The following is a 55,127-nucleotide window of genomic DNA, read 5'->3' as shown; positions in this document are numbered from 1 at the left end:
GCTGGCCGACCAGCTCGCACACCTTCTCCAGGTGACGAAACTGCCGAGCGTGTCGCTGGGGGTGATTCCGGCGGCCGCCGATCGAGAATTCTGGCCGGTCGAGGGCTTTTGGATGTTCGACTGGGAGCGCGTCTCGGTCGAGACCGTGACCGGGCGGCTGACGATCACCCGTCCCACCGAGATCGCCCAGTACGCTGCCGCCTTCATGGAGCTCACCGGGTCGGCCGTCACGGGCGCGGCCGCCCGTGAGTTGATCACTAGAGTGCGCGATGCGCTGGTCTGACGGCCGTGCCACACATTGCCACACCCATGCAGTTCATGGAGTCCGCTGACTTAGCGTAGTTGTCAACGCGCAACGCGTTGAGAAGCGGGAAGTTCGAATGGGCTCGCACGAGGACAAGAAAGACAAGGACGGCCAGTGGGAGAAGCCGATCCCCCCTGCGGAGAGGGGCGACCCGAAAGGCGGAGGCAGGCACGAGAAGGGGGGCAAGTAGGTGGCCGACGCGGCGGAGTTCTCCGCCCGGCTGATCGGCGTACTCACCGAGGCCGGCGACCTGGTTCCGGAGTGGCGCGGACCGTTCGAAGCGGTCGCCAGGCACCGGTTCGTCCCTGACACGGTGTGGGTCGAGGACGGCGACCTTCTGGTGCCGGTGGACCGGGCGGACGACGAGGCCGCGTGGCTGAAGCTGTGCTACGCCAACGAGGCAGTGATCACGCAGGTTGACGACGGCGTCCCGTCCTTGCCGGGGCGGGTCGGCCGCGAGATCACCAGTTCGGCCAGCCGCCCCGACGTCGTCGCGCGGATGCTCGCGGCCCTGGAGGTCGAACCGGGAATGAACGTGCTGGAGATCGGCACGGGCACGGGGTGGAATGCCGCGCTCCTGGCCGAACGGATCGGAGCCGACCGGGTCACATCGGTGGAGGTGGACGCGGCGGTGGCCGAGCGTGCCCGCCGTGCCCTGCGGGCCGCGGGTCACGAACTCACGGTCGCGGTCGGCGACGGCGCACTGGGCCACCCGGCGTCGGGGCCGTTCGACCGGGTCATCGCAACGGCGTCGGCCGACCGGGTGCCGCACGCTTGGGCGGAGCAGACACGTCCGGGCGGTCGGGTCCTGGTGCCATGGACCACTGACTTCCACAACGGCGCGCTGGTGTCCTTCGTGGTGTCACCGGATGCCACCATGCGAGGCCGGATCGTCGGGAACGTGGCGTTCATGCGCCTGCGAGCCCAGCGCGGCAAGCGCGCCTCACTGGACCGGGACGTGGACGAGGCGGTCGAGGCCCGCAGGTCGTCCACGCACACGCACCCCTACTCCGTGCTGGGCGAGTATCACGCGTCGCTGGCGATCGGACTGAAGGTGCCGCACTGCAAACTGATCGTCACCCACCACGACGGCGGCGCGTACACGGTGTGGCTGGTCGATCCGTGGTCGGGTTCATGGGCCCGCGCGGACGTCGAGCCGGGTGCGGCGGAGTTCCCAGTCCGGCAGTTCGGCGACCGCGACCTGTGGCAGGAGGTAGAAGACGCCTACCACTGGTGGGACGCCCTCGACCGACCCACCGCCGACCGCTGGGGCCTGACCGTCACCCCCGCCGACCAGTACGTCTGGCTCGACACCGAAGAACACCGAATCGACCGGTAGGCCCAAGCGCACGCCCCCAACCACTGCGGGCAGATCGGCTACCGGCGGTAGGCGGACCACGTGCGGGCGGCTGCGGCCATCGCGACGAGCCATGTGGCGGCCGGACGCCGGTCGGCGAGCGTGGTGTACATGGACGCGTTGGCGTCGGCGAAAGCGTCGATCGCCGCCGGGTCGCCCCCCTTCCATGCAGGGCAGCCCGACACCCATCCCTCAGCCTGTTCCGGGCTGTGTCCGGACGCGACGAGCTGGAGCACCAGAAGCGCCGGGTCGATGAAGGCGGCGCCGCGTGTAGGCCACGCCCAGTCGACCGCCCATACCCGGTGTCCAATGAGGATGTTCGAGGGATGGATGTCGGTGTAGAGCAGGGCGTCGCCCTGGAACAGGTCGGGCCGATCGGTGTACCGGTCCCAGCGGGTCTCGTGCCAGTCGGCTGCGATGTCGGGCAGCGGCAGAGCGCCGATGCGGGTGAGGACGTCCACGACGGCTGGAAGGTCAGACGAGCCGGGCGCGAAGTCGGCGTGGCGGCCGTCAACGGCCTCGAACCCGAGCGCCAGCCATTCGGGGCTCTCGGACTGCCATTGCACGGCCGGGGAGATCGGGTGGACGTGCGGGTTGATGAGACCTTCCCGGACCAGGGACTCGCGTCGGCCGCCGGGGCGGTTGCGGACCGCCTTGACGAACCATTCGCCTTTCTCTCCGGTCACCAGGGCGGTGAGGTCCGAGGAGAAGCCGCGCTCGGTCCGCTCGACGCCGACCAGGGCACCGGTGTGCGGGTGCAGCACCTCGGCGAGTCCATCCGGCGCGGGAAGGTCACTCAACGGGATCCCCTGTCATGCCTTCGGGCCGCACAGAAGCCCCGGACTCGAAGAGGCCGGGGCTCCCTACACGATCGGGCTAACGCTTCAGGGATGTCAGGAGGGCAGCGAACTCGGCACGCCGCATGACCAGCTTCGGGCCGTCAGGGTCCTTGGAGTCGCGGACGCCCACGCCCTCCGGGAGAGCCGCCAGTTCTACGCACTCGCCTCCGGTAGAAGTCGAGCGAGTGGACTTCCGCCAGACGGGCCTGCTCGCTTCCACGTCTTGCCTCCTGATGACCGGGATGTCAGTGCTTCAAGGTTGCGAGAAGCGCAACGAACTCGGCGCGGGCGACCAGGAGTTTCGGGCCGTCGGGGTTCTTGCTGTCGCGGATGCCGATCGTCCCCGTGAGGTTGGCGACCTCGATGCACTCGCCTCCGTTGCCTCCGCTGTGGCTGGACTTGCGCCACTGGGCGTTCAGGTCTTCCATCGTTCTTCCGCCGTTCTGCGAATCAGGTCTCTCGACATGCCCGTGGGGAGCGCCAACGAGCGGATCTCTCGAAGCGCCCGGCGCATTGCTCCCACGTCCTCGCTGTCCTCCATGGTGAAGCCGCGAGCGAAGCATTCGACATAGGCGACTTCCCGAAGGTCCTCAAGCGTCGCGATCGTGAACGAGCCGATGCTACCGAGGTGATCACCCCGCATGGGGACGACCTGGATGGACAGGTTTGAGCTGGACATCTCGACCAGGTGGTTCAGTTGGTCGTACATGATCTGCGGGTTGCCGACCTCACGCTGAAGGACGGCTTCGTCTATGAGGAACGAGCAACCGGGCGGGGCCGGTTCCACCCGGGAAAGGATGTCTTGCCGCCTCATCCGGGCCTCTACGGCCTCTTCGTCGCCGTACAGCAGGACGTTGGCGTACTCCGGAATCTGCAGCAGGCCATGGACCAGGCCGAGGCTGTAGGAGACCAGCTCCACGGCCGCCTCTTCGAGGCTCACCCAGTCGAACCACACTGGGAAGGCCGAGTCTTTCACCAAGTCATCCCACAGGGCGACCAGCTCGCCGTCCGCCTCGAAGACTTTGTCCATGGCTTCGGCGAACTCACGGGTGCAGCGGGTCCGACCGGTCTCGATCGCTCCGATGTACTGCGGGGTGACGCCTTCGCCGTCCCGAGCCCTGCGGGCGAGGCTCTCCTGACTCCAGCCCTTTGCCTCGCGGAATCGGCGGAGCCGGCGACCGAACGGGAGGAGGGCCGGACTTACCTTGGCCCTGTAACGGCGCGGTGTCATAGCGTCATCGTCCCTCAACCGGGACTCAACCGGCTAGCAAGTCGGGTGAACTCGCGGGTGCAGACTTGTCTTGCTCCACCTGCGCTTTGTTACGCTCCGCGCCTGCCTGGTGGCTGAATGGTGGCCGTTTCAATCCCGGAGACGTTAGGTCACAGCCATGGCAACAACAGCGCTCGCCCCAGAGGCTCCGTCCACGCTCGTCCTCGATCCAGACAGCGAAGCTCCCGGCCTCGCGCGGAGGTGGCTGGGGGAGCGGTTCGCCGAGTGGGGGATCGCGGACGACTACGTGGGCCGGCTCGTGGTGTGCGAGTTGGTCACCAACAGCTACCTGCACGGGAAGGGGCAGATCGTCGTTCGGGTGTTCCGGGACGGGCGTGACGGCCGTCCCGTCGTGGAGGTGCGGGACGACGGGGAAGGGCGGCCGGAGATCCAGCCGGAGAACTACGCCGCCTCCTCCGGACGGGGGCTGCTGCTGGTGGCCGAACTCGTCCACGACTGGGGTGTCCGGCCGCTCGACGAGGGTGGCAAGGTCACGTGGGCCAAGCTTCGCTGAGCGGGCGATGGACGAGCGCGTGATGCTGCTGCTGGTTCAGCACCTCTTCCCGGAGTGGACGATCGGGCGGGACGGGCACGGGATCTGGCGGGCCGTCGGACGCTCCCTTGTCTCGGCGACTGAGCTGGACGGGCTGCTGGACGCGCTTGGCCGGGCTGATCCCGATGCTGTTCGGCGTGCCGTTCTGGTGCTGACCGAGTGCGGATGAGCGCTGGTCAGGGGGTGAGGCGGGTGCGGATGTCTTCGCGTAGGGCGCCCTTGGCCACCTTGCCGCCGGAGGAGCGGGGGAGGGCGTCCAGGACGATGAGGTGTTCCGGGTGCCATTCGCGGGAGACGCCTCGGTCGGTGAGGTGGGCGGTCAGGTCTTCCAGGGTGAGCTTTGTGCCCGGGTGCAGTTCGGCGTAGACGCAGACTCGTTCGCCGAAGACTTCGTCCGGCATCGCCACGGCGGCGGCCAGGGCTACTGAGGGGTGGGTGCCCACCTCTTCTTCTACGGCGGCTGCGCTGATGTTCTTGCCGCCTCGGATGATCAGGTCGCTGAGGCGGCCCACCACGCGGAGGTAGCCGTCGTCGTCGATCTCGACTATGTCGGCCATGAGCATCCAGCCGTCGGGGGTGTAGAGCGCCTTGTTCGCCTCGGGGTCGTCGTAGTAGCCGGGGCAGGTCGCCGGGCCCTTGCAGGCCGGTTGGCCTGGGCGGCCCGAGCCGGTGATGTCGGAGCCGTCGGACGGGTCGAAGAGGCGCACCCGCATTTCGGGGATGACGCGGCCGGCGGTGCGGAGGCGGTGTTCGCGGGTGTCGGTCAGGCTCGTGTGGCTGAGGGCGCCCGTTTCGTTCGAGCCGTAGAACTGCAGGACCTTCGCGCCCGTCGTCTCCTCGAACCGGGCCGCCCGGTCGTAGGGGACGGCCTCGCCGCCGGTGAACATGCAGCGCAGGGACGACAGGTCGCGTTCGCGTTCGGCCTGGGCGTTGAGCAGCATGATGAACTGCGTGCTCACGCAGTGCAGGACGGTCACTCGGTGCCGTTCGATCAGGTCGAGCGCGGTGTGCGCGTCGAACTTCTCCATGAGGACGGTCGGGACGCCCAGCGCGGCGGGGGAGAAGTGCGCCGTCCAGAGGCCGAAGCCGAACGGGGACGGGACGGCGCCCATGAAGACGTCGGACGGGTTCAGGTCTCCGGCGCGGCGGGCCAGTTCGTGGAAGTAGAACCAGCGGTTCTGCGTGTGGGTCACGCATTTCGGCAGGCCCGTCGTGCCGGACGTCGAGTTCAGGATGGACAGGTCGTCCGGGCCCAGGGCGCGGCCGGTGATGTCGCCGGGGCGCGGGGCGGCGGGGACGCCCAGGCGGTCGATGACGATGTGCCGGTCGAGGGGGAGGTCGTCCGCGCGTAGGGCCTCTACCAGGGCGGAGGCTGGTTCGTTGCGGTGGGTCGCGAGGGTTATGAGGGCGCGGGAGCCGGTGCGTTCCAGGAGGTGGCGCAGCTCGCGGCGGCCCGCTCGGGCGCCCACGCCGACCAGGACGAGGCCGGCCTTCTCCGCCGCCACGGCGGCGACGTGCCAGGCCGGGCCGTCGGGGAGGAGGACGGCGACGCGGTCGCCGGGCGGTAGGCCGAGGGAGGCCAAGTGGCGGGCGAGGGTCGTCGAGTTCCGCTCGTACTCGGCCCACGTGAGGGTTTCGCCCGGCGTCGTGTAGGCGGTGGCGGCGGGGCGCTCGGCCGCGTGGCGGCGGACGTGGTCGGCGACGGTCGTCGTGCCCCACCATCCGGCCGCCCGGTACTCCTCGGCGGTCGCCGCGTCGAACGGACTGGTCACAGCTGCCTCCCCGGTCTCCCAAGCTGCCCCGAAGTTATCATTGTCATAGCTTTCTTTTAAACATAAGATCCCACAGAAGCAGCTCAGAAGGAGCGGGATGTCTGCGCAACTGTGGGTCTCCGTCGTCCAGATCGGGTGCTTCTTCGGACTGGTGGCCCTCGGCTACTACCTGGTCCTCGAAGGAGCCGACTTCTTCAACTTCGCGCTCGGGCCGTTCGCGATGTTCTCCGGCCTCACGGCGTCCTGGCTGATGGCGAAGCAGGGCTGGCCGCTCGGCTTCGCGGCCGTGCTCGGCATCGCGATCGCCGCCGTGCTCGCGGTCGTCACCGAGATCGCGCTGGTGCGGCCGATCGACGCGCGCACCGGCGGCGGCGAACTGCCGTCCCTCATCGCCGTGGTCGCGGTGCTGTTCGCGGTCGAGCAGCTCGCGGGCACGCTGTTCGGGCGCCAGCTCATGCCGGGCCGGTCGTGGCTGCCGGGCTTCGACCTCGACCTCGGCTTCGTCACCGTGGACGGGCAGACGCTCGTCCTCGTCGCCTGCACGCTCGTCTCGTTCACCGGCGTGTGGGTGTGGACGCGCAAGTCCAAGTACGGCCGCATCCTGCGCGCCGTCGGCAGCAACCGGGAGGCGGCGCGCACCCTCGGGATGCCGGTCGGACGGGTGCGGCTGGTCGCGTTCGCGCTCGCCGGCCTCGTCGTCGGGCTCGCCGGGCAGCTGTTCTCCGCGAAGGCGGGGGTGAGCTTCCAGTCCGGCTTCGGGTGGGCGCTGTCGGGGTTCCTCGCCCTCGTCATCGGCGGGACGGGCTCGGTGTGGGCGCCGCTGGCCGGCGGGCTCCTGCTGGCGCTCGCCCAGACGTTCGTCCCCTACTACCTGGGCAGCGCCTCGCTCGACTACGCGGTTCTCGCGGTGGCCATCCTGTTCTTCGCCCTGCGGCCCAATGGGCTGTTCGTTCGGAAGGTTCGCGTATGAGTGCGGTATCGGTGCAGAAGGGGGCGGCCGGGTCGCTCGGGTGGGTCCGGTCGGCGGAGACGGCGCGCATCCTCGGCACGCTGGTGCTGACGCTCGGCGTCATCGCCTGGGCGGGCGGCGACCTGTTCCGGCAGGACCTCGCGCTGCTCGGCGCGACGTACGCGCTGCTGGCGCTCGGCATGTACCTGCCGTTCAATCTGGCGGGCGCGCTGTCGCTGGCCTACAGCGCCTACGTCGCGATCGGCGGGTACGCGGTCGGGCTCGTCGCGACGAAGACCGGCTGGCCGCTGCCCGTCGCGTACCTGCTCGGCGCCATCGCGTCCGCCGTGCTCGCGGTCGCGCTCGGGTTCGCGACGCGGCGGCTGTCCGGCTTCTACCTCGCGGCCGTGACGCTGCTGTTCGGCATGGCGTTCCAGAGCTTCCTGCTGGACGCGAAAGACCTCACCGGCGGCGCGCTCGGCATCGGCTCCATCCGCCCCCTCACCTTCTTCGGGACGGAGCTGGACCGGCGGACGTTCATCGCCCTCACCCTGCTGGTCGTGTGGATCACGGCGGTCGCCGTCGACCGGATCCGCCGGTCCCCGTTCGGCGTCGCGCTGCAGAGCTCGCGGGACGTCCCGGCGGCGGTCGAGGCGGCCGGGATCGGCGTCCCGGCGCTGCGGCTGACCGTGCTCGGCGCGGGCGCGGCGATCGCGTCCGTCGGCGGCGGGCTGTTCACCACCGCCAACCAGACGATCGGGCCGGACACCTTCACCCTGCACCTGGTCATGCTGGCGATCTTCATGCCGCTGCTCGGCGGGCAGGGGTCGGCGTGGGGCGCGGTGCTGGGCGCGGTCCTGGTCGTGGAGCTGACGTTCAACCTGCAGATCTTCGAGCGCGCCGGGTCGCTGATCTTCGGGGTGGCGGTGCTGGCGGTCCTGCTGATCGCGCCGCGCGGCATCCTGGGCTATGCCGGGCAGGGCGCCCGGCTGCTGCGCGGCCTGCTCACGCGTACGGGAGGGACACGATGACCGGCACCTTTCTCCTCGAAGGCCGCGGGCTCGGGAAGAGCTTCGGCGGGGTCCACGCGGTCGACGGCGTCGACCTGCGGCTGTCCGGCGGCGAGGTGCTCGGCCTGATCGGGCCGAACGGCGCCGGGAAGACGACGCTGGTGGACCTGCTCGACGGCGCCCAGCCCGCCGACCGGGGCACGCTCACGATCCGGGGCCGCAAGCTCAGCGGGCCGCCGTCGCGGCGGGCCCGCGCCGGGCTCGCGCGGACGTTCCAGCACCCGCACCTCGCGCACGACCTGACCGTCCGGGAGAACATCCTGCTCGGCGCCGCCGCGCGCAGGCTCGCCGGGGTCGGCGGGCTCATCGCGGGGCTCGCCGCGGGCGCGGTCCGGCCGGCCGGGGCCCGGTTCGAGGGGACGCTGCGGCATGTCGCCGAGTCCCTCGAACTCGGCGACCTGAGCCGCCGCTGCGGCGACCTCACGCTCGGCGAGCAGCGGCTCGTCGAGGTCGCGCGGGCGCTCGCGCAGGACCCGTCGGTGCTGCTGCTGGACGAGCCGTTCGCGGGCGCCGACGCCAACGGCATCGCGGCGATCTCGGCGGCGGTCCGGAAGGTGCGCGCGGCGGGCTGCGGGATCATCCTCGTCGACCACAACGTGGACATCGTCGCGTCCCTGGTCGACCGGATCATGCTGCTGCGCTCCGGCACGGTGGTGTTCGACGGCGACCCGGCCGAGTGCCTGGCGAGCCCTGAAATGCAGGACGTCTACTTCGGAACCGGTGGTGAGACCGTTGCCCACTAACAAGCGAAGCGATCCGGGGGGTGTGGGGGGTCGTCCCCCCACAGGAGAACATGAGCTTCATGAGCTGACCTTGCAGGGTGTTTCGGTGCGGTACGGGGAGTCCGTCGCCGTCGCGGACGCGTCCCTCACCTTCACCGGCGGCGCCGTCACCGGCCTGGTCGGGCCGAACGGCGCGGGCAAGTCGAGCCTGCTCCTCGCCGCGTACGGGTCCGTCGCGGCGACCGGCCGGGTGACGCTGGACGGGGAGGACATCAGCGGGCTGAGCGCCGCCCGCCGCGCCGGCCGCGGGCTCGCGATCGTCCCGCAGGGGCGGCAGATCTTCCCGCGCCTGACGGTCCGGGAGAACCTCCAGGTCATGGCCGACACGCTGGGGTTGAAGGGCGCCGAGGTCGAGACGGCGCTCGACCGGTTCCCGGTGCTGCGGGAGCGCGCCCGCGCGCTCGCCGGGGTGCTGAGCGGCGGCGAGCAGCAGATGCTCGCGGTGTCCCGCGCCCTGATGGGCTCGCCGAAGGCGCTGCTGCTGGACGAGATGTCCACCGGCCTCGCCCCGCTGATCGTGGCGGAGCTGATGGACACCGCCCGGCGGCTCGCCGAGGAGGGCACCGTGGTCGTGGTCGTCGAGCCGTCCATCGGCGCGATCCGCGACCGGCTCGACCGCGGCTACGTGCTGCTGCGCGGCCAGGTGACGGGGCCCGTGGAGGGCGGCCGGGAGCTGGACGCCGCCTACCAGCGCGCCATGGGCGTCACGGCCGGGCAGGCGGAGGCGGTGCTGCACGCGGACTCGCGCGCGGCGTCGCCGCCGGGTGGAAGATGAGACGCGCATGACGAGATCCGATGAGACGACATCCGAGAGGACACGGACACGGTGGAGGACACCGGCACCCCGGAGCCGCGCGCGCAGATGCGCCAGCCGCGGGTCGCGGACCTGCTCGCCGACACGCTGCGGGCCCGCATCCTGCGCGGCGAGCTGCCCGACGGCAGCCTGCTGCCCAAGCAGTCGGACCTGCTGGAGGAGTTCGGGGTCAGCAAGCTCGCCGCGCGGGAGGCGCTGCGCATCCTGGAGACCGAGGGGCTGATCACCGTCCGGCGCGGCAACACCGGCGGCTCGGTGGTGCACGCGCCGAAGCGCGACAGCGTCGCCTACATGCTGGCGCTCGTGCTGGAGTCGCGGCAGGCGGCGCTGCCGGACGTCGGGTTCGCGCTCCAGCAGATCGAGCCGTTCTGCGCGGCGCTGTGCGCGCAGCGCCCGGACCGGCACACGGCCGTCGTCCCGGAGCTGCGGCGCGCGCACGAGAGCCTCGTGCACGCCGTCGAGACGGGGGACGAGAAGCGCGCGACGCCGGCGTCCCGCGAGTTCCACGAGGCGATCGTCCGGCTGTGCGGGAACGAGACGCTGTTCGTGGTGGCGGGCGCGCTGGAGACGTTGTGGACGGCGCAGGAGCGCGACTGGTCCGAGCACGCGACCCGCGCAGGGTTCTTCCCGGAGCCCGCGCTGCGCCGCCAGGCCCTGGACGAGCACGCGCAGGCGCTCGCGCTCATCGAGGAGGGGGACGCCGAGGGCGTCGCCCGGCTGCTGCGCGGGCATCTCCAGACGGCGCAGAAGTACCCGATGACGGGCGTCAGCGAGGACCAGCGCGTCCAGGCGACGCTGCTGCGGCCGCTGGTGCAGCCCGCCGAGCACGCGTGACCCCGTTACTTACCACGTGGTAGAAAATGGGGGTGAGTGATATCGCCGGTCTCGTGCCCCTGCCCCAGCGAGTGACGCCGGTCGGAGGAGCGGTGCTCCGGCTGGGCGCCGAACCCCGGGTCGCCGTGCCGTCCGACGGCCTGCGCGGGCTGGGCGAGGTCGTCGTGGACGTGCTCCGCACGCTGCACGGCGCCGAACCCGTCCTCCAGGTTGGCGGCGAGGGCGACCTCAACCTCGTGCTGCTGCGGGACCCGCCGGTCGCCGACGTTGCGCGCGTCCAGGGGATCGACCCGCTGGACGAAGGCGACGCCGGGCGCGAGCTGTACGAGCTGGACGTGCGTGAGCGCGGCGCCACCGTCACCGCGTCCTCGGCGGAGGGGCTGTTCCGGGGCGCCACGACGTTCGCGCAACTGCTCCGGCCGGAGCAGGACGGCGGCGGCTTCACGGCGTCCGGGACGCGGATAGCGGACGGCCCGGCGTGGGCGTGGCGCGGTCTGTCGCTGGACGTGGTGCGGCGGTTCTTCACCGTCGAGCAGGTCAAGAAGGTCATCGACCTGCTGGCCTTCTACAAGTTCAACGTGCTGCACCTGCACCTGTCCGACAGCCAGGCGTGGCGGTTGCAGATCGAGGCGTGGCCGCGGCTGACCGGCGACCTCCCGCACTACACGCAGGACGACTACCGGGAGATCGTCGCCTACGCGGCCGCCCGGTACGTCACCGTCGTGCCCGAACTGGACATGCCCGGCCATGTGCTCGCGGCCGTCCGCGCCTACCCGGAGTTGCAGGGGGACGCGGAGCCGCCGCACAAGTACCTCGCCTACCTCGATCCGCGCGCCGAGGTGACGTTCCGGTTCGTCCGGGACGTGCTGGGGGAGGTCGCCGCGCTCACCCCCGGCGCATACCTGCACCTCGGCGGGGACGAGGCGTTCGGCATGCCGGACGACCTGTACGAGCAGTTCGTCGCGCGTGCTTTGGAGATCGCGCGGGCGACGGGCAAGAAGGTCGCGGGCTGGCAGGAGACCGCCCGGTCGGGCGCGCTGACGCCGCACGACATCGCGCAGGCGTGGATCGGCGCCGGCGACGAGTTCGACCTGGACGCGGCCCGCGCGAAGACACCGGCCGAGCACCACGCGCTGCTGGAGGTCGTCGCGGAGACGTTCGCGCAGGCGGCGGACGACGTCCCGAAGGCGGTCGCGGCCGGGACGCCCGTGCTCGCCTCCGCCAGCAGCTTCCTGTACCTCGACCGCCAGTACGCCGACGACTCGGTGGACGCCGCCCAGACCGGGCGTCGGACGGAGGTCGGCCACGACTCCTACTCGACCCGCACCTGCCGCGAGCTGTTCGACTGGACGCCCGGCACGCTGACCGAGATCCCGGACGGCGCCCGCCTCGCCGGCGTCGAGGCGGCCATCTGGTGCGAGACCGTCAAGGACTTCGACGACCTCGCGTTCCTGCTGCTCCCCCGGCTGGCGGGCATCGCGGAGAAGGCATGGACGCCCGAACGCACCGGCTGGGACGACTACCGGCGGCGCGTCGCCGGGCACGGCGCCGGGTGGGAGCGCCTCGGGCTCACCGGCTACTACCGCTCCGCCACCGTGTTCGCGCCGTAGGAGGCCGCCTTCATCAACGCCCGCGTGTAGGAGTGCCGCGGCCGGGACGTCACCTCGGCCGCGGCGCCCGCCTCCACGATCTCGCCCTGGTGGACGACCGCGACCCGGTGGCTCACGACCCGGATCACCGCCAGGTCGTGCGAGATGAACAGGTACGCGACGCCCGTCTGCTCCTGCAGCTCCAGGAACAGGTCGAGGACGGTCTTCTGCGTGGTGAGGTCGAGCGCCGACACCGGCTCGTCGCACACGATCAGCTTCGGGCCGATCGCGAGCGCGCGGGCGATCGCGACGCGCTGCCGCTGCCCGCCGGAGAACTCGCGCGGCAGCCGGTCGGCGGCGTCCGCCGGGAGCCGGACGCGGTCCAGCAGCTCGCCGACCTTTCGCCGCGCGTCCGCGCGGGTGCGGCCCTGGGCGAGCAGCGGCTCCGACAGCGTGTCGCCGATGGTCAGCGACGGGTTCAGCGAGGTGTAGGGGTCCTGGAAGACGACCTGGATGTCGCGGCTCAGCGCGCGCCGGCGCCGGGCCGGCGCCCGCTCGATGCGCTCGCCCGCGAACGTGATCGCGCCCGACTCGACCGGGACGAGCCCGAGGATCGCCCGCCCGATCGTCGTCTTGCCCGACCCGGACCCGCCGACCAGGCCGACCGTCTCACCTGGACGGACGTCCAGCGACACGCCTCGCAGCACCTCGTTGCGCGGCGCCCGCCGCCCCTTCCCGGGGAACGAGACCCGCAGATCCTCGACCGTCAGCAGTTCATCGTTCGCGGTCACGCCTGCCCGCCTTTCACGAGTGCCGGCCTCTCACGCCTGCCCGCCTTCACGAGTGCCCGCCTTTCACCAGGTCCACGGGGCGCCAGGGAGCGCGGGTCGGGGCGTCGTCCAGGACGGCGTCCAGCAGCCGCCGCGTGTAGTCGTCGCGCGGGTCGGTCAGCACCCGCCCGGCGGGGCCCGTCTCGACGATGCGGCCGTCGTGCATCACGGCGACGCGGTCGCACACGTCCGCGACGACGCCGAGGTTGTGCGTGACCAGCAGCACGCCGAGGCCGCGTTCCCGCTGGAGGCGGCGCAGCAGCGCCAGCACCTCCGCCTGCACCAGGACGTCCAGCGCGGTCGTCGGCTCGTCCGCGATCAGCAGTTTCGGGTCGCACGAGATGGCCCCCGCGATGAGGACGCGCTGCGCCATCCCGCCGGAGATCTCGTGGGGGTACGCGCCGAACGTCCGCTCCGGGTCGGCGATCTCCACGGTGCGGAGCAGGTCGAGCGCGCGGCGCCTCGCGTCCGCCTTGGAGAGGCCGAGCTTGTACCGCATCGGCTCGACGAGCTGCGCGCCGATCGTGAAGGACGGGTCGAGGTTGCTCATCGGCTCCTGCGGGACGTACGCGATGACGTCGCCGCGCAGCGCCCGGTGCTCGCGCTCGGGCAGGCCGACGACCTCACGCCCGTCCACGATGACGCTGCCGCCGCTGACGTGCCCGCCCTCGGGCAGGATGCCGAGGATCGAGAACGCCGTCTGCGTCTTGCCGGAGCCGGACTCGCCCACCAGCCCGACGATCTCGCCCTCCCGCACGTCGAGGTCGACGCCGTGCACGACCTGCTTGGACGTCCCGTCGGCGAGCCCGTAGGCGACCGCGAGGCCGCGCACCGACAGCAGGGCGGTGCCGGTGCCGCCGGTCTCGGGCGGTGCCGGGGCCGCGGCGGGACGGTGGCGGGCCGGGGGCGGTGCGCCGCGGTCCTCCAGCGCGTCGCGCAGCGCCCCCGCCAGCAGCACCAGGGACGCGCTGGTGAGTCCCAGCGCCAGCCCCGGCCACACGATCATCGAGGGTGCGCGCTCCATGTTCTGGAACGCCTCGTTCAGCATCGCGCCCCAGGTCGGGGTGTCGCCGCTGCCGATGCCGAGGAACTCCAGCCCGGCCTGCAGCCCGATCGCGAGCCCGGCGACCAGCGCGGTCTGGATGATGATCGGCGCGCGCACCACGATGAGCACGTGCCGTGCGACGATCCGCGGGTCGGTCAGCCCGGACACCCGCGCCGCGTCCACGTACAGCTCGTTCCGGACGCCCGCGACGATGCCGCGCACCAGCCGGAAGAAGGACGGCGACACCAGCACGCCGAGGACGATCATCAGTACCCACACCGTGGAGCCGAGGATCGCGCGGGACGCGAGCAGCACCACCATCGCGGGCAGCGCCATCACGAGGTTGACGACCCAGGTCGCCGCCGCGTCGAACCGTCCGCCCCGGTAGCCCGCCACCAGCCCGGACGGGACGCCGAGGCCGAGCGCGACCAGCAGCGCGATCACCGCGCCGCCGAGGGTGTTGCGGCCGCCGTGCAGTAGCCGCGCCAGGACGTCCCGTCCGGCGGAGTCGAAGCCGAGCGGGTGCCCGGCGCCGGGGCCGCCGAACGAGTCGCGCAGGTTCGCGGCGTTCGGGTCCTGCGGGCTGAGCACCGGCGCGAGGACCACCGCGACGACGATGACGAGCAGCAGGGCCGCCGACACCGCGCCGAGCGGATTCCGCAGCACCCTCCCGACGGCCTGCGGCGCCCTTCGCGGGGGGGGGGGCCCCCCCCCCCCCCCCCCCCCCGCGCGCCGGCGGGGCCCCCCCCCCGGGGGGTGCGCCCGCCCCGACACACCTCCCCCCCGCGGGTTGACGCCGAGGAGCCCCTCACCGGGGCCCAGACCCCCGCGACGACTATGACGCGCCGCCGGGCCGCCCACCCCGCGCCGCGCGTTTCCCCCCCCCCCCCCCCGCCGGCCGGGGGCGCCCGGGGGGGGGGGCCGCCCCCCCGCGCCCCCCGGCCCGCTTCGCTCATGAGGAGACCCTCGCCTTCGGGTTCAGCCAGCCGATCATGACGTCCACCAGGAGGTTGACCGCGATGACGCCGATCACGGTGACCATGACCAGCGCCATGATCACGGGGATGTCGCCGCGGGTGGTGTAGGTGACGGTCATGCTGCCGATCCCCGGCAGCCCGAAGATCTGCTCGACCAGCACCGCGCCGCCGAGCAGGCCGACGAACTGCAGGCCGAGGACGGTCAGCGCGGGCGCCGCCGCGTTGCGCAGCACGTGCCGGAACAGGATCCGGGACGGCGGCAGCCCGCGCGCCCGCAGCGTGCGGACGTAGTCCTGCCGCAGCACGTCGATGACCGCGCCGCGCACCTGCTGCGAGACGCCGGCGACGCCCGCGACCGACAGCGACGCGATCGGCAGCGTGACCGTGGCCAGCCAGCCGGACGGCGACTCGGTCAGCCCGGTGTAGCCGATCGCGGGGAACCAGCGCAGCCGCACCGCGAACACGACCACGATCACCAGCGTGACGAGGAAGCCCGGCAGCGCGTACCCGATGACGCCGAGCACCTGCACGAACCGGTCGGCCGCGCCGCGCCGGACGCCCGCCCACACGCCGAGCAGCAGCGACAGGGCGGCCGTGACCAGCGTGACCCCGGCCATCAGGCTGAGCGTGACCGGCAGCCGCGTCGAGATCGCCTGGACGACGTCCTCGCCGGTGAACCAGGACGTCCCGAAGTCGCCCCGGACGGCGTGCGCCAGCCAGTCGGCGTACTGGACGAGGACGGTCCGGTCGAGGCCGAGCTCGGCGTTCTTGGCGTCCACCAGGTCCTGCGGCGCCTGCCCGCCGAGGATCTGCCGCCCGACGTCGTTGTCCGGGATCGACAGCAGCAGGTAGGACAGGACGGAGATCACGAACAGCAGCACCGCCCCCGCCGCGGCCCGGCGCGCGAGGAACCGCGTCACTTCGCCGGCGCGTAGTTGTAGACGGACGGCACCGCCATCCCGGCCTGCGGCGTGATCTTCACCGAGCCGTCCGACACGTGCAGGTACGTCATCCGGTAGAACGGCACGAACCACGCCTCCTTGACCAGGTGCTCGTTCAGCGCCTTCAGGTCGGCCTTCGCCTCCTCCGGCGACGCCTTCTGGATCTTCGGCAGCAGCCCCTGCACGGTCGCGTCGGTGGTGCCGAACATGTTGCCGACACCGGGCAGGACGAGCCCGCCGATCGCGACCCAGTCGTTCGGGGACTGCCCGATGTTCATCACCATCGCCGGGTACTTGCGGTCGGTGTAGATCTTCTGGATCTGGGACGGGTCGATGACGTCCCAGGTCACCTTCACGCCGATGGCATCGAGGTCGGACTGGAGGGACGCGGCGAGCGCGTCCGGGACGATCGCGGTGATGCGCGGCAGCTTGAGGCTGAACCCGTCCGCGTACCCGGCCTGCTTGAGCAGCTCGCGGGCCTTCGCGGGGTCGTGCGGGTAGTAGGAGTCGAAGCGCTGGTCGTAGGCGGCGGTCTGGGTGCCGAAGATCTGGTCGGTGAGCTGGCCGCGGCCCTGGCGGAGCTTGTCGAGCATCGTCTTGCGGTCGATGGCGTGGTTGAGCGCCTGCCGGACGCGGGCGTCGCCGAGCGCGGGCGCGATCTTCCCGTCGCGGTCGAAGAGCAGCAGTCCCTGGAAGTCGAACTCCTGCTTGGTCGTCTTCACCTTCGGGTCCGACTCGATGCGGGACTGCTGGTCGGCGGCCTGGAGGAGCGCGGCGTTGATCTGGCCGGTCTTGAGGCCGTTCACGACCGCGGTCTCGTTGTTGAAGTAGTGGAACGTGAGCTCGTTGTAGGGGAGCTTGGCGCCCCAGTAGTTCGAGGCCCGCGTGTAGACCCACTTGGTGCCGATGGCCGTCCGCTTGGAGTCGAGGTCATAGGGTCCCGTGCCGTCCGGCTTGGTCTTCAGCGGGTTGCCCGGCTCGGTGAAGTCGGCGGGGTTCGCCATCAGGCCGGCGGCGTCGCTGAGGTAGTACAGCATCGCCGGGTTGGGCTGGGCGAGGTGCAGGGTCACGTGCGTCTTGTCGACGACCTCGATGGTCTTGACGTCGGCGAGCGTCTTGGCGGAGGCGCCCGTCCCCTTGGCGAAGCGCTCCATGTTCGCCTTCACGGCCGCCGCGTCGAACGGGGAGCCGTCGTCGAACTTCACGTCGTCGCGCAGGGTCAGCTTCAGCTGGGTGCGGTCGGCGCTGTACTCCCACTTGGTGGCGAGCATCGGGCTGTACGTGCCGTCGGGTTCGCGCTTGATGAGCGTGTCGTAGACGGCCTGGAAGAACGGCAGGGCGCTGCCGGTGGCGTCCGCGGGGTCGAGGCTCTGCGGGAGCGTCAGCGTGGCGATGTCGAGGTTCGCCGAGCCGCCGGACTTCCCACCGCCGGAGTCGGCGCAGCCGGTGAGCGCCGTCGCGGTGACGCACGCCGCGAGCAGGGCGGTGCCTTTGATGATCTTCTTCATGACCCACTCCGATGTCCGGGCAGAACAGCCGATTCGACGGGGTTTCGACCGAGATTTCGGCGAGCATACAACCAAAACTAACCACGTGGTAGGTTTTGTGATGACGAAACCTACCGCCTGGTCAGTTCCGTGCCGGGCGGCCGGTTTCGTTGCGGTCGAGGCCGGGACGCAGGCCGTACCGTTGGCGCTGCACCCGGAACCCGTGCCGCGAGCGGCCGAGGCGGCGCCGCCGGTTCCGGCGTGCCCACCAAGCCGGAGATCCAGAGAGGCCCCTGCCGATGACCGAACAGACCCCCCGCAAGCTGACGAAGGGCGAGCGGACCCGGGCGAGCATCCTCGACTCGGCCACGGAGCTGTTCTCCAAGTCGGGGTTCCACGCGGTGTCGCTGCGCGACATCGCCGCGCACGCCGGGCTCACCCATGCCGGGCTGCTGCACCACTTCCCCGGCAAGGAGAGCCTGCTGATCAAGGTGCTCGGGCGCCGCGACCGGGTGGACGCCCGGCTGCTGTTCGAACCCGGCGTGCGGGACCGTCCCGAGAAGCTGCTCGGCATCATCGTCGGCATCGTCTGGCGAAACATGCAGACGCCCGGACTCGTCGGCCTCTACGTGAAGATCTCCGGCGAGGCCGCCGACCCCGAGCATCCGGCGCACGACTACTTCGTCCAGCGGTACCGGGTGCTGCGGGAGCGGCTGACGCAGGCGCTCACCGCGCTGTTCGCCCAGGCCGATCCGCCGCTCGCGCACGACCCGGCGCTCGTCGCGAGCCAGCTGCTCGGGCTGATGGACGGGCTGCAGACGCAGTGGCTCCTCGAACCGGAGGCCGTCGACATGCACGCGTCCGTCGTCGCGTTCCTGCGGCAGCTCGGCCTCACCATCGACTTCCCGTCCCCGGAAGACGCCGTTCCGGGCGCGGCCGCCGTTCCGGGCGCGGAGGCCGTTCCTGGGCCGGACGCCGTTCCGGGCGCGGACGCCGTTTCTTCCGGCGACTCGCCGACACAAGCCGAACCATGAGCCGAGGAGTCACATGACCCAGTCCGAGCCGGCATCCGCCGCGGAGCCGACGCTGAACGACGTCGCGGAGCCGACGCTGAACGAGGTCGCGGAGCTGACGCTGAACGAGGTCGCGGAGCTGACGCTGGAGGAGAAGGCGTCGCTCACGTCCGGGAGCAGCACCTGGCGGTCGACCGCCGTCCGCGACACGGTCCCCGCCGTCACCTTCGCGGACGGCCCGCACGGCATCCGCCGGCAGGTCAAGGGGTCCGGGGACGCGCTGGGGCTCACCAACAGCGTCCCCGCCACCTGCTTCCCGCCGGCGGTCACGCTCGGCTCGTCCTGGGACGCGGCGCTGGCGCGGCGGGTGGGCGCGGCGCTGGCGCGGGAGGCGTCCGCGCTCGGCGCCGACGTCGTGCTCGGGCCCGGGGTCAACATCAAGCGGTCCCCGCTGTGCGGCCGGAACTTCGAGTACTTCTCCGAGGACCCGCACGTCACGGGCGTGATGGGGGCCGCCCTCGTCGCCGGGATCCAGTCGCGCGGGATCGGCGCCTGCGTCAAGCACTTCGCGGTCAACAACCAGGAGACCGACCGGATGCGGATCAGCGCGGACGTCGACGAGCGGACGCTCCGCGAGATCTACCTCGCCGCGTTCGAGCACATCGTGCGGGAGGCCGCGCCCTACACGGTCATGTCGTCCTACAACAAGATCAACGGGGCGTACGCGAGCGAGAACCACTGGCTGCTCACCGAGGTCCTGCGCGACGAGTGGGGCTTCGACGGACTGGTCGTGTCGGACTGGGGCGCCGTCAACGACCGGGCCGCCGCGGTCGCCGCCGGGCTCGACCTGGAGATGCCGCCGACCCGCACCGACCAGGAGATCGTGGACGCCGTCCGGGACGGGCGCCTGGACGAGGCGGCCGTCACCCGGTCGGCCGCGCGGGTCCATGCGCTGGCGCGGCGCGTCGCGGCCGCCGAGCGGTACGAGGACTGGGACGCCGGCGCCCACCACGACCTCGCCCGGGAGGCGGCGCGCGGGTCGGCCGTCCTGCTGAAGAACGAGCACGGCGTGCTGCCGCTGACGCCGTCCGCGCGCGTCGCGGTGATCGGGGAGCTGGCGCGGACGCCGCGCTACCAGGGCTACGGCAGCTCGCACGTCGTCCCGACGCGGCTCGACTCGGCCTGGGACGCGCTGCGGGACGCCGGGCCGGCGTTCGGATTCGCCGCCGGGTACCGGCTGGACGGCGCGCCGGACGAGCCGCTGAAGCGGGAGGCGGTCGAACTCGCCGCCGAGGCCGACGTCGCGGTGCTGTTCCTCGGGCTGCCGGGCGAGGCGGAGTCGGAGGGCTTCGACCGGGCGTCCATCGACCTGCCCGAGGCGCAGGTCGGGCTGCTGCGGGCCGTCGCGCGGGCGTGCTCGCGGGTCGCGGTGGTGCTCGCCAACGGCGGCGTCGTGGCGGTCAGCGGCTGGGCGGACGACGCGGCCGCGATCCTGGAGGCGTGGCTGCCCGGCCAGGCGGGCGGCTCGGCGATCGCCGACCTGCTGCTCGGCGCGTGCAGCCCGTCCGGGCGGCTGACCGAGACGATCCCGCACCGGCTCGCGGACGTCCCGTCCCACCTGCACTTCCCGGGCGGGGACGGCCACGTCGCCTACGGCGAGGGGCGGTACGTCGGCTACCGGTACTACGACACGCTGGACGTGGACGTCGCCTACCCCTTCGGCCACGGCCTGACGTACACGCGGTTCGAGTACACCGACCTGGCCGTCACCGAGACCGCTCCGAACGCGTGGGCGGTCGAGTGCACCGTCACGAACGTCGGTGAGCGGGCCGCCGCCGAGGTCGTCCAGCTGTACGTGGCCTTCGACGAGGAGCACCCGACCCGTCCGCGGCACGAGCTGCGCGGCTTCGCCAAGGTCGAGCTGGAGCCCGGCGCCGGGACGCGGGTGTCGTTCACGCTGACCGGACGCGACATCGCGTGGTGGTCGGTGTCGCGCGGCAGCTGGCGGATCGACGCGGGGCCCTTCACGGTGGAGGTCGGCGCCTCGTCCCGCGACATCCGGCTGCGGCGGGCGGTGACCGCCGCCGGGGACGGGCATGTGGACGCGCTCAGCCGGATGTCGACGCTCGGCGAATGGCTCGATCATCCGGTCGGGGGGCCGGTGCTCAGGGAGCGGATCGGGACGCGGTTGTCGGAGTCGGCCGATCTGCCGCCGGCGCTGTTCACGCTGGTGCGGGGCATCCCGCTGGCCAAGTTCAGCACCTTCGGGATCGGCCTGACCCCGGACGTCGTGGACGAACTCGTCGCCGCCGTCTCCGGCGGTGTCGCCTAGAGGGCGGTGCGGCCGGTGGCGCCTGGAGGTGGTGCGGCCGGTGTCGCCTAGAGGGTGGTGCGGCCGGTGGCGAGGTCGCCGAGGTGGCGGGCGCTGGGCTTGACCGTCCGGGCGAACGTCGTCCGGTCGACCGCCACCAGGCCGAACGTCGGCGCGTACGTGCCCCACTCGTAGTTGTCGAGCAGGGACCAGTGCAGGTAGCCGCGCACGTCGATGCCGTCCTCGATCGCCGCGTGCAGGCCGGTCAGGGCGGCGTCGGTGTACTCGGCGCGCTCCGCGTCGTCGGCGGTGGCGATGCCGTTCTCGGTGATCAGGATCGGTACGCCGGGGATGCGGTCCGCCGTGTGCCGGACGGCGTTGCCGAGCGCCGCCGGATGGAACTCCCAGCCGATGAGGGTTCGCCGGGCGTCGGCCGGGACGGGCAGCGCGCCGTCCCGGCCGATCAGGACGCGGGTGTACGCCTGCACGCCGATGAAGTCGTCGTCCGCCGCGACGTCGAGGAACAGGTCTTCGCGGGACCAGGCCCATTCACGGCATTCGGCGTCGGCGCCGTCGACCGGCTCGAAATTCTGGTTCGCGACCGTCCAGCCCGCCTTGAAGCCGGTGAGCTCCTCGCGGGCGGCGCGGTGCGCGGTGATGAGCGCGTCCGCGATGGCCTGGTCGGGCGGGGGCATCGCGCCGGCGACGTTCTCCTCGCGCTTCTCCGCCTTCACCATGTTCGCCATCATCGCGAGCATGTTCGGCTCGTTGATGGTGCAGACCCATTCGACGCCGTCCAGGATCGGCAGGACGGCTCGGACGTAGCGCCGGAACCTCTCGGTCGCCTCTGGGGACGTCCAGCCGCCCGCCTTTTGGAACCAGAGGGGAGTGGTGAAGTGGTGCAGCGTCACCACGGGGGTGAGGCCCCGCTCCAGACAGCCTTCGATGATGCGGCGGTAGTGCGCCAGTTCGGCTCGTGAGATGTGGCCCTCCACGGGCTCGATGCGCGCCCATTCGATGCTGAAACGGTAGGCGTTGAGGCCGAGGCTCTGGACGATGTCGAGGTCTTCCGGCCAGCGGTGGTAGGAGTCGCAGGCGTCCCCGCTGCGGTCGGGGAGGAACCCGCCGGGCCTGTTCTCCAGCGCCCAGAAGTCGCTTGCGGTGTTGTTGCCCTCGGTCTGGTGGGCGCTGGTGGCCGCGCCCCAGAGAAATCCGTCCGGGAAAGTGCGCACACTGCCTCCTCTGTGGATCTAGCGCCAAAACTTACCACTTGGTAAGGTTTCGCCGCTTCCTCCTCTCCCCCTGGAGCCGCCGTATGCGTCTGCGCCCGCGTGTGCCTTCGCCTTTGCGTCTGCGTCTGCCTTTGCGTCTGCGGTTGGGCTTCGCCGCAGCCTTGCCCGTTCCGATGCTGGCCACGACCTTGGTCGCCGTCCCCGCCGCTTCGGCGGCCGGGTACTCGATGCGATCCGTCAGCCTTGACCTGAAGGTCGGACCTGGCCGCGATCAGCCGTGCAGGGTCGTCGCCGACCTGTACGAGCCCGTCGGCACCGGTCGGGCCCCGGCCGTGCTGACCACGAACGGCTTCGGCGGCTCCAAGGACGACCTGGCCGGGACGGCGAAGGCGTTCGTGCAGCAGGGATACGTCGTGCTCGCCTACTCCGGCCTGGGCGCGGGCGGGAGCACGTGCCGCATCACCCTCGACCATCCCGACTACGATGGCGTCGCCGCCCGCCACCTGGTGAGCTTCCTCGCCGGGAAGGTCGCATCCTCGGACGGGACGCGCGTGACGTCCGTCCGGCTGGACGGTCCCGGCGACCCCCGCGTAGGCATGATCGGCGGCTCGTACGGCGGTGGTGCCCAGTTCGCCGCCGCCGGCATGGACGGCCGGATCGACGCGCTCGTCCCGATCGACACCTGGCATGACCTGCGCTACTCCTTGGCTCCCAACAACGAGCTGGCATCGTCCGGGCGGCTGGCTTCTGCTGGACCTGGCGCGACGAAACTGCTGTGGGGCCTCGGGTTCTTCGCGCTGGGCGCCTACCGGGGTGTGAGTGAGGCGCAGGCGGATCCGTCCCGGCTCATGGGCTGCCCCAACTTCCCGACCGCCCTCTGCCAGGCCGTCGCGGAAAGCCTCATCTTCGGTACGCCGCGCTCGAACAGCCTGGCCTACCTGCGGGCGGCCTCGGTCGCGTCCTATGTCTCGCGGATCAAGGCGCCGACGCTGCTCGTCCAGGGCCAGACCGACACCCTCTTCAACTTGCAGGAGGCCGCCGAGACGTACCGGGACCTCAAGGCGCAGGGCACGCCGGTCAAGATGATCTGGCACTCCGGCGGCCACAGCGGGCCCAACGCCGCCGGTGACCTGGACTTGGAGAACCCGACCGCGAACTACGTCGGCCGCCGGGCTCTCGCCTGGTTCGCGCACTACCTCAAGGGTTCTTCGACTGGTACCGGCCCGGCGTTCGCCTACTTCCGTCCTTGGGTCTCCTATGACGGGGATGCCGCTCCTGCCTACGCGAGCACGCCCGTTCGTTCGCAGCGGCTCTACCTCTCCGGTAAGGACCGCCTGGTCTCGTCCAAGTCCAAGGTGGTGAGCGGCCGGGCGTCCTACAGCAACCCGCTGGGTGCCTGGCCGACGTCGTTCTCTGAGCTGTCGCTGTTCCAGGATGCGCTGAACGACATCCAACCGGCCGACGCACCGGGCACCTCCGCCGCCTGGACCTCGACTCCGCTGACCCAAAACCTGGACGTCGTCGGCTCGCCCACTCTCTCGGTGCGGCTTTCGTCGCCCGCCGCCGCCTGGTCGCAGACCCGGGGTGTGGACGGTCGACTGGTCCTCTTCGCCAAGCTCTACGACGTGGCCCCGGACGGCACCGCCACATTGGCGCGCCGGCTCGTCTCACCGGTGCGGGTGACCGACGTCCGCAAGCCGGTGACCGTCGCGCTGCCCGGCATCGTCCACCGCTTCCGGGCCGGTCACCGGCTGCGCGTGGTCGTCGCGTCGAGCGACCTGAACTACTTGGGGAATCGCGCCGTTCTCCCGGTCACCGTCCACACCAGCCCGAAGACTCCAGGCACCCTCACGCTTCCTGTCGGGTAGCCGGTGGTAATGGCTCTGGGATTCGTTGCTTGGTGACTGGACCGGCGGCGCCGCCGGGCAGGATGAGGTGAACGGTGAAGGCGTGTGGGTGGCCGGAAATCGTTCCTGTGATCCGCGATCGTTTCTCAGATTGCTCCCATGCGTGATCTCGTCCTGGGTTGCTCGATCAAGGTCTGGGCCACTTGCTCTCTTCTGATGCCGGGAATTGTGGTGGGGGCGGCGCTGCGTACGGGGCCGCCCCTCCAAAGTCAAGGGCGCCTTCGGCGTCGCTTCGCGATGGGACTCCGTCCCACCCTTGACTTCGGAGCCTCTACGGCCCCTGAGTGCAGCTTTCGTCGGGCAGGCTCCGCCTGCCCTCTGCCCGACGCGCCGCCCCCACCCCAACCAGAAACACACAACACACAAGTGCAGAGCTTCAAATCGAAATGCCCGAAATGAACCTTTCGAGAAAGCAGGCGAGAGTCGATCAAGAAAGCCTCAAAAGAATCATGGTCGAATTTCGGCTCGAAAGGACGAAGCAGCGTCCGGCCGGATATCATAAGGGCATGAGTTCAATCGCGGTCGACCTCGACGCCGCGTCCACCATGGAATTGGTGAACGCGGCATCAGCGATCGCCGCCGAACTCGCCACCCGCACCGCCCCCGACTCGGCAGCGGCGTGCATGGAACTCACCGAAACCCTCGCCACCGCCACCGACCTGAATGAAGCCGCCCTGGCCGGGTTCATCGGCGTGGTCGACCGGTCCCGCGAAGTGCAGCGGTGGGGATACCCCTCCACCCGCTCCTGGCTGCGGTCCCGCCTCGGGATGCGCGAGTCCCGCGCCAAGGAACGCCTCACCCTGGCCCGGCAGCGCCACCGCCTGCCCGAGATGACCGAGCGGTGGACCACCGGTGACCTGTCGGCCGGATATGCCGCCACCATCGCCGACGCAGTCACCCGACTAGACGACGATGACTGCCCCGCGGCCGAGAGCATCCTGCTGGGCATGGTCGACCAGGGCTTCTCCGCCGGAAAGGTCGCCAGCTTCGGCAAGCGGATCCGCGAGGTCATCGCCGAACGCGACGGCACCGAACAAGCCCCCGAGGACGCCGCACGCGGCTACGAGCGATCCTGGATCGACTCGACCCGGTCCCTCGACGGCGGCCGCTACATCAAGGGCTGGCTCAACGCCGAAGACGCCGCGATCTGGGACGGCACTCTCGGGCCGCTGGCCAAACTCGCCGGAACCGACGACCAGCGTGACCTGTCCGAACGCACCGCAGCCGCACTGACCACGGTGCTGTCGGGCGGGCACAAGGCCACCAAGGTCACCGTCATCTGCGACCTGGACACCCTCACCGGCGGCACCACCCCCGCCCGCCTCACCGACGGCACCCCCATCCCCGCCGCCCAAGCCCGCCGCATCGCCCTGAACGCCGGAGTCTCACCCCTCCTGCTCGGCGGCGGCAACACCCCGCTCTACCTGGGCCACCGGGTCCGGTTCGCCACCGCCCCGCAACGCCAGGTCCTGGAGACCCTGTACTCCACCTGCGCCGTCCAGGACTGCGAAGTCCCCGGGACACTGTGCGAGGTCGACCACGTCCACGGCTGGGCCCTCGGCCACAGCCCCACCGACATCGACAAACTCGCCCTCACCTGCGGATGGCACAACCGCTACAAACACACCAACCCGCACCAGATCACCATCACCAAAACACCCGACGGCCGCTACACCTACTGCCTCCACCCACCCGGTGCCGGGCGGTCCATAGGTCCGCCATCGTGGATCACCACCTCGGCGAGCCGTCCACCCCCGACAAGCCAAGCCGCCTGACGGCCCCGCCGCGCCAAAGCCCGACGACCGTCCAACGAAAGCCGAAATCGGCAGCTCGTTGGAGGCTGCTGCCTGTTGCCCACCGCCTGTTCCCAGTGCATTTCAGGGAACGGGCGGTTCGGTCATGGGGGCACGCACGTTGCCAAGATGCGCCCGCTGACCTTCGCAGCAGCACCGCAGGCCGCGTCCCCTCGCACACCGAGCAGCGAGCCTTGCCCCCATCAAAGCCCTTCGTTGACGACGCTGATGTGGAGGCCGCGGGTCCCGGCATGGGGTTGCCGCCCGGCACGGTCGAAGAGCTGTGCCGACACCTGGACGGGCTGCCGCTCGCGGTGGAGCTGGCGGCGGCGCGCGTGCGGGTCGTGTCGGTGCCGGAGATCGCGCACGGGCTGGACAACCGGTTCGCGCTGTGGCCGGATGTGCACGCTCGACTGCATGACGCCCGCGGTACTCGAGTGGGCCGCAGCCGATAACCGACCTGGTCGGCCGGTTGAGCGACGGGTCCGGACCCCGGCCAACGGCTTTGGACCTAGTTCGCAGGCCCGGTCAAGCTTGGTCGACAACCCGCCAGGGCGAACGCTCCAGGGCATGGGAGCGGCGCCGCCCGCATAGCCCACATCAACCCGCCAGCCGATCAGCCCAGCAGCATCAGCCCGTGCACGCTCGCCAGCGGTGAAACCGCGAACCCACTGCCTGCCAGAAACTGTAGTAGTTGGGACGTCCCGTACCACGGCCAGCTCTAGGACCGGCTGGACGACCGGACCGGCGTGGCCTCGCACCAGTCCGTCTCACACCCCGCTCGAGGTAGAGAGGCATGTGACTTGCCACGCAGCACGAACCGCGGGCCGGACCTGATCAGATTGCCCAGGCCACATGGGTGCCTGCACGTCTCAGCGAGAGGCTCGTCCGCTGGTTGTGCGTGCCTTCGGGGCAAGGGGTCGTGCAGGGTGCCGCCGACCTCGACCGTTGGCTGGCGGAGGGCAGGACGCTCCCGTCGCAGGCCGTGCCGGTCGATCACCCCCATGACGGCACGGTCCGGACGCACCGTGGCGTCGGCGCGGCGCGCGTCAAAATCAAGGGACGGCTTCCTCAGCTGGTGCTGGCCGAGTTCGCCCACGAGGGCCCCGGGACGCTGCGGGCCTAGCTTCGACGCACCGAGTTCGGCCGAAGGACGCCGGCGCTCACGAAGAGATGCACCCTCCGTTTCCCGCATCCTGCGCCGCCACCACATCAACGGCTGGACGCTCGGCCGAAGCCCCACCGACATCGACGAGCTCGAACTCACCTGCGGATGGCACAACCGCTACAAACACACCCACCCCGACCGCATCCACATCGCCAAGCCACCGGGCGGCCGCTACACCTACCGGCTCCCACCACCCGGTGCCGGGCGGTCCATAGGCCCGCCATCGTGGATCACCACCTCGGCCAGCCGTCCACCCCCGACAAGCCAAGCCGCCTGACGGCCCCGCCACGCCAAAGCCCGACGACCGTCCAACGAAAGCCGGAACCGGCAGCTCGTTGGAGGCTGCTGCATGTTGCCCACCGCCTCTGTGGCGGGTGTGACCCGCCGGCTGTCCCCAGGGCATGTCAGGGAACGGGCGGTTGGGTCATGGGCGCGCGCACGTTGCCCAGGTGCGCCCGCTATCCACATAGCCGCAACGCAGGATGCACCCCATCGCACGCTGAGCAACCGACCCTGCCGCCATCGAAGCCCTGCGCCGGTGATCAGCAGCGAACCTCGGCCCTGGGCAGCAAGCCGCTCATCACTCGCTGTCGCCGAGAACCGCGTCCAGTAGCGGACGATGGGCTGGCGGTCTGGTGCACATCGGTGTTGAGAAAGGCGGCCGGATTTTGGCGGTGGCGGGTGGCGTGGCTACGGCTGCGGACGTCCGGCGGGGGTTGATGTCGCGGAAGATGATGCCGTACATGCAGTCGTTGAGCATCATGTCCAGGCGCTCCAGCCCGGCGAGCCGCGAGCGCGGCGTCTCCTACTGGACGAAGAACTGCCGCACCGGCCTGGAGTTGTCCGACCCGCACGTCCGCTTGGCTTGCGGTGCTGGTGCGGCGCTGCCTTCTTTGTTGGTTGGGGCGTGGTCGCTGCGCTGACCTAGCTGAACGGGCTGCTGGTGGGGTGCTCACCGGCTCACAGTCCGGCGTGCTGGGTGTCTTTCAGTTTTCGGGCCGGTCCTCGTCGGCTCTGTGTTGACGGCCGGAGGTAATTGAACGTGTTCAGTTTTTGGGGTTAGGGTCGTTGTAGTCGGTGGAGGGAGTGGGATGCGGGTCGTGATTCCCGGGGGGACCGGGCAGGTCGGGGCGGTGCTGGATCGTGCCTTGACGGCGGCGGGGCATGAGGTCGTGGTGCTGACCAGGACGCCTGTGGGGGCGCGTCAGGTCGGGTGGGACGGGCGGACGCTCGGGTCCTGGGCGAAGGTGGTCGACGGCAGTGATGTCATGATCAACCTGGCCGGGCGGAGTGTCAGTTGTCGTTACACGCCTGCCAACCTGCAGGAAATGATGGATTCGCGTGTCCACTCCGCTCGGGTCGTGGGGGAGGCGATCGCGGGCGCGGCTCGGCCGCCCAAGGTGTGGTTGCAGATGAGTACGGCCACGATCTACGCGCACCGGTTCGATGCGGCCAATGACGAGGCCGGTGGGGTGATCGGTGGCGGTGAGGCGGGGGTGCCCAAGTACTGGGGATACAGCGTCAAGATCGCCCGGAATTGGGAGCGGGCGCAGGAGTTGGCCGAGACGCCGGAGACTCGGAAGGTCGCTTTGCGGGCGGCCATGGTGATGAGTCCTGATCGGGGCGGGGTGTTCGACGTCCTGTCGTGGATGGCTCGGCTCGGGCTCGGGGGGCCGGTTGCCGGGGGTGCGCAGTTCGTGTCCTGGATCCATGACGTGGACTTCGTGCGGGCGGTCGAGTTCCTGATCGGGCGGGACGACATTGCGGGGGCGGTGAATCTCGCGTCGCCGGGGCCGTTGCCGCAGCGGGTGTTCATGCGGGCGCTGCGGTCGGCCTGGGGGGTGCCGGTCGGGTTGCCCGCGACCGCGTGGATGGCGGAGATCGGGGCGCTCGTGATCCGGTCGGATACCGAGTTGCTGCTCAAGAGCCGGCGGGTGGTGCCGGGGCGGTTGCTCGACGCCGGGTTCGGGTTCGAGCACGAGCGGTGGCCGGAAGCCGCGCGGGATCTTGTGCGGAGGGCGCGGTCCCGGGCATGAAGACGGGGTGGACGACCCTTCGTGGTGGGAAGGCCGCCGGCTCGGGCTGTGGACGGTCCTGCGGTCGGGGCTGACTACGGCGTTCCTGCTGGCGGCCTACTTCGTGGCGCCGCTGGACAAGACGTTCACGGCCTTCAGCGGGGTGGTGCTGGGGGCGGTCCTGGCGGTCCTCGCCGGGGTGGTCGGGTGGCAGGCGCGGGCGATCGTGCGGCACCCGGCGCCGCGGTTGCGTGCCGTTGAGGCGCTCATGACGTCCGCCGCGCTGTTCGTCGTCGCGTTCTCCACGAGCTACTGCCTGATGGGGAACGGGGCGTCGCCCGAGTTCTCCGAGCGGCTCTCGCATGTGGACGCTCTTTACTTCACCATGACCGTCTTCTCGTCGGTCGGCTTCGGCGACATCGTTCCGGTGTCGCAGGCGGCGCGGGTGCTGACCACCGTGCAGATGGCCGGAGACCTGGTGTTCCTCGGTCTCACCGCGAAGGTCTTCCTGGAGGCGATGCGCCGGGGCGTCGAGCGGCGGGAAGGCCGGTGACGAGGGGTTTCCGGGAGCGTGCCATGGGCACGTGTTTGACCGTTGCCAGGACGTGTCATTCGATGACCGGGGGGTTCCGAGATGACCTCGGGATGGTACGGGCCCAGTGGGAGGGATCCGTTCGAGGAGATGCTCGCCCGCTTCTTCGGGTCGCGGGCGCACCGGCGGCCGCAGGAGCGGATCAGCATCGCGCGGCTGATGAGCGAGCCGGCGCGGGAGCTGGTGCGGGACGCGGCGGCGCAGGCGGCGCAGTGGGGCAGCGTCGATCTGGACACCGACCATCTGCTGTGGGCGGCGACGCGGCAGCAGGGGACGCGGCAGTGGATCGCGCGGGCCGGCGCCGACCCGGACAAGATCAAGGAGGAGATCGAGGGGCACGCGCGGCGGGGGGAGCCGCGGGACGTGCCGCCGGAGCTGACGCCGTCGGCGAAGCGGGCGCTGCTGGATTCGCACCAGGTGTCGCGGGCGCTCGGGTCGTCCTATATCGGGCCTGAGCATGTGCTCTTCGCGCTGGCGCTCGACCGGGGGTCCAGCGCCGGGCGCATTCTCGACCATGAGCATGTGACGCCGGATTCGCTGCAGCAGGCGGCGACCGGCGGCGGGCCGGGGCAGCCGCCCGGCGGGGGCGGCGGGCAGCCGTCCGAGACGCCGACGCTGGACGAGTTCGGCCGCGATCTGACCGCGCTGGCGCGGGAGGGGCGGATCGACCCGGTGATCGGGCGGCACCAGGAGATCGAGGAGACCGTCGAGGTGCTGTCGCGGCGCACCAAGAACAACCCGGTGCTGATCGGTGATCCGGGGGTGGGGAAGACCGCGATCGCCGAGGGGCTCGCGCAGCGGATCGTCGACGACGATGTGCCGGAGACGCTGCGGGGCAAGCGGATCGTCCAGCTGGACCTGAGCGGCGTGGTCGCGGGCACCCGGTACCGGGGCGACTTCGAGGAGCGGCTGAAGAAGGTCGTGGACGAGATCCGCGAGCACGCCGACGAGCTGGTCGTGTTCATCGACGAGATCCACACGATCGTGGGCGCGGGCGGCGCGGAGGGCGCGGTGTCGGCCGGGAACATGCTGAAGCCGCCGCTGGCGCGCGGTGAGCTGCACGTGGTCGGCGCGACGACGATCGACGAGTACCGCCGCAACATCGAGAAGGACGCGGCGCTGGAGCGGCGGTTCCAGCCGATCCTGGTGAGCGAGCCGAGCGTCGACGACAGCATCGAGATCCTGCGCGGGCTGCGGGACCGTTACGAGGCGCACCACGCGGTGCGGTTCACCGACGAGGCGCTGGTCGCGGCCGTGGACCTGTCCAGCCGGTACCTGCCCGACCGGTTCCTGCCGGACAAGGCGATCGACCTGATCGACCAGGCGGGCGCGCGGGTGCGGCTGCGCTCGGGGACGCGGGACGGCAGCCGGCGGGAGCTGGAGCAGCGGCTCGACCGGCGGCGCCGGGAGAAGGACCAGGCCGTCTCCGACGAGGACTACGAGAAGGCGTCGGAGCTGCGCGACGAGATCGCCCGGCTGGAGAAGGACCTGGAGTCGGCGCGCGACGACGACGCCCCCGTGACCGTCCCGGAGGTGACGACGGAGGACATCGCCGAGGTCGTGTCGCGCATCTCCGGGGTGCCGGTCACGCAGCTCACGGAGGCGGAGCGGGAGCGGCTGACGCGGCTGGAGGAGCATCTGCACCAGCGCGTCGTCGGGCAGGAGGACGCGGTGGCGGCGGTGGCGCGGGCCGTCCGGCGGTCGCGCGCGGGGATGGGCGACCCGGACCGTCCGATCGGCGGGTTCCTGTTCCTCGGCCCGACCGGCGTCGGCAAGACGGAGCTGGCGAAGGCGCTGGCGGAGGCGCTGTTCGGCAGCCGGGACCGGATGATCCGGTTCGACATGAGCGAGTTCCAGGAGCGGCACACCGTCAGCCGGCTGATGGGCGCTCCGCCCGGATACGTCGGGTACGAGGAGGCGGGGCAGCTGACGGACGCCGTCCGGCGGCAGCCCTACTCGGTGATCCTGCTGGACGAGATCGAGAAGGCGCACCAGGACGTGTTCAACGTCCTGCTGCAGCTCCTCGACGACGGCCGGCTCACGGACGCGCAGGGCCGCACCGTCGACTTCCGCAACACCGTGGTGATCATGACGAGCAATCTGGGCTCGGAGCTGATCACCGGCACCACGGAGATCGGGTTCGGCACGCCGAGCGGGGAGGGCAGCGCGCTCAGCGACCGGATCATGCGGCGGCTGCGCGAGTCGTTCCGGCCCGAGTTCCTCAACCGGATCGACGAGATCATCGTGTTCCGGCGGCTGGAGGCGGGGCAGCTGCGGCAGATCACCGACCTGCTGCTGGACGAGACGCGCCGCCGCCTCCGCGCGCAGGACGTCGACGTCGACTTCACCCAGGAGGCCGTGGACTGGCTCGCCGAGCGCGGCTACCAGCCCGAGTTCGGCGCCCGGCCGCTGCGCCGCACGATCCAGCGGGAGGTGGACGACCAGCTCGCCGATCTGCTGCTGTCGGGCGATCTGGAGCACGGGCGGCATGTGGAGGTGTCCGCGGTGAACGGCGGTCTCCAGTTCGACGTCACGACCGAGTAAGGGTTATTGTCCTCTTGTAAGCCTTACAGGAGGACATCTGATGCTCATCCCTCTCGCTGATTACGCGAAGGGCGTCGAGGTCGTGAACGCCTTGGTGGCGACCTCGCCCGAGGTGCGGGGAAGCGAGGCGCTCGCGGACGCCGGCGCGCTGGCCCGGCTCCTTCCACCGTCGCTCGGATTCCGGACGCCCGACGCCGGAGACGTCGAGAAGGTCCGCTTCCTGCGCCGCGAGGTGCGCGCCGTGCTGGAGGCCGAGACCGAGGAGCGGGCGGTGGAGGGCGCGGCGCTGCTCGCCGGGCACGCCGGGCTCGCCCCGGTCCTGCGCCGCGACCCGTCCGGCCGGTGGCAGTGGTACGTACCGACGGTCCGGGACGCCTCGCTCGTCGGGGAGCTGGCCGCCGTCGCGGGCGTCGCGCTGCTCGGCCTCGTCCGGGCGCTCGGCCACGAGCGGTTCCGGGCGTGCGAGGCCCCCGGCTGCGCGGGCGTGTTCGCCGACGCCAGCCGCGCCGGGCGCCGCCGCTTCTGCATGCCCGAGCGGTGCGGGAACCGGCTCAACGTCGCCAACCACCGCGCCCGCCGCCAGGCGGTGACCCGGTGACCGCCCCGCTCGACGGCGCGATCCGGCTGCCGGACGGCGCCTGGATCCGCGGACGCGGGCTCCGCAACCCGGCGCCGGGCGGGCCCGAGCCCGCGTTCGGCCTCTACCTCGGCACCGCGAAGCTGCGGAGCCGCCACGAGCCGGAGCTGCGCTGGGAGTCGGCGTGGCTCGACTGGCCCGACTTCCGGCTGCCCCGCGACCGCGACGAGGCCGTCCGGCAGATCCGCGCCCTGCACGAGCGGGCCGGGGCCGGCGAGGCGGTGGAGGTCGCCTGCGGCGGCGGCATCGGGCGCACCGGGACCGTCGTCGCCTGCCTGGCCGTCCTCGCCGGGGTCGAGCCGTCCGGGGCGGTCGCCTGGGCGCGCGAGCACCATCACCCGCGCGCCGTGGAGACGCCCTGGCAGCGCCGCTGGGTCGCCCGCTTCCCGGCCGGCCGGTAGGCGCCGCTAGGCGCCGAGGATCAGGGTCGCGGCGTGCTCGCCGATCATCATGCTGGGGGCGTTGGTGTTGCCGCCGATGATGCTCGGCATGATCGACGCGTCCGCGACCCGGAGCCCCTCGACGCCGCGGACCCGCAGCGCCGGGTCGACGACGGCGCGCTCGTCCGACCCCATCCGGCAGCTGCCGACCGGGTGGTAGACGGTCGTGGCGCGGTTCGGCAGCTCCTTCGCCAGCGCGGCGCGGTCCGGGTAGGACGTTCCGGGCGACAGCTCCGCCTTGACGTCCCCGGCGATGATCTTGTTGTTCATCACCTCGCGGACCAGCTCGATGCCGTCCAGCAGCAGCCGGGCGTCGTCGGGGTCGGACAGGTAGCCGGGGTCGATCACCGGCGCGGCGGCCGGGTCCGCGGACGCCAGCCGGACCGTGCCGCGGCTCTTCGGGTAGATCAGCGTCGGCATGATCGTCAGCGCGGGCCGCTTGTCGACCTTGTGCCGCACCGGGGCGTCCTGGTTCGGGAACGGGTACGACCACGGCAGCGCGTGGATCTGGATGTCGGGGACGTCCCCGGCCTGCCCGCTGCGGACGAACCCGACCGCCTCGAACACGCTGCGGGCCACCCACGTCCCGCCCTTCGTCCACTCCTTGGCGACGCCCTTGGCGAAGTAGGGCGCGGTGCCCCGGTGCCGGGCCGTGTCCATGATGAACGTCATCGGCACGAACATGTGGTCGTGCAGGTTGTCGCCGACGGGCAGGTCCGCGTGGACCTCGATGCCGTGCTCCCGCAGGTGCGCGGCGGGGCCGACGCCGGACAGCATCAGCAGGTGCGGCGACCCGAACGCGCCCGCCGCGAGGATGACCTCCTTGGACGCCCGGATCGTCCCCTTGCCCTTCTTGGTGACGACCTCGACGCCCGTCGCGCGGCCCTTGTCGATCGTCACGCGGCCGACGGTCGCGCCGGTCAGGACGGTCAGGTTCGACAGGCCGTGGTCGTCCAGGTAGCCGACGGACGAGCTGTAGCGCAGGCCCTTGTCGACGCTCTGCTGGAAGATGCCGGCGCCTTCCTGCTCCTCGCCGTTGTAGTCGTCGTTCCGCTTCACCCCGGCCGTCTCGATCAGCGACTCGATGAACGCCTCGGAGGCGGGCGTCAGGTCGCGCTGCCGGGTCACCTGGATCGGGCCGCCGGCGCCGCGCAGCTCGCTGGCGCCGTCCTCCCAGTTCTCCATGCGCTTGTAGCTGGCGAGGACGTCCTCGTAGCCCCAGCCGGGGCAGCCGTCCGCCGCCCAGTCGTCGTAGTTCTTGCGGTGCCCCCGCACGAACAGCATCCCGTTGATCGATCCGGAGCCGCCGAGGACCTTCCCCCGGGTCTGCGGGATCTTCCGGTCGAGCGCGCTGCCCTGCGGGGTGCTGTAGAAGCCCCAGTCCAGCTTCTTCTTCAGCTGCGGGACGTTGTGGAAGACGGCGATCAGCCCCGGCTTGCGGACCAGCGGCGTCCGGTCCGGGCCGCCCGCCTCCACCAGGACGACGCTCGCCCCCGAGTCGGCCAGGCGCCGCGCCAGCACGCACCCCGCGCTCCCGGCCCCCACCACGACGTAGTCAGCGGTCTGGTCCATGTCTTCCTCTCAGCGGCGTCCGCGCACGCGCGGACGACCCCAGTCGAGGGCCCGCGCCTGGCCCGGTCGGCGCCGCCGCGAGGGCGACTAATGGGTGCGCCGATCGTAGAAGGACCGGAATGCGCCGCCAACCCCTGTCCCGATGACCGGAATCCCCGCGCGTCCGCCGGGACGGGGGCTGGCCCCACCCCCGGTCAGGGAGATCACACCAGTGTGCAGGGGAGCGCGCCCGCTTAGCGTTCGAGGACATGACCAGAATGCACCGGATCATCGCGTTGCTGCTGGGAGCCGCCGCGATCGCCGCCACCGCGGCGGCGCCGCCGGCACGGGCCGCCCGCGCGCGCTGCGGCGACCATGACGTCCTGCGGACCGCCTTGGAGCGCATGACGGGCGTCCACGGCCTGACGGGCGCGGCGGTGCGGGTCGACGACCCGCGCTGCGGGACGTGGACGCACGCGAGCGGCGTCGCCGACCGGCGGACGGGCCGCCCGATGAGCGCCGGCCTGCGGGGGCGGATCGGCAGCATCACCAAGACGTTCACGGCCGCCACCGTCCTCGCGCTGGCGGCGGAGGGCCGCGTCCGGCTGGACGCGCCCGTCGAGCGCTACCTCCCGGGCCTGCTCGACCGCGGCGGCTACGACGGACGGAAGATCACCGTGCGGAGCCTGCTGCGGCACACCAGCGGCCTGCCCGACCACATGGACACCTTCGAGAGCACCGACGACTTCCGCTTCCGGCACTTCGAGCCGGAGGAACTGGTCGCGCGGGCGCTCACGCTGCCGCCACCTGGCCCCGGGTGGCACTACTCCACGACCAACTATGTGATCGCAGGGCTCATCGTGGAGAAGGTCAGCGGGCACGGGGTGGAGGACGAAGTCTCGAACCGGATCATCAAGCCGCTGCGGCTCCACGACACCTACTGGCCCGGTGACGAGACCCGGATCCGGGGACCGCACCCGCGCGGCTACGTCCGCGAGGAGGACGGCTCCTACACCGACTACACCGAGATGAACGTGTCGGCGGGCGGGGCGGGCGGTGCGCTCATCTCCAGCCCCCGCGACGTCAGCGCGTTCTTCGGGGCCCTGATGGGCGGGCGGCTGCTGCCCCCGGCGATGCTCGCGGAGATGAAGCGGGCCGTCCCCGCCGACCCCGACCGCGTGTGGGAGGGCGCGCGGTACGGCCTCGGCCTGATCGGGACGCCGCTGCGCTGCGGCGGCGACTGGTGGGGCCACGCCGGCGACATCGACGGCTTCACCGCGATCTCCGGCACGGCGCCGTCCGGACGCCGCGTCGCGGTCGCCTTCAACGAGAACCCGTCGACCTTCGAAGCGTTCACCGGCGAACTGGACGTCGTCCAGGCCGCCCTGTGCGAGGAGGCGGCATGAGGACGATCCGATGGGCGGCGGCGCTGACCGGAACGGCCGCCGCGCTGGCGCTGCTCGCCCCGGCCGCCTCGGCGGCCCCGGCCGGACAGCGCGGCGACGGCCTCGACCGCTTCTACCAGCAGCGGCTCACGTGGAAGGCGTGCACGCTCGGCCCGGACGACGAGGTCGGCGCCGAACTCGACAAGGCCGGCGCGCGGTGCGCCGACGTGACCGTCCCGCTCGACTACGCCCGGCCGGACGGCCGGACGATGACCGTCGCGATCTCCCGGCTCGCGGCGTCCGACACCCGGCACCGGGTCGGGACGATGATCCTCAACGGCGGCGGGCCGGGGCCGTCGCTCGACCTGCCGCCCTACATGCGCGGCGTCATGGGCGCGGCGGGCCCGCGCTACGACCTCGTTGGGATGGACCCGCGCTCCCTCGGCCGGAGCGGCGGGGTCGACTGCGGCTGGCCCGCCGGCACGTGGATCAAGGGCGCGGGCGCGACGCGCCGCTCGTTCGACCGGTCCGTCGCGTTCGCCAAGGACCTGGCACAGCGGTGCGCGCGGACGAACGGCGACGTGCTCCCGTACATCAGCACCCGCAACATCGCCCGTGACATGGACGTCGTCCGCGGTGTGCTCGGCGAGCGGAAGGTGTCCTACAACGGCGGCTCTTACGGCACCTACCTCGGCCAGGTCTACGCGGCGATGTTCCCGGGACGGCTCGACCGGGTCGTCCTCGACAGTTCGCAGGACACGCTGTCCTGGGGGCCGCGCGTCATCGCCACCATGGGACGGGCGAACGACCGGGCTCTCGGCGACTGGGCGGCGTGGGCGGCGCAGCGGCACGCGATGTACGGGCTCGGGGAGACGCGCGGCGACGTCCTGGCGACCGTGGAGCGGATCTACGCGGCGTCCGCCCGCGCGCCGCTCGCCGTCGGCCGGCACCGCCTGGACGACACGATGCTGCCGGTGGTGCTGTTCGACAACCTCGGCACCGACGAGGACGAGGCGCGGGCGAGCCTCGCCGCGTCGGTGCGGGTGCTGGCGGACGCCGCCGCAGGACGTCCCGCGCAGCCCACCCCCGACCTCGACGCGGAACTCACCTTCCTGCTGACCGGGGCGGAGTCGCGGTACGGCAGCGGCCAGAGCGCCATCATCTGCGGGGACGTGGCGGCGCCGCGCGACCCCGAGGTCTACTGGCGGGACGTCCAGCGGCATCGCGGAGACAGCCCCCTGTTCGCGCCGGTGGGCCACGGCATCAGCCCGTGCGCGTTCTGGCCGGTGCGTCCCGCCGAGCCGCCGGTCCGGGGCGTCGGGCCCTTGCCCGCGCTGATGGTGGCCGCGACCGGCGACACCCGCACCACCTACGCCGGCAACGAGGTCGCGCACCGGATGCTTCCCGGCAGCCGGATGATCACGTTGCGGGCGAACGTCCACGCCCCCTACCAGCGCGGCTACCCGAACGCGTGCGTCCGGGACCGGACGAACGACTACCTCGCCACCGGCCGCCTGCCGTCCCGCGACCTCGTCTGCGCCCCCGAGTAACCGGGCGCGGCGGGAGCACCGCGCCGTCCGGCTCCTCAGCGGAGGATGCCGGCGGCGCGGGCCTCCGTCAGCCACGACGGGAACTCGTTCATCAGGCGCCCGTACAGGTCGTCGTCGGCGATGCTCCTCGGCTCCGGGCCGGCCGGGAAGAAGTCGGCGTTGTCGATCGCGCGCTTGCGCGGGACGGGCAGGTCGTCGAGCTTGCGCAGGAACTTGAACGCGTCGTCGCCGAACCCGACGAACTGCCAGAAGATCGGGAGCGTGGATGCGGCGCACAGGGTCTTCTCCGCCGCCGTCCGCGAGTCCGGCGACCCGTCGGTCTGGAAGATGACGTACGCGGGCGCGGTGGCCCCGCTCGCCCGGTAATGGTCGATGACGGCCTGCATGGCGGCGGCGTAGTTCGTGGTCCCCATGTGCCCCAGGCGCTCGTGCTCCTCGTTGATCCGGCCCTGGTAGCGGGTGAGGCTCACATCCACCGGCGGGTGCGCGACCTTGTCGAAGAACACGACGGGGACCACGCCGTCGTCGTCCAGGTGCGCGGAGAGCGCGAGCGCCTGCTCCGCGAGGTGCTGGACGGTCCCGTCCTTGTAGTAGCGGCGCATCGACCCGGACCGGTCGAGCACCAGGTAGACGGCGGCGCGCTCCCCGCCGAGCCCGCGCTTTTCGAGGTTGACCTTGGCGGCCTTGTAGAGGCTGACCAGGCCGGGTGCGGTCGATTGGACCTTGTCCAGGCTGATGGGCATGAGGCGCTCCCGGTAGGCGATCTGGACGTCCAAGAATGCACTGTTATGCCAGGTCAGTGCAGGGTTCTGCCGGATCCGGCCGTCCCGGCGTGTCAGGCGTCGTAATCGACGGTGAGATGTGCGGTCGCCGGGACCGACTGGCAGGTCAGGACGTAGCCGGCCTCGACCTCCGCCGGGTCGAGCGCGAAGTTGCGGCGCATGTCGACCTCGCCCTCCACGACCTTGGCCCGGCAGGTGCCGCACACGCCGCCCTTGCACGCGAACGGCAGGTCGGGCCGGACGCGCTGCGCGGAGTCGAGGACGGTCGCGTCCTGGGGCTGGGTGAGGGTCGACGAGCGGCCGTCCAGGACGACCGTGACCTCGCACGCCGGGCCCGTGGGGGCGTCCTGCCTCCGGATCGGCTCGGGCGGCGGCTCGTCCACGTAGAAGAGTTCCTGGTGGACGCGTTCGCGCGGCACACCGAACCCCTGGAGGACGTCGCGGGCATCGGTGACCATGCCGAGCGGCCCGCACAGCCACCAGTGGTCCACGTCGGAGATGGGGACGAGGAGGGGGAGCAGCGTGCGCAGCCGGTCGGCGTCCAGGCGGCCGCTGAACAGCTCCGCCTCGCGCGGTTCCTGGGACAGGACGTGCACCAGCTCGAAGCGGTCGGGGTGCGCGTCCTTCAGGTCGGCCAGCTCGTCGGCGAACATGACGGTGCCGCTGCTCCGGTTGCCGTACAGGACGGTGACGCGGCCGTCCGGGTCGGCGAGCGCGGACGCGGCGATCGACAGCACCGGCGTGATCCCGGACCCGGCGGCGATCAGCACATGGTGCCCGGTCCGCGTGCCGAGCGTGAACGTGCCGGACGGCGGCAGGACCTCGACGACGTCGCCCGGACGCACGTCGCGCACCAGCCACGCGGAGAACAGGCCGTCCGGGATCTCGCGGACGCCGATGCGCGGCGCGGCCCCGGCGGGCGCGCAGATCGAGTAGGAGCGGCGCTCCTCCCGGCCGTCGATCACGCGGCGCAGGGTGAGGAACTGGCCGGGCCGGAACGCGTACGCGTCCGCCAGGTCCGGCGGCACCTCGAAGGTGACCGCGACCGCGTCGTCGCACAGCCGCTCCACGCCGGCGACGCGCAGCGCGTGGAAGCCGGTGCGGCGGGGTGCGACCTCGGTGAGCGTCACTCAGATCTCCTTGAAGTGCTCGAACGGCTCGCGGCAGGACGCGCAGCGCCGCAGCGACTTGCAGGCGGTCGCGCCGAACCGGGACAGCTCGACGGTGTCGGACGAGCCGCAGCGCGGGCACGGGACGCCGCGGGTCGGGCCGAGCGTGAGCGGGATCGGGCCGGGCGCGCGGCGGGGCGCCGCGCCGGGCGGCGCGATCCCGGCCTCGCGGAGCTTGCGGCGGCCGGGCTCGCTGATCCAGTCGGTCGTCCACGGCGGGTCGAGGACGGTCCGGACCGCCACGTCGGCGTACCCGGCGTCGGCGAGCCTGCGCCGCAGGTCGGCGCGCATCGCGTCCAGGGCCGGGCAGCCGGTGTAGGTCGGGGTGATCGTCACCTCGACGCGGCCGGGCTCCTCCCGGACGTCGCGCAGCACCCCGAGCTCCGCGAGCGTCAGCATCGGCAGCTCGGGGTCGGTGACGGTCTCGGCGACCGCGCGCGCGCTCACCATTCCGCCTCCGGATGCTCGCGGGCGAGGCCCTGCATCTCGACGAGCAGGGCGGCCAGCGCGGGGGAGTGCGCGCCGTCCCGTCCTGCCAGGTGGGGCGGCACGGGCTCGGGGCGCCGCAGGGTCGCCCTGGCAAGCACCTCACCGATGACCGCGTCGCACTCGTCGCGGACGTCGGCCGGGTCGACGCCCACCCCGGCGTCGGACAGCAGGCGCTCGGTCTCGTGCGTCGCGAACAGCTCGCCGGTCAGCGGCCACAGGCCGTCGAGGGCGGCCTGCGCGCGCTCGTGGGAGAGGTCGGTGCCGTCGCCGAGCCTGACCGTCCACAGCGCGGCGTGGTCGCGGTGGTAGGCGACCTCCTTGACGCTCTTCGCGGCGATCGCGGCGAGGACCGGGTCCGCGGACGCGGTGAGCCGGTCGAGCAGCGCGAGCCGCCACGTCGCGAACAGCAGCAGCCGGACGGTCGAGTACGCGAAGTCGCCGTTCTCCGCCTCGGCGAGGCCGACGTTGCGGAACTCGGACGCGTCCCGGAAGTAGGCGAGGTCGTCCTCGCCGCGGCCCTTGTCCTCGGCGACGCCGGCGCGGGCCAGCAGCAGCCGGGCCTGGCCGAGCAGGTCGAGCGCGATGTTGGCGAGCGCGACCTCCTCCTCCAGTTCGGGCGCGTGCGTGCACCACTCCTGGAGGCGGTGCGACATGACGAGCGCGTCGTCGCCCAGCATCAGGCAGTACGCGGCCAGCGCGTCGCGGTCGACCCCGTCCGGCACGGACGGGTCGATCCCGGCGAGCGGGTCGTCGAACCCGGTGCCGAACGCCCAGCGGCTGTCGTCGCTCTCCTCGGAGAGCGCCTCGAACGGATTGTCGGACGACATCAGAAGCCTCACATATGGGGGACGTTCTCGGGGATGTCGTAGAACGTCGGGTGGCGGTAGACCTTGTCGCCGCTGGGTGCGAAGAACGGGTCCTTCTCGTCGGGGCTGGACGCGGTGACGTCCTCCGACCTCACTACCCAGATGCTGACGCCCTCGTTCCGCCGCGTGTACAGGTCGCGGGCGTTGCGCAGCGCCATCTCGGCGTCGGGGGCGCGCAGCGAGCCGACGTGGACGTGGTTCAGGCCGCGCTTGCCGCGGACGAACACCTCGTAGAGCGGCCAGTCCTTCTCCATCACGCCACCTCCCTCCCGGTGTGCCGGTTCGTGTGCTTCGCGGCGTACGCGGCGGCGGCCTCGCGCACCCAGGCGCCGTCCTCGTGGGCCTTGCGGCGCCGCTCGATCCGCTCGGCATTGCAGGGGCCGTCGCCGCTGATCACGCGCTTCAGCTCCGACCAGTCGATCTCGCCGAAGTCGTGGTGGCCGCGCTCCTCGTTCCAGCGCAGGTCGGGGTCGGGCAGCGTGACGCCGAGCGCCTCGGCCTGCGGGACGGTCATGTCGACGAACCGCTGCCGCAGCTCGTCGTTGGTGTGCCGCTTGATCTTCCAGGCCATGGACTGCGCGGTGTGCGTGGAGTCGGCGTCCGGCGGCCCGAACATCATCAGGGACGGCCACCACCAGCGGTTCACGGCGTCCTGCACCATCTCCCGCTGGGCGTCGGTGCCGCGCATGAGCGTCATCAGCAGCTCGTAGCCCTGCCGCTGGTGGAACGACTCCTCCTTGCAGATCCGGATCATGGCCCGCGCGTACGGGCCGTAGGAACTGCGGCACAGCGGCACCTGGTTGCAGATCGCGGCGCCGTCCACCAGCCAGCCGATCACGCCGACGTCCGCGAACGTCAGCGTCGGGTAGTTGAAGATCGACGAGTACTTCTGCTTCCCGGAGATCAGCTTGGCGGTGAGGTCGGACCGGTCGGCGCCGAGCGTCTCCGCGGCCGAGTACAGGTAGAGGCCGTGGCCCGCCTCGTCCTGCACCTTGGCCAGCAGGATCGCCTTGCGGCGCAGCGACGGCGCGCGGGTGATCCAGAGGCCCTCCGGCTGCATGCCGATGATCTCCGAGTGGGCGTGCTGCGCGATCTGCCGGATCATCGTCGACCGGTACTTGTCGGGCATCCAGTCGCGCGGCTCGATCCGCTGGTCGCGCTCGATGGTCCGCTCGAAGTGCTCCTGCGTCATGCCGTCTCCTCCGGGCGCTTGGCGACCAGCGTCAGGACGTCGTACTGCGCGACGACGGCGCCGTCCTGCCGGGTGACCTCGGTGTCCCAGCGGACCTCCCCGTAGTCGGCGTTCTCGCGCGGGGTGATCTGCTTGGCGGTGAGCTTCACCGTCAGCTCGTCGCCGGGGAACGTCGGGGCGAGGAACCGCAGGTTCTCCAGCCCGTAGTTGGCGAGGACGGGGCCGGGCTCCGGCGAGACGAACAGGCCCGCCGCGAACGACACGACGAGGTAGCCGTGCGCGACCCGGCCGCCGAAGAACGGGTTGGCCTTGGCGGCCTCCTCGTCCATGTGGGCGTAGAAGGTGTCGCCGGTGAACTCGGCGAAGTGCTCGATGTCGGCGAGGGTGACGGTGCGCGGGCCGGCCACGACCGTGTCGCCGACCGCCAGGTCTTCGAGGTGCTTGCGGAACGGGTGCTCGCCGGTCTCGGTGCGGGGCGCGCCCGGCGTCCAGCGGCCGGTGATCGCGGACAGCATCGACGGCCCGGCCTGGACGGCGGTGCGCTGCATGTGGTGCATGACCCCGCGCATCCCGCCCATCTCCTCGCCGCCGCCCGCGCGTCCCGGACCGCCGTGCACGAGGCCCGGCATCGGGGAGCCGTGGCCGGTGGACTCCTTCGCGTCCTCCTCGTTCAGGACGAGCAGCCGCCCGTGCCACGGCGCGGCGCCGAGGACGACGCGGCGCGCGAACACGGGGTCGGCGGTGACGACCGAGCCGACCAGGCTGCCGAGGCCGCGCGCGGCGAGCGCGACGGCCTGCTCGGCGCCGTCGTAGGGGAGCAGGGTGCTGACCGGGCCGAACGCCTCGACCTCGTGCGGCTCGGCGCGGGCGGTGTCGTCCACGCGCAGCAGGACCGGGGACATGAACGCGCCGCGCTCGGCGTCGGCGCCGGCGACCTCGACGTTCTCGGGGTCGCCGAACACGATCCGGCCCGCGTCGAGGAGCTTCTTGAGCTGCCGGCGGACCTCCTCGCGCTGTTCGAGGGTCGCGAGCGCGCCCATCCGGATGTCCGGGTCGGACGGGTTGCCGATCTTCACCCGCGCGAGCCGCTCGCTCGCGGCCTGCGCCACGTCGTCCATCAGGTCGGACGGCACGAGCGCCCGCCGGATGGCCGTGCACTTCTGGCCCGCCTTCACCGTCATCTCGGTGACGAGCTGCTTGACGAACAGGTCGAACTCGGCCGTGCCGGGGCGGGCGTCCGGGCCGAGGATCGCGCAGTTCAGCGAGTCGGCCTCCGCGTTGAACCGGACCGACCGCCCGGTCACGACCGGGTGCGCGCGCAGCAGCCGCCCGGTCGAGGCGGACCCGGTGAACGCCAGGACGTCCTGCTCGGTCAGGTGGTCGAGCAGGTCGCCGGGGTCGCCGCAGACGAGCTGGAGCGTGCCCTCCGGCAGGATGCCCGACTCGACGATCAGCTCGACCAGCCGGGCGGACAGGTACGCCGTCTGCGGCGCGGGCTTCACCAGGCTCGGCATCCCGGCGAGGAACGCGGGCGCGAGCTTCTCCAGCGGGCCCCAGACGGGGAAGTTGAACGCGTTGATCTGCACGGCGACGCCCTGCAGCGGCGTGCAGACGTGCCGTCCGGCGAAGGTGCCGCCCTTGCTGAGCGGCTCCACGTCCCCGTCGACCAGGACCGTGTCGTTCGGCAGCTCGCGCTTGCCCTTGCTCGCGTACGCCATCAGGACGCCGATGCCGCCGTCCACGTCGATGCGGGAGTCGGCGAGGGTGGCGCCGGTGCGGGCCGACAGCGCGTACAGCTCGTCGCGGTGCTCGCGCAGGTGCAGGCCGAGCCGCTTCAGCAGGGCGGCGCGCTGGTGGAACGTCAGCTCCCGCAGGGCCGTGCCGCCCGTGCGGCGGCCGTGCTCCAGCGCGGCCCCCATGTCGATGCCGGTCGAGGAGATCCGGGCGACCTCCGCCCCGGTCACGGCGTCGGTGAGCGGCGCGCCCTCGTCCGGCGGGACGTGCCACGCGCCGGACACGTAACTGGGCAGCGGAGCCATCGGGCCTCCTCGAATTACTGACCGTCCGTTCAGTCAGATATTAACCCGGGGACCGGGCCCGGGAGAAGAGCTGAACGGCGTTCGGCGCTGCGATAATGGGTCCGTGGGCAACACGGGCGGCGGGCGGGCGAACCGGCGGGGGCGGCCGGGCTACGACAAGGAGTCGCTGCTGCTGGTCGCCGTCAAGGTGTTCAACGAGCGCGGCTACGACGGCACCAGCATGGACGAGCTCGCCAAGCGGCTCGGCATCGGCAAGTCCGCGATCTACCACCACGTCGCCGGCAAGGACGAACTGCTCCAGCTCGCCGTCGACCGGGCGCTCGACGGGCTGTTCGCCGCCGCCGAGGAGACCGCCGCCGTGGAGGGCCGCGCCATCGACCGGCTGGAGCACCTCGTGCGCGCCAGCGTCGCCGTCCTCGTCGAGCGGCAGCCGTTCGTCACCCTGCTGCTGCGGGTGCGCGGCAACACCGCCGTCGAGAAGCGGGCGCTGGCCCGCCGCCGCGAGTTCGACCACCTGGTCGCCGCGCTGGTCGCGCAGGCCGAGGCGGAGGGCGACATCCGCGCCGACATCGACCCGGCGATCACCGCCCGGCTTCTGTTCGGCCTCGTCAACTCGCTGATCGAGTGGTACAGGCCGCGCGGCGGCGCCAGTGGGGGGGAGATCGCCGACGCGCTCTGCAAGGTCGCGTTCGACGGGCTGCGCCGCCGCGCGGCGGCTACCGGCGACTGACCAGCATCTCGGGGTGTTCCACGCAGTCGGCGACGAACCGCAGGAAGCCGCCCGCGACGCCGCCGTCGCAGACCCGGTGGTCGAACGTGAACGACAGCTGCGTCACCTGGCGCAGCCGCACCTTCCCCTTGTGCGCCCAGGGCTTCTCGGCGATCCGGCCGACGCCGAGCATCGCCGCCTCCGGATGGTTGATGATCGGGGTCGAGCCGTCCACGCCGAACACGCCGTAGTTGTTGAGCGTGAACGTGCCGCCGGTGAGGTCGCTCGGGGACAGCCGCCCGTCGCGGGCCTCCTCCGTCCGCGCCCGCAGCGCGGCGGCGAGGTCGGCGAGCGAGAGCAGGTGCGCGTCCCGGACGACCGGCACGACCAGGCCCCGCTCGGTCTGCGCCGCGAACCCGAGGTGGACGTGCGGCAGCCGGACGATCTCCTCGCGCTCGGTGTCCACGTAGGCGTTGAGCTCGGGGAAGCGGCGGAGCCCCGCCACACAGATCGCGGCGAACAGGGCCAGCATGCCGACGCCGGCGTCCGGGTCGGCCTTCGCGAGCCTCTTCTTGAGCTTGACCAGGCGGGTCGCGTCCACGTCCACCCAGGTCGTCGCGTCCGGGATCTCGCGGCGGCTGCGGGACAGCTTCTCGGCCATCGTCCGCCGGACGCCCTTCAGCGGGACGCGCACGACGTCGGCGGCGTCCCGGCGGTCCTCGGCGGGCGGGGCGGTGCCCGCGATCGCCTGCTCGACGTCCCGGCGCAGGATGACGCCGCCGGGGCCGGTCGGGGTGAGCGCGGCGACGTCGACGCCGTTGTCCTTGGCGAGGCGGCGCACCACCGGGGAGATCACGCGCGGCGCCTCGTCCTTCGCCGCCGCCGCGGGACGGGCGGGCGCCGGGGCCGGTTGCGCGGCGCGGCGGCGGGAGCGGCGGGTCTCGGTCGTCCCGTAGCCGACCAGGACGTTGCCCGAACCGGCCCGCTCCTCCTCCCGGTACCGCTCGGCGGCGGCGTCGGGGGCGGTGGCGGGCGCGGCGTTCTCGGCGGCTATCGCGATCAGCGGGGAGCCCACGTCCACGACCGTGCCCGCCTCGGCGAACAGCTCCGCGACCGTGCCGGCGATCGGGACCGGGACGTCCACCGCCGCCTTCGCCGTCTCGACCTCGACGATGATCTGGTCGGTCGTCACGGTGTCGCCGACCGACACCTTCCACTCCAGGATCTCCGCCTCGGTGAGCCCCTCACCGAGGTCCGGAAGCTTGAAGACCGTCGCGCTCACGCCACGCCTCCGAGGTATCGCGTGTCGGGCCGGTCGTCGCGCTGGAGGCGGTCGAGGGCGTCGAGGATGCGGTCCACGCTCGGCAGGTGGTGGTGCTCCAGCATCGGCGGCGGGTACGGGATGTCGAACCCGGTCACCCGCAGCACCGGCGCCTCCAGGCTGTGGAAGCAGCGCTCCTGGACGCGGGCCGCGATCTCCGCCCCCACGCCCGCGAACCCGGCGGCCTCGCCGACCACGACGCAGCGGCCCGTCCTCCGCACCGACGCCGCCACGGTCGCGTCGTCGAACGGGACGATCGTCCGCAGGTCGACGACCTCCAGGTCCCAGCCCTCGTCCTTCGCGGCGGCCGCCGCCTCCAGCGCGACCGGCACGCTCGGCCCGTACGCGACGAGCGTCGCGTCCCGGCCGGGGCGGCGGACGGCGGCGCGGCCGAACGGCTCCGTCCGGTCCAGCCGCCCGATGTCGGCCTTGGACCAGTACAGCTTCTTCGGCTCCATGAACACGACCGGGTCCGGGTCGTCGATCGCCTCACGCAGCAGGGAGTACGCGTCCTCGACGGTGGCCGGGGTGACGACCTTCAGGCCGGGCGTGTGCGCGTAGTACGCCTCGCTGGAGTCGCAGTGGTGCTCGACGCCGCCGATCCCGCCCGCGTAGGGGATGCGGATGACGATCGGCAGCGTGACCCGCCCGCGCGTGCGGTTGCGCATCTTCGCCACGTGCGACGCGATCTGCTCGAACGCGGGGTAGGCGAACGCGTCGAACTGCATCTCCACGACGGGCCGGAACCCGCCCATCGCCATGCCGACGGCGAACCCGACGATGCCGGACTCGGCGAGCGGGGTGTCGAAGCAGCGGTCGTCGCCGAACTTGGCGGCGAGGCCGTCGGTGACGCGGAAGACGCCGCCGAGCGTGCCGACGTCCTCGCCGAACACCAGGACGCGCTCGTCCTCGTCCAGGGCGTCCGCCAGCGCCGTGTTCAGCGCCTGGGCCATCGTGATCATGACAGCGCCTCCTCGGCCTCGATCTCGGCGCGGAGCTGCGCCCGCTGCTCGTCCAGCTGCGGGGTCGGGGTGCCGTAGACGTGCTCGAACATCCCCAGCGGGACGAGTTCGGGGTCGGCGTTCATCCGGTCCCGGAGCCGCGCGGCGAACTCCTCGGCCTCCGCCGACGCCGACGCCACGTCCGCGTCGGTGAGGTGCCCGCGGCGGCGCAGGTAGCGCTCCAGCCGGGCGATCGGATCGCGTCCGCGCCATTCGTCCGCCTCGGCGTCCGTCCGGTACCGGGAGGCGTCGTCGGCGTTGGTGTGCGATTCGAGCCGGTAGGTGAGCGCCTCGACCAGGAACGGTCCATGCCCGGCGCGGGCGTGCTCGACGGCCGCCGCCAGCACGGCGAGCACCGCGACCGGGTCGTTGCCGTCCACCCGCTCGGACCGCACCCCGTACCCGATGCCCTTGTGGGCGAGGGAGGGCGCGGCGGTCTGCCGCTCCAGCGGCACCGAGATGGCGTACTGGTTGTTCTGGACGAGGAACACCACCGGCGCCTTGAACACGGCGGCGAAGTTCAGCGCCTCGTGGAAGTCGCCCTCGCTGGTGGCGCCGTCGCCGACGCAGGCGAGCGCGACCCGTCCCGTGCCCTTGCGCCGCTCCGCGTACGCGACGCCCGCCGCGTGGACGGTCTGCGTCGCGAGGGGCGTGCACTGCGGCGCGGTGTGGTGGCGGACGGGGTCGTAGCCGCAGTGGGCGTCGCCCCGCAGCAGCGAGAGCACCTCGACCGGGTCGATGCCGCGCGTCACCAGCGCCATCGACTCGCGGTAGGTGGGGAAGTACCAGTCGCCGTCCTCCAGGGCGAGGACGGAGCCGACCTGGCACGCCTCCTGCCCGTGGCTGGACGGGTACACCGCCAGCCGGCCCTGCTTGGTCAGCGCGGTCGCCTGCGCGTCGAACCGCCGCCCGACGACCATCGCCCGGTGCGCCCGGCGCAGCAGCTCCGGGTCCGGCACCGGGTAGGGCTGCTTGCCGCGCACCGCCGCGCCGCCGTCGGTCAGGAACCGCACGGGCTCCGCCGAGGGGAGCAGCGCCTCCACCCGACCCGTCATCCGCCTCCACCTCCGCACTCGATCGGTGCTAGGAATATGAACCAGGTCAGCCATAGGTCTCAATAGACGGCCCAAATCCAGGACATTCGGCCAACCAGCGGAGCTCTCATGGACCACCTGTCTCCTGAACCGGTACCCAGTCACGGGCAAACCGGACATTCGGCGGCCCCGCTCGACGACCTCGACCAGGCGATCATCCGGGAGCTGCGCGCGGACGGCCGGATGTCCATGCGCGCCCTCGCCGAGCGGGTCAGCGTCTCCCGCTCCAACGCCTACACGCGGGTGGAGCGGCTCGTCGCCGACGGCGTCATCACCGGGTTCACCGCGCGGGTCGACCCCGTCCGGGCGGGGCTCGGCACGGCGGCCTACGTCCTGGTCAACATCGAGCAGAACTCCTGGCGGAAGGTCTCCGCGCGGCTCCGCGACGTGCCGCACATCGAGCACATCGCGTTCGTCGGCGGCGACGTCGACCTGGTCATGCTCGTCCGCACCCCCGACAACGCCTCGCTGCGCGACGTCGTCCTCGCCCGCATCCACGCCGTCGAGGGGGTGCGCTCCACCCGCACCTGGCTGATCTTTGACGAGAATCCGGCGTAACCGATCCGGCGTGAAGAGCGTTCATCTGATACCTGAGCGTGGAGACCCCGTCTTTCAGGGCGGGGAGGGGACGCGGCACGATGCGGTGCTGTGGTTTCCTGGTTTTGTCGGTGGTGGTCGGTAGGTTGCGGAGCGTGTCCCGGTACCGGCTGTGCCCGACCCCTGCCCAGGAGGCGGGGCTGCTGGAGCATTGCTCGCACGCCCGGTACGTGTGGAACCTGGCCGTGGAACAGCATGCCTGGTGGACGCCGCGACGCGGCTCCGCTCCGGGGTATGTCGCCCAAGCACGCCAACTGACCGAGGCCCGCGCCGCGAATCCGTGGCTGGCGGCCGGTTCCCAGACAGTACAGCAGCAGGCGCTCAAGGACTTCGCGCAGGCGATGGCGAACTTCTTCGCCGGTACGCACCGCCGCCCTACGTGGCGGAAGGCGGGGGTGCATGAGGGGTTCCGGATTGTCGGGGCCCGGGGTCGGGCGTGGGATGTGCGGCGGTTGTCGCGCCGTACCGGTGAGGTGCGGGTGCCGAAGGTGGGGTGGGTGCGGTTCCGCTGGTCCCGTCCCGTCCCGCCGGGGGTGAGGTCGTTCCGGGTGATCCGCGACCGCGCCGGACGTTGGCATGTCGCGTTCGCCGCCATCCCCGACCCCGTTCCCGCACCGGGCAATGGTGCGGCGGTCGGTGTCGATCGGGGTGTGGCGGTGTCGGCCGCGCTGTCCACCGGCGAGACCAGCACCGTACCGGGTTTGACGCCGGGTGAGGCCGAGCGGTTGAAGCGGTTGCTGCGCTGCCTGGCCCGCGCGTGCCGGGGGTCGAACCGGCGTGCCCGGCTCAAGGCCGCCGTCGCCCGGCTGAAAGCGCGTGAGGCCGACCGCCGTAAGGACTGGGTGGAGAAGACCTCGACGGATCTGGCCCGCCGGTTCGACGTCATCGCCGTCGAGAACCTGAACGTGCGGGGGATGACCCGGTCCGCCAAGGGAACCATCGATGCCCCCGGCGCGGGCGTCCGGCAGAAGGCCGGGCTCAATCGGGGCATCCTGGCCGCCGGGTGGGGGCAACTGGTGGCCCGGTTGGAGCACAAGGCGCCAGGACGGGTCGTCAAGGTCGACCCGGCGTACACGTCGCAGACCTGCAACAGCTGCGGGCACTGCGCCCGGGACAACCGCGAGAGCCAAGCGGTGTTCCGGTGCGTTGCCTGCGGGTACCTGGCCAACGCCGACGTCAACGCCGCCCGCAACATCAAGGACACCGCCGTGGGGCGCACGGTGGCCGCGCGGGGAGGCACGCCGTTGGGTGGGCCGGTGAACCGCGAACCTCAACCCGCTCTCCTCTCCGTCTAGGGGACGGGTTGGAATCCCCCGCCTTCAGGCGGGGGAGGACGTCAAGATCGCGTAGCCTGGTAGGGCCGCGGGCCCGCGTCCGCGGCTGTGAGGAGAACTGGTGGCAGGTCAGCGCCCGCAGCCGAGCGGTTTCGACCCGAACGTCCCGAACATCGCGCGGATGTACGACTATTACCTCGGCGGGAAGGACCATTACGCCGCCGACCGCGCCGCCGCCGACGAGGCGATCGCCGCGGATCCGACGCTGCTGACCCTGCTCCGGGAGAACCGGGCCTTCCTCGGCCGCGCCGTGCGGTACCTGGCCGAGCAGGGCATCGACCAGTTCCTCGACATCGGCACCGGATTGCCGACGCAGCAGAACGTCCACCAGATCGCGCAGTCGGTGAACCCCGCCGCCCGCGTCGCCTACGTCGACTACGACGGGCAGGTCGTCGCGCACGGGCGGGCGATCCTCGCCGACTCCCCGGGCACGCGGATGATCCAGGCCGACGCCCGCGACCCCCGCGAGATCCTGGAGAACGACGAGGTCCGGCGGCTGCTCGACTTCGGCAAGCCGATCGCGCTGCTGCTCGTCGCGACCCTGCACTTCATCCCGGACGAGGACGACCCGCAGGGCATCATGGCCGAGCTGCGCGACGCGCTCGCCCCCGGCAGCCACCTGGCGCTGACCCACGCCTCGGCCGACGGCGTCCCCGACGTGGTCGCCAAGGTCGTCGAGGTCTACAAGCGGACGTCCGCGCCCGGCACCGCCCGCACCAAAGAGCAGGTGACCGGGCTGTTCGGCGACTTCGAGCTCCTCGACCCGGGCATCGTCTGGGCGCCGCTGTGGCGCCCGGAACGGTCCATCACCCTGGAAGAGGCCCTCCCGATCTGGTTCTATGCGGGGGTGGGCCGCAAGCACTGAGGGTGTCGGCTGAAAGCTCCCAGTACGTGATCGTTGAGGACGAGACGGGATCGGACGCGTCGTAGGCGACGCGCCGAAGGGGAGGCGGCAGCATGCGGGCGAGCACGGTCGGGGCCGCGCTGGAAGAGGCGGCGGCGCGGGGCAAGGCGTTCCTGCACGACGGCGACGCGACCATCACCTACGCCGAGTTCGACGAGCTGACCGACCGGGTCGCGGCGGGGCTGCTGGCCCGCGGCGTCAGGCGCGGCGACCGGATCGGCCTCCTCGGCTTCAACACCCCGCAGTGGCTGGCGGTGTTCTTCGGCGCGGCGCGGATCGGCGCCGTCATCGTGCCGCTCAGCGTCCGCTACCGCGACCAGGAGCTGTCGTACATGCTCGGCCAGAGCGGCGCGCGCATGGTCGTCAGCGAGCCCGCCGTCCCCGGCTTCGACTTCGCGGAGTTCTTCGAGGGGTTCCGCTCGCAGGTGCCCGGCGTCACCGACTACGTCTATTTCGGCGAAGGGTTCGACGAGATGGCCGCGGCGCCCGCCGACCCGGCCGCGCTGGCGGCGGCGCGCGGCGCGGTCGAGCCGTCCGACCCGCTGATGATCCTCTACACCTCGGGCACCACCGGGCGGCCCAAGGGCGCGGTGATCACGCACGGGAGCATCCTGGCGTCGGCGCGCGCGCAGGCCGACCACTTCGCGATGAGCGACACCGACGTGCTGCTCGGCCACCTGCCGTTCAACCACGTCGGCGGCATCGCCTGCACCGTCATGGCCACGCTGGTCAGCGGCGGGTCGGTGGCGCTGCTGCCCGCCTTCTCCCCGGACGGCGCGCTCCGCGCGATCGAGCGCCACCGGGTGACGTTCCTCGGCGCCGTCCCGACCATGTACGTGCTGATGCTCGGCCGGCCCGACTTCGCCGACCACGACCTGTCGTCCGTGCGGCTGTGCATGGCGGGCGGGTCGAACGTGGAGCCGGCGCTCGCCGAGTCGATCCGCCGCGGCTTCCCCGGCGCGCCCCTCTACGGCCTGTACGGGCTGTCGGAGACGTCCGGCGCGTGCGTGCTGTCCCGGCTGGACGACGACCCCGAGACCGTCGCCCGCACCCTCGGCGTGATCATCGGCGACTTCGAGGGCCGCGTCACCGGCCCGGACGGCGCCGTCCTCCCGGCGGGCGAGGCCGGCGAGCTCCAGGTCCGCGGCGGCTGCGTCACCGCCGGCTACTGGGACATGCCGGACGAGACCGCCGAGGTGTTCCTGCCGGACGGCTGGCTCGCCACCGGCGACATGGTCGAGATGGAGCCGGACGGCCACCTCGTCCTGCGCGGCCGCAAGAAGGAGATGTACATCCAGGGCGGGTTCAACGTGTACCCGGTCGAGATCGAGAACGTCCTCACCGCGCACCCGAAGGTCGCGATGGCCGCCGGGATCGGCGTCCCCGACGCGGTGCTCGGCGAGGTCGGCCGCTTCTACATCGTCCCGCGCGCCGGCGCCGAGCCGCCCACCGCCGACGAGCTCGCCGCCCACTGCCGCGAGCACCTCGCCGACTACAAGGTGCCCCGGCAGTTCGCCATCACCGCCGAGGTCCCGCTGACGCCCGTCGGCAAGATCCACAAGGCGCAGCTGAAGGCCGACTACCTGGGCGACGCCTAGCCGCCGGGTCGCGGGGTGCTCGGCGGGGTCAGTCGCCGCGCGGGCCGTACATGATGACGGCCATGCCGGCGAGGCAGACGAGGGCGCCGGCGATGTCGTAGCGGTCCGGGCGGTAGCCGTCCGCGACCGCGCCCCACGCGATCGACCCGGCGACGAAGATCCCGCCGTAGGCGGCGAGGACGCGGCCGAAGTGGGCGTCGGGCTGGAACGTGGCGGCGAAGCCGTACAGGCCGAGCGCGATGACGCCCGCGCCGATCCAGGTCCAGCCCCGGTGCTCGCGCACGCCCTGCCAGACCAGCCACGCGCCCCCGATCTCCAGGACGGCGGCGAGGACGAACAGGGCGATCGAGCGGGCGACGAGCACGGGCCTCCTCCGGAGCGGGCGCCAGGACGGGGCGTCAGGCGGCGGCGTTCTTTCTCAGGCGAACAGGTCGGTGAGCAGGGGCGCGGCGTCCGCCGGGGCCCGTGCCTCCAGTTCGATCATCTCGCCTGCGAAGCGGAGCCGGAAATCGAAGAACGGGCAGCAGCGCTGCTCGGCCGCCGCCAACTCCGCGACGGCGGCGGCCCGGTCGGCGGGCAGCGCCAGCCGCAGCCCGCCGGGGAACTCCGTCCGCACGGCGCCCTCGGTGACCGTCCGCCAGGCGGCCGCGCGCTCGGCCATGCCCTCGCCGGTCAGCGAGCACGCGATCGGCGGCTCGGCGGGCGCGTCGGCGGGCCGGGCGCCGCTCGGGAAGCCGCATTCGGCGTCGCACGGGACCGCCCGGTCGGGCAGCGCGTCCAGGTTCCGGAGCACGCCGTGCAGCGAATCGGTGAACGCGGACAGCTCGGCCAGCCGGTGCTCGGCCTCGGCCAGACGGGCGGTGATGCGCGGACGAAGATCGGCCTTCACGTCCGCGCACGCACCGTCCTCCCACACCCCGAGCAGTTCCCCGATCTCCTCCAGCGGGAGGCCGAGGTGCTTGGCCGAGCCGATGAACGCCAGCCGCGCGACCGCGTCCTCCCCGTACATCCGGTAGCCGGCCGGGCTGCGGTCGGCGGCCAGCAGCCCCGCGTCCTCGTAGAACCGCAGCGTCGTCGCGGGGACGCCGCTGCGCTCGGCCAGCTGTGAGATCCGCATCGTCGTCATGCCCCGACGCTAAGCCTTCGACCCGGCTCGAAGGTCAAGCCTCCAGCAGCGCCTGCCCGACATAGCCGCCGGGACGGGCGCCGCCGGGCACGGCGAAGATCGCGCTGGACTCGTGCCGCAGGAAGCGGGTGAGGCCGTCCGCGCCGTCCAGCTTGCGCTGCACCTGGATGAAGCCGGCCGTCGGGTCCGCCTGCCAGGCGACGAACAGCAGCCCGGCGTCGGGGGCGCCGTCCGGGCGGAGGCCGTCGTGGTAGGAGAAGCTGCGCCGCAGCATGGTCGCGCCGCCGTTGGACGCCGGCGCGGCCACCCGGACGTGGGCGTCCCCGGCGATGGCGAGCGACCCGTCCGGCCCGAGCGCCGCCAGGTTCACCGGGGTCTGCTCCGTCCCGCCCGACAGCGGGGCGCCGTCGGACTTGCGGCGGCCGATGACCCGCTCTTGCCGCGCGGCGGGCAGCCGCTCCCAAGCGTCCAGCAGCATCCGGATGCGCCGGACGACCGCGTACGAGCCGCCGTTCATCCAGGCGTGCGGGCCGGTGGCGTCCGGCACGAAGACCGCCCGGTCGAAGCCGGGGTCGGACGGGTCCGGGTTGCCGGTGCCGTCGAGCTGGCCCATCAGGTTGCGGATCGTCATCGGCCGCCCGGTCGCTCCCCGCGCCCGGCCGAAACCGCTCATCATCCAGCGGACCTCCGCCGTCCCCGCCGCGCCCTTCTCCAGCATGCGCAGCGCGTGCACGGCGACGAGGGGGTCGTCCGCGCCGATCTGCACCCACAGGTCGCCGCCGCCGCGCGCCGGGTCGAGCGCGTCGGCGGAGAAGGGCGGCATCTCCACCAGGGCGTCCGGCATGCGGTCCGCCAGTCCGGTCTTGCCGAAGAACGAGCGGCCGAACCCGAACGTCACGGTCAGCGAGGACGGTCCGGCGTCGCGGGCGACCTGGTCGTCCCCGGCGGGCGGCCGCCCGGCCGCCATCGCCTCCGCCGCCGCCGACCAGCGGCGCAGCAGCGCCGCCGCGGCGGCCCGGCCCGCGCCGGGCCGCAGGTCGAACGCGGCGAGATGCCCGCACGCCTGGAGCGGCGTGAGGATCCCGGCCTGGTGGCGCCCGTGGAACGGGACTGCCGTGCCGCCGACGGCGGTGATCGGCGTCCCGGCGTCGCCGGGGCGCCGGTACCCGGCGAGACCGCCGGCGGCCAGCCCGGCGGCCCCGGCGCCGCCCGCCGTGCCGAGCAGCCGCCGCCGGGTGATCCCCTTCGGCGCGGTCATCGGGCGGGCCGGTAGGACGCGGGCCGCACCGGCGCCTGCACGGTGACGGGGGACGAGGTCGCGAACCGCAGCGTCATCGTGACGGTCTCGCCGGTCA

Annotated in this window: 55 protein-coding genes (2 of these 55 only partly in view); 29 read left to right on the top strand and 26 right to left on the bottom strand. The window is 72.1% G+C overall.

The features are described 5' to 3' along the window. On the top strand, positions 1-283 hold the end of the coding sequence (locus tag ACGFI1_RS30900) for a helix-turn-helix domain-containing protein (RefSeq protein WP_392790434.1). The gene continues 572 nt to the left of window position 1, outside the view; 283 of the gene's 855 nt are visible here — the last part of the coding sequence; its start codon lies beyond the left edge, outside the window; its stop codon occupies positions 281-283. Positions 284-494: 211 nt separating this feature from the next. Continuing rightward, on the top strand, positions 495-1,643 hold the full coding sequence (locus tag ACGFI1_RS30895; RefSeq protein WP_392790432.1) for a methyltransferase domain-containing protein: 1,149 nt from the start codon (positions 495-497) through the stop codon (positions 1,641-1,643). A gap of 38 nt (positions 1,644-1,681) precedes the next feature. On the opposite strand, the gene ACGFI1_RS30890 is transcribed toward ACGFI1_RS30895, so the two are convergent. The 4 genes from ACGFI1_RS30890 to ACGFI1_RS30875 form a co-directional block, all read right to left on the bottom strand. Next, on the bottom strand, positions 1,682-2,461 hold the full coding sequence (locus tag ACGFI1_RS30890) for a protein kinase (protein WP_392790430.1): 780 nt from the start codon (positions 2,459-2,461) through the stop codon (positions 1,682-1,684). Between the two features lie 76 nt (positions 2,462-2,537). Beyond that, positions 2,538-2,720 carry a DUF397 domain-containing protein gene (locus tag ACGFI1_RS30885; protein ID WP_392790428.1) on the bottom strand — a complete coding sequence of 61 codons (183 nt, stop codon included), beginning with the start codon at positions 2,718-2,720 and terminating at the stop codon, positions 2,538-2,540. 25 nt (positions 2,721-2,745) lie between these two features. Next, positions 2,746-2,928 carry a DUF397 domain-containing protein gene (locus tag ACGFI1_RS30880; RefSeq protein WP_138635852.1) on the bottom strand — a complete coding sequence of 61 codons (183 nt, stop codon included), beginning with the start codon at positions 2,926-2,928 and terminating at the stop codon, positions 2,746-2,748. Continuing rightward, positions 2,916-3,731, bottom strand: a complete 816-nt coding sequence (locus ACGFI1_RS30875) for a helix-turn-helix domain-containing protein (protein WP_392790426.1) — start codon at positions 3,729-3,731, stop codon at positions 2,916-2,918. Before ACGFI1_RS30875 ends, ACGFI1_RS30880 begins: the two co-directional genes overlap by 13 nt. Before the next feature lie 157 nt (positions 3,732-3,888). On the opposite strand from ACGFI1_RS30875, the gene ACGFI1_RS30870 reads away from it, so the two are divergent. Beyond that, positions 3,889-4,284 (top strand): ATP-binding protein, encoded by a 396-nt coding sequence (locus ACGFI1_RS30870; RefSeq protein ID WP_392790424.1) that lies wholly within the window; start codon positions 3,889-3,891, stop codon positions 4,282-4,284. 7 nt (positions 4,285-4,291) lie between these two features. Beyond that, positions 4,292-4,492: a hypothetical protein gene (locus ACGFI1_RS30865; protein WP_392790421.1), complete on the top strand. Its 201-nt coding sequence runs from the start codon at positions 4,292-4,294 to the stop codon at positions 4,490-4,492. Between the two features lie 7 nt (positions 4,493-4,499). Here ACGFI1_RS30865 and ACGFI1_RS30860 read toward each other — a convergent pair whose 3' ends face one another. Beyond that, positions 4,500-6,095 (bottom strand): class I adenylate-forming enzyme family protein, encoded by a 1,596-nt coding sequence (locus tag ACGFI1_RS30860; protein ID WP_392790419.1) that lies wholly within the window; start codon positions 6,093-6,095, stop codon positions 4,500-4,502. A 97-nt stretch (positions 6,096-6,192) separates the two neighbouring features. Between ACGFI1_RS30860 and ACGFI1_RS30855 the strand changes: the two genes are divergently transcribed. The 6 genes from ACGFI1_RS30855 to ACGFI1_RS30830 all read left to right on the top strand — a co-directional run bounded on the left by ACGFI1_RS30855 (position 6,193) and on the right by ACGFI1_RS30830 (position 12,154). Further along, the gene (locus tag ACGFI1_RS30855) at positions 6,193-7,065 is read left to right on the top strand and encodes a branched-chain amino acid ABC transporter permease (protein ID WP_138635857.1); all 873 of its coding nucleotides are present in this window, start codon (positions 6,193-6,195) and stop codon (positions 7,063-7,065) included. After that, positions 7,062-8,075 (top strand): branched-chain amino acid ABC transporter permease, encoded by a 1,014-nt coding sequence (locus ACGFI1_RS30850; RefSeq protein ID WP_364544240.1) that lies wholly within the window; start codon positions 7,062-7,064, stop codon positions 8,073-8,075. Before ACGFI1_RS30855 ends, ACGFI1_RS30850 begins: the two co-directional genes overlap by 4 nt. Then, the gene (locus tag ACGFI1_RS30845; RefSeq protein ID WP_392790415.1) at positions 8,072-8,857 is read left to right on the top strand and encodes an ABC transporter ATP-binding protein; all 786 of its coding nucleotides are present in this window, start codon (positions 8,072-8,074) and stop codon (positions 8,855-8,857) included. Before ACGFI1_RS30850 ends, ACGFI1_RS30845 begins: the two co-directional genes overlap by 4 nt. Positions 8,858-8,942: 85 nt before the next feature. Continuing rightward, entirely contained in the window at positions 8,943-9,671 is a 729-nt protein-coding gene (locus ACGFI1_RS30840; protein ID WP_392790413.1) for an ABC transporter ATP-binding protein, read from the top strand. Positions 9,672-9,722: 51 nt separating this feature from the next. After that, on the top strand, positions 9,723-10,544 hold the full coding sequence (locus ACGFI1_RS30835; protein WP_205719175.1) for a FadR/GntR family transcriptional regulator: 822 nt from the start codon (positions 9,723-9,725) through the stop codon (positions 10,542-10,544). A 26-nt stretch (positions 10,545-10,570) separates the two neighbouring features. Beyond that, the gene (locus ACGFI1_RS30830) at positions 10,571-12,154 is read left to right on the top strand and encodes a family 20 glycosylhydrolase (RefSeq protein WP_392790411.1); all 1,584 of its coding nucleotides are present in this window, start codon (positions 10,571-10,573) and stop codon (positions 12,152-12,154) included. On the opposite strand, the gene ACGFI1_RS30825 is transcribed toward ACGFI1_RS30830, so the two are convergent. The 4 genes from ACGFI1_RS30825 to ACGFI1_RS30810 all read right to left on the bottom strand — a co-directional run bounded on the left by ACGFI1_RS30825 (position 12,124) and on the right by ACGFI1_RS30810 (position 17,434). Continuing rightward, positions 12,124-12,924 carry an ABC transporter ATP-binding protein gene (locus ACGFI1_RS30825; RefSeq protein ID WP_392790409.1) on the bottom strand — a complete coding sequence of 267 codons (801 nt, stop codon included), beginning with the start codon at positions 12,922-12,924 and terminating at the stop codon, positions 12,124-12,126. The genes ACGFI1_RS30830 and ACGFI1_RS30825 overlap by 31 nt on opposite strands. Positions 12,925-12,970: 46 nt before the next feature. After that, complete coding sequence (locus ACGFI1_RS30820) at positions 12,971-14,674, bottom strand: ATP-binding cassette domain-containing protein (RefSeq protein WP_392790407.1); 1,704 nt, start codon at positions 14,672-14,674, stop codon at positions 12,971-12,973. Positions 14,675-14,960: 286 nt separating this feature from the next. Next, on the bottom strand, positions 14,961-15,905 hold the full coding sequence (locus ACGFI1_RS30815; RefSeq protein ID WP_392741255.1) for an ABC transporter permease: 945 nt from the start codon (positions 15,903-15,905) through the stop codon (positions 14,961-14,963). Then, entirely contained in the window at positions 15,902-17,434 is a 1,533-nt protein-coding gene (locus ACGFI1_RS30810; protein ID WP_392790404.1) for an ABC transporter substrate-binding protein, read from the bottom strand. The genes ACGFI1_RS30815 and ACGFI1_RS30810 overlap by 4 nt, the downstream gene beginning before the upstream one ends. Positions 17,435-17,712: 278 nt before the next feature. On the opposite strand from ACGFI1_RS30810, the gene ACGFI1_RS30805 reads away from it, so the two are divergent. Next, positions 17,713-18,447 (top strand): TetR/AcrR family transcriptional regulator, encoded by a 735-nt coding sequence (locus ACGFI1_RS30805; protein WP_392790402.1) that lies wholly within the window; start codon positions 17,713-17,715, stop codon positions 18,445-18,447. Between the two features lie 13 nt (positions 18,448-18,460). Beyond that, the gene (locus ACGFI1_RS30800) at positions 18,461-20,758 is read left to right on the top strand and encodes a glycoside hydrolase family 3 C-terminal domain-containing protein (protein WP_392790400.1); all 2,298 of its coding nucleotides are present in this window, start codon (positions 18,461-18,463) and stop codon (positions 20,756-20,758) included. 47 nt (positions 20,759-20,805) lie between these two features. Here ACGFI1_RS30800 and ACGFI1_RS30795 read toward each other — a convergent pair whose 3' ends face one another. After that, on the bottom strand, positions 20,806-21,969 hold the full coding sequence (locus ACGFI1_RS30795; protein WP_392790397.1) for a glycoside hydrolase family 1 protein: 1,164 nt from the start codon (positions 21,967-21,969) through the stop codon (positions 20,806-20,808). Positions 21,970-22,142: 173 nt separating this feature from the next. On the opposite strand from ACGFI1_RS30795, the gene ACGFI1_RS30790 reads away from it, so the two are divergent. The 4 genes from ACGFI1_RS30790 to ACGFI1_RS30775 all read left to right on the top strand — a co-directional run bounded on the left by ACGFI1_RS30790 (position 22,143) and on the right by ACGFI1_RS30775 (position 26,795). Continuing rightward, complete coding sequence (locus ACGFI1_RS30790; protein ID WP_392790394.1) at positions 22,143-23,837, top strand: CocE/NonD family hydrolase; 1,695 nt, start codon at positions 22,143-22,145, stop codon at positions 23,835-23,837. 545 nt (positions 23,838-24,382) lie between these two features. Beyond that, positions 24,383-25,651: an HNH endonuclease signature motif containing protein gene (locus ACGFI1_RS30785; RefSeq protein WP_392790392.1), complete on the top strand. Its 1,269-nt coding sequence runs from the start codon at positions 24,383-24,385 to the stop codon at positions 25,649-25,651. A 269-nt stretch (positions 25,652-25,920) separates the two neighbouring features. Beyond that, the gene (locus ACGFI1_RS30780; protein ID WP_386874457.1) at positions 25,921-26,124 is read left to right on the top strand and encodes a hypothetical protein; all 204 of its coding nucleotides are present in this window, start codon (positions 25,921-25,923) and stop codon (positions 26,122-26,124) included. A 467-nt stretch (positions 26,125-26,591) separates the two neighbouring features. Further along, entirely contained in the window at positions 26,592-26,795 is a 204-nt protein-coding gene (locus tag ACGFI1_RS30775) for a hypothetical protein (protein ID WP_392790390.1), read from the top strand. A gap of 622 nt (positions 26,796-27,417) precedes the next feature. Here ACGFI1_RS30775 and ACGFI1_RS30770 read toward each other — a convergent pair. After that, positions 27,418-27,597, bottom strand: coding sequence for a lysine 5,6-aminomutase subunit alpha TIM-barrel domain-containing protein (locus tag ACGFI1_RS30770; protein ID WP_392738901.1), 180 nt, complete (start codon positions 27,595-27,597; stop codon positions 27,418-27,420). On the opposite strand from ACGFI1_RS30770, the gene ACGFI1_RS30765 reads away from it, so the two are divergent. From ACGFI1_RS30765 to ACGFI1_RS30740, 6 genes are all read left to right on the top strand, one after another. Next, positions 27,581-27,760, top strand: coding sequence for a hypothetical protein (locus ACGFI1_RS30765; protein WP_392790387.1), 180 nt, complete (start codon positions 27,581-27,583; stop codon positions 27,758-27,760). The genes ACGFI1_RS30770 and ACGFI1_RS30765 overlap by 17 nt on opposite strands. A 168-nt stretch (positions 27,761-27,928) precedes the next feature. Further along, positions 27,929-28,873 (top strand): DUF1731 domain-containing protein, encoded by a 945-nt coding sequence (locus tag ACGFI1_RS30760; RefSeq protein ID WP_392790384.1) that lies wholly within the window; start codon positions 27,929-27,931, stop codon positions 28,871-28,873. A 7-nt stretch (positions 28,874-28,880) separates the two neighbouring features. Continuing rightward, a complete protein-coding gene (locus ACGFI1_RS30755; RefSeq protein ID WP_138636481.1) occupies positions 28,881-29,405 on the top strand; it encodes a potassium channel family protein in 525 nt (174 codons plus the stop codon). Between the two features lie 81 nt (positions 29,406-29,486). Next, positions 29,487-31,988 carry an ATP-dependent Clp protease ATP-binding subunit gene (locus ACGFI1_RS30750; RefSeq protein ID WP_392790380.1) on the top strand — a complete coding sequence of 834 codons (2,502 nt, stop codon included), beginning with the start codon at positions 29,487-29,489 and terminating at the stop codon, positions 31,986-31,988. Between the two features lie 40 nt (positions 31,989-32,028). Beyond that, positions 32,029-32,586, top strand: coding sequence for a CGNR zinc finger domain-containing protein (locus tag ACGFI1_RS30745; RefSeq protein ID WP_392790378.1), 558 nt, complete (start codon positions 32,029-32,031; stop codon positions 32,584-32,586). Beyond that, on the top strand, positions 32,583-33,026 hold the full coding sequence (locus ACGFI1_RS30740; protein ID WP_138636478.1) for a protein-tyrosine phosphatase family protein: 444 nt from the start codon (positions 32,583-32,585) through the stop codon (positions 33,024-33,026). The genes ACGFI1_RS30745 and ACGFI1_RS30740 overlap by 4 nt, the downstream gene beginning before the upstream one ends. Positions 33,027-33,032: 6 nt before the next feature. Here the strand turns inward: ACGFI1_RS30740 and ACGFI1_RS30735 are convergent, their stop codons facing one another. Continuing rightward, the gene (locus tag ACGFI1_RS30735) at positions 33,033-34,637 is read right to left on the bottom strand and encodes a GMC family oxidoreductase (RefSeq protein WP_392790375.1); all 1,605 of its coding nucleotides are present in this window, start codon (positions 34,635-34,637) and stop codon (positions 33,033-33,035) included. A gap of 248 nt (positions 34,638-34,885) precedes the next feature. On the opposite strand from ACGFI1_RS30735, the gene ACGFI1_RS30730 reads away from it, so the two are divergent. Both ACGFI1_RS30730 and ACGFI1_RS30725 read left to right on the top strand, forming a co-directional pair. Further along, complete coding sequence (locus ACGFI1_RS30730; protein WP_386874462.1) at positions 34,886-36,022, top strand: serine hydrolase domain-containing protein; 1,137 nt, start codon at positions 34,886-34,888, stop codon at positions 36,020-36,022. After that, positions 36,019-37,551, top strand: a complete 1,533-nt coding sequence (locus tag ACGFI1_RS30725; RefSeq protein WP_392790373.1) for an alpha/beta hydrolase — start codon at positions 36,019-36,021, stop codon at positions 37,549-37,551. The genes ACGFI1_RS30730 and ACGFI1_RS30725 overlap by 4 nt, the downstream gene beginning before the upstream one ends. 35 nt (positions 37,552-37,586) lie before the next feature. Here ACGFI1_RS30725 and ACGFI1_RS30720 read toward each other — a convergent pair whose 3' ends face one another. From ACGFI1_RS30720 to paaZ, 7 genes are read right to left on the bottom strand one after another with little or no spacing between them, the layout of a single operon-like run. After that, the gene (locus ACGFI1_RS30720) at positions 37,587-38,327 is read right to left on the bottom strand and encodes a vWA domain-containing protein (RefSeq protein WP_392790370.1); all 741 of its coding nucleotides are present in this window, start codon (positions 38,325-38,327) and stop codon (positions 37,587-37,589) included. A gap of 59 nt (positions 38,328-38,386) precedes the next feature. Next, positions 38,387-39,463: a 1,2-phenylacetyl-CoA epoxidase subunit PaaE gene (gene paaE, locus ACGFI1_RS30715; RefSeq protein ID WP_392790368.1), complete on the bottom strand. Its 1,077-nt coding sequence runs from the start codon at positions 39,461-39,463 to the stop codon at positions 38,387-38,389. After that, positions 39,464-39,952 (bottom strand): 1,2-phenylacetyl-CoA epoxidase subunit PaaD, encoded by a 489-nt coding sequence (paaD, locus tag ACGFI1_RS30710; RefSeq protein WP_392790364.1) that lies wholly within the window; start codon positions 39,950-39,952, stop codon positions 39,464-39,466. Beyond that, a complete protein-coding gene (gene paaC, locus ACGFI1_RS30705) occupies positions 39,946-40,818 on the bottom strand; it encodes a 1,2-phenylacetyl-CoA epoxidase subunit PaaC (RefSeq protein ID WP_138636473.1) in 873 nt (290 codons plus the stop codon). The genes paaD and paaC overlap by 7 nt, the downstream gene beginning before the upstream one ends. Positions 40,819-40,826: 8 nt before the next feature. Continuing rightward, complete coding sequence (gene paaB / locus ACGFI1_RS30700) at positions 40,827-41,111, bottom strand: 1,2-phenylacetyl-CoA epoxidase subunit PaaB (protein ID WP_138636472.1); 285 nt, start codon at positions 41,109-41,111, stop codon at positions 40,827-40,829. Then, entirely contained in the window at positions 41,111-42,049 is a 939-nt protein-coding gene (gene paaA, locus ACGFI1_RS30695; protein WP_392790362.1) for a 1,2-phenylacetyl-CoA epoxidase subunit PaaA, read from the bottom strand. The genes paaB and paaA overlap by 1 nt, the downstream gene beginning before the upstream one ends. Next, a complete protein-coding gene (gene paaZ / locus ACGFI1_RS30690) occupies positions 42,046-44,088 on the bottom strand; it encodes a phenylacetic acid degradation bifunctional protein PaaZ (protein WP_392790357.1) in 2,043 nt (680 codons plus the stop codon). The genes paaA and paaZ overlap by 4 nt, the downstream gene beginning before the upstream one ends. Positions 44,089-44,254: 166 nt before the next feature. Here paaZ and ACGFI1_RS30685 point away from each other — a divergent pair, with 166 nt between their 5' ends. Further along, positions 44,255-44,818 carry a TetR/AcrR family transcriptional regulator gene (locus ACGFI1_RS30685; RefSeq protein ID WP_205719231.1) on the top strand — a complete coding sequence of 188 codons (564 nt, stop codon included), beginning with the start codon at positions 44,255-44,257 and terminating at the stop codon, positions 44,816-44,818. On the opposite strand, the gene ACGFI1_RS30680 is transcribed toward ACGFI1_RS30685, so the two are convergent. Genes ACGFI1_RS30680 through pdhA form a run of 3 tightly spaced genes read right to left on the bottom strand, consistent with a single transcriptional unit; the run spans position 44,805 to position 48,174 of the window. After that, positions 44,805-46,079, bottom strand: a complete 1,275-nt coding sequence (locus ACGFI1_RS30680) for a dihydrolipoamide acetyltransferase family protein (protein ID WP_392790355.1) — start codon at positions 46,077-46,079, stop codon at positions 44,805-44,807. The two genes, ACGFI1_RS30685 and ACGFI1_RS30680, sit on opposite strands and share 14 nt — an antisense overlap. Then, positions 46,076-47,080, bottom strand: coding sequence for an alpha-ketoacid dehydrogenase subunit beta (locus ACGFI1_RS30675; protein ID WP_392790353.1), 1,005 nt, complete (start codon positions 47,078-47,080; stop codon positions 46,076-46,078). The genes ACGFI1_RS30680 and ACGFI1_RS30675 overlap by 4 nt, the downstream gene beginning before the upstream one ends. Next, entirely contained in the window at positions 47,077-48,174 is a 1,098-nt protein-coding gene (gene pdhA / locus ACGFI1_RS30670) for a pyruvate dehydrogenase (acetyl-transferring) E1 component subunit alpha (protein WP_392790350.1), read from the bottom strand. Before pdhA ends, ACGFI1_RS30675 begins: the two co-directional genes overlap by 4 nt. 108 nt (positions 48,175-48,282) lie before the next feature. On the opposite strand from pdhA, the gene ACGFI1_RS30665 reads away from it, so the two are divergent. The 4 genes from ACGFI1_RS30665 (at position 48,283) to ACGFI1_RS30650 (ending at position 52,646) form a co-directional block, all read left to right on the top strand. Beyond that, on the top strand, positions 48,283-48,771 hold the full coding sequence (locus ACGFI1_RS30665; protein WP_386874472.1) for an Lrp/AsnC family transcriptional regulator: 489 nt from the start codon (positions 48,283-48,285) through the stop codon (positions 48,769-48,771). Between the two features lie 80 nt (positions 48,772-48,851). Continuing rightward, positions 48,852-50,105, top strand: a complete 1,254-nt coding sequence (locus ACGFI1_RS30660; RefSeq protein ID WP_240807560.1) for an RNA-guided endonuclease InsQ/TnpB family protein — start codon at positions 48,852-48,854, stop codon at positions 50,103-50,105. A 100-nt stretch (positions 50,106-50,205) separates the two neighbouring features. Further along, positions 50,206-51,009 carry an SAM-dependent methyltransferase gene (locus ACGFI1_RS30655; RefSeq protein ID WP_392790348.1) on the top strand — a complete coding sequence of 268 codons (804 nt, stop codon included), beginning with the start codon at positions 50,206-50,208 and terminating at the stop codon, positions 51,007-51,009. Positions 51,010-51,101: 92 nt separating this feature from the next. After that, positions 51,102-52,646 (top strand): class I adenylate-forming enzyme family protein, encoded by a 1,545-nt coding sequence (locus ACGFI1_RS30650; protein ID WP_392790345.1) that lies wholly within the window; start codon positions 51,102-51,104, stop codon positions 52,644-52,646. Positions 52,647-52,674: 28 nt separating this feature from the next. Here ACGFI1_RS30650 and ACGFI1_RS30645 read toward each other — a convergent pair whose 3' ends face one another. The 4 genes in view from ACGFI1_RS30645 to ACGFI1_RS30630 are tightly spaced (at most 54 nt apart) and all read right to left on the bottom strand, a layout consistent with a single transcriptional unit that may run on beyond the window. After that, complete coding sequence (locus ACGFI1_RS30645; RefSeq protein WP_392790343.1) at positions 52,675-53,010, bottom strand: YnfA family protein; 336 nt, start codon at positions 53,008-53,010, stop codon at positions 52,675-52,677. Between the two features lie 54 nt (positions 53,011-53,064). Next, positions 53,065-53,772 (bottom strand): MerR family transcriptional regulator, encoded by a 708-nt coding sequence (locus ACGFI1_RS30640; protein WP_392790341.1) that lies wholly within the window; start codon positions 53,770-53,772, stop codon positions 53,065-53,067. 34 nt (positions 53,773-53,806) lie between these two features. After that, positions 53,807-55,030: an iron uptake transporter deferrochelatase/peroxidase subunit gene (efeB, locus tag ACGFI1_RS30635; RefSeq protein WP_392790338.1), complete on the bottom strand. Its 1,224-nt coding sequence runs from the start codon at positions 55,028-55,030 to the stop codon at positions 53,807-53,809. Continuing rightward, a protein-coding gene (locus tag ACGFI1_RS30630; RefSeq protein WP_392790335.1) for a copper chaperone PCu(A)C crosses the window boundary here: on the bottom strand, positions 55,027-55,127 show its end. The gene runs 361 nt beyond the window's last position; only the last 101 of its 462 coding nucleotides appear in the window; its start codon lies beyond the right edge, outside the window — the gene reads right to left on this strand; its stop codon occupies positions 55,027-55,029. Before ACGFI1_RS30630 ends, efeB begins: the two co-directional genes overlap by 4 nt.

The sequence above is a fragment of the Actinomadura geliboluensis genome (genome assembly GCF_043197915.1).
GTDB classification, from domain to species: Bacteria; Actinomycetota; Actinomycetes; order Streptosporangiales; family Streptosporangiaceae; genus Spirillospora; species Spirillospora geliboluensis.
This window is presented reverse-complemented; position numbering and strand designations above follow the sequence as displayed.

Excerpts from the sequence above, each read along its gene's own strand:
- ACGFI1_RS30760 (WP_392790384.1), top strand. The coding sequence starts at position 27,929 with ATGCGGGTCGTGATTCCCGGGGGGACCGGGCAGGTCGGGGCGGTGCTG.
- ACGFI1_RS30650 (WP_392790345.1), top strand. The coding sequence starts at position 51,102 with ATGCGGGCGAGCACGGTCGGGGCCGCGCTGGAAGAGGCGGCGGCGCGG.
- ACGFI1_RS30765 (WP_392790387.1), top strand. The coding sequence starts at position 27,581 with ATGCAGTCGTTGAGCATCATGTCCAGGCGCTCCAGCCCGGCGAGCCGC.
- ACGFI1_RS30800 (WP_392790400.1), top strand. The coding sequence starts at position 18,461 with ATGACCCAGTCCGAGCCGGCATCCGCCGCGGAGCCGACGCTGAACGAC.
- ACGFI1_RS30640 (WP_392790341.1), bottom strand. The coding sequence starts at position 53,772 with ATGACGACGATGCGGATCTCACAGCTGGCCGAGCGCAGCGGCGTCCCC.
- ACGFI1_RS30850 (WP_364544240.1), top strand. The coding sequence starts at position 7,062 with ATGAGTGCGGTATCGGTGCAGAAGGGGGCGGCCGGGTCGCTCGGGTGG.
- ACGFI1_RS30780 (WP_386874457.1), top strand. The coding sequence starts at position 25,921 with ATGGGGTTGCCGCCCGGCACGGTCGAAGAGCTGTGCCGACACCTGGAC.
- paaA (WP_392790362.1), bottom strand. The coding sequence starts at position 42,049 with ATGACGCAGGAGCACTTCGAGCGGACCATCGAGCGCGACCAGCGGATC.
- ACGFI1_RS30790 (WP_392790394.1), top strand. The coding sequence starts at position 22,143 with ATGCTGGCCACGACCTTGGTCGCCGTCCCCGCCGCTTCGGCGGCCGGG.
- ACGFI1_RS30865 (WP_392790421.1), top strand. The coding sequence starts at position 4,292 with ATGGACGAGCGCGTGATGCTGCTGCTGGTTCAGCACCTCTTCCCGGAG.
- ACGFI1_RS30665 (WP_386874472.1), top strand. The coding sequence starts at position 48,283 with ATGGACCACCTGTCTCCTGAACCGGTACCCAGTCACGGGCAAACCGGA.
- ACGFI1_RS30660 (WP_240807560.1), top strand. The coding sequence starts at position 48,852 with ATGCGGTGCTGTGGTTTCCTGGTTTTGTCGGTGGTGGTCGGTAGGTTG.
- ACGFI1_RS30875 (WP_392790426.1), bottom strand. The coding sequence starts at position 3,731 with ATGACACCGCGCCGTTACAGGGCCAAGGTAAGTCCGGCCCTCCTCCCG.
- ACGFI1_RS30805 (WP_392790402.1), top strand. The coding sequence starts at position 17,713 with ATGACCGAACAGACCCCCCGCAAGCTGACGAAGGGCGAGCGGACCCGG.
- ACGFI1_RS30855 (WP_138635857.1), top strand. The coding sequence starts at position 6,193 with ATGTCTGCGCAACTGTGGGTCTCCGTCGTCCAGATCGGGTGCTTCTTC.
- ACGFI1_RS30830 (WP_392790411.1), top strand. The coding sequence starts at position 10,571 with ATGGGGGTGAGTGATATCGCCGGTCTCGTGCCCCTGCCCCAGCGAGTG.
- ACGFI1_RS30870 (WP_392790424.1), top strand. The coding sequence starts at position 3,889 with ATGGCAACAACAGCGCTCGCCCCAGAGGCTCCGTCCACGCTCGTCCTC.
- ACGFI1_RS30845 (WP_392790415.1), top strand. The coding sequence starts at position 8,072 with ATGACCGGCACCTTTCTCCTCGAAGGCCGCGGGCTCGGGAAGAGCTTC.
- paaB (WP_138636472.1), bottom strand. The coding sequence starts at position 41,111 with ATGGAGAAGGACTGGCCGCTCTACGAGGTGTTCGTCCGCGGCAAGCGC.
- ACGFI1_RS30785 (WP_392790392.1), top strand. The coding sequence starts at position 24,383 with ATGAGTTCAATCGCGGTCGACCTCGACGCCGCGTCCACCATGGAATTG.
- paaD (WP_392790364.1), bottom strand. The coding sequence starts at position 39,952 with ATGGTGAGCGCGCGCGCGGTCGCCGAGACCGTCACCGACCCCGAGCTG.
- ACGFI1_RS30810 (WP_392790404.1), bottom strand. The coding sequence starts at position 17,434 with ATGAAGAAGATCATCAAAGGCACCGCCCTGCTCGCGGCGTGCGTCACC.
- ACGFI1_RS30725 (WP_392790373.1), top strand. The coding sequence starts at position 36,019 with ATGAGGACGATCCGATGGGCGGCGGCGCTGACCGGAACGGCCGCCGCG.
- paaC (WP_138636473.1), bottom strand. The coding sequence starts at position 40,818 with ATGTCGTCCGACAATCCGTTCGAGGCGCTCTCCGAGGAGAGCGACGAC.
- efeB (WP_392790338.1), bottom strand. The coding sequence starts at position 55,030 with ATGACCGCGCCGAAGGGGATCACCCGGCGGCGGCTGCTCGGCACGGCG.
- ACGFI1_RS30750 (WP_392790380.1), top strand. The coding sequence starts at position 29,487 with ATGACCTCGGGATGGTACGGGCCCAGTGGGAGGGATCCGTTCGAGGAG.
- ACGFI1_RS30745 (WP_392790378.1), top strand. The coding sequence starts at position 32,029 with ATGCTCATCCCTCTCGCTGATTACGCGAAGGGCGTCGAGGTCGTGAAC.
- pdhA (WP_392790350.1), bottom strand. The coding sequence starts at position 48,174 with ATGACGGGTCGGGTGGAGGCGCTGCTCCCCTCGGCGGAGCCCGTGCGG.
- ACGFI1_RS30735 (WP_392790375.1), bottom strand. The coding sequence starts at position 34,637 with ATGGACCAGACCGCTGACTACGTCGTGGTGGGGGCCGGGAGCGCGGGG.
- ACGFI1_RS30675 (WP_392790353.1), bottom strand. The coding sequence starts at position 47,080 with ATGATCACGATGGCCCAGGCGCTGAACACGGCGCTGGCGGACGCCCTG.
- ACGFI1_RS30730 (WP_386874462.1), top strand. The coding sequence starts at position 34,886 with ATGACCAGAATGCACCGGATCATCGCGTTGCTGCTGGGAGCCGCCGCG.
- ACGFI1_RS30770 (WP_392738901.1), bottom strand. The coding sequence starts at position 27,597 with ATGCTCAACGACTGCATGTACGGCATCATCTTCCGCGACATCAACCCC.
- paaZ (WP_392790357.1), bottom strand. The coding sequence starts at position 44,088 with ATGGCTCCGCTGCCCAGTTACGTGTCCGGCGCGTGGCACGTCCCGCCG.
- ACGFI1_RS30880 (WP_138635852.1), bottom strand. The coding sequence starts at position 2,928 with ATGGAAGACCTGAACGCCCAGTGGCGCAAGTCCAGCCACAGCGGAGGC.